We start from the raw sequence: 56,914 nt of genomic DNA, 5'->3' as shown, positions 1-56,914 counted from the left end.
CGCCGTTCGAGTCCCTCGCCGAGGCGCGCTGGATCGAGGAGAACAAGGCGACCCCCTACGAGTTCGCCGAGAAGCTCCCCGTGAGCGTTCGCCTGACCCCCGGCTTCACACCCGAGGACGCCAAGGGCCGCTGAGCCTCTCGCCCGGCGGTGGGCCGGTGCCGCGGCACCGGCCCCACCACTGCGTTCCGGCTGTCGGCTCGACGCGACGCACCAGTCCCCCGATCCCGGTCGCGCACCGGACCGCTGCGCGTCGGGGCGGGTCGGGACGCGGGCCGTGCGGCCGCGCGTGACGGTCACCCGGCGGAGGCGACCTCCGGGCCGTCGGAGGCCGAGCGCCCGCGGGCGTCCTGCGCCGCGACCCGACGCGCGAACCGGTCCCGCAGGTCGAGGTGCTCCGGCACGTCGTCCGGGTAGCCGGGGCCGACCCGGAACTCGACCTCGTCGAGGTCGACCGGCCGGCCGCAGGACCGGCAGACCACCTGCGGGTCGATGTCGTGTCCGCAGGGGACGTGGTGGACCGAGACCGGCGCCCCGTCCTCGCCGAGCCAGCGGTCCCCCCAGCCGAGCATGGCGGTCAGCACCGGGAAGAAGTCGCGCCCCATGTCGGTGAGGACGTACTCGGCACGGGGCGGGTAGTCCTGGTAGAGGCGCCGCTCCAGCAGGCCGATCTCCACGAGCCTGCGCAGCCGGGCGGAGAGGGTGTTGCGGGGGATGTTCAGCGAGCGCTGGAACTCCTCGAACCGCGTGAGCCCATGGCTCGCGTCACGGACGAGCAGGATCGTCCACGGGTCGCCGAGCACGTCGGCCACGCGGGCGACCGAACACGGCCAGTCGTCGAACGTCGGACGCTTCACGAGACCCAGTCTAGACACGCAACGGACAACCGGCTCGGTCCGCTGCTGGAGCAGTACGACGTGCTGATCTGCCCGACCGTCGCGACCACCGCTCTCAAGGCCGACCACGCGAACGACGACCCGGACTTCCGGATCAACGGCAAGCCCGTCCACCCCTACGTGCAGTGGACACCGACCTACCCGTTCAACCTGGTCAGCCGGTGCCCGGTCGCGTCGGTCCCGTCGGGCTTCAGCTCTGCCGGTGTGCCGACCGGTCTGCAGATCGTCGGCAGGACCTACGACGAGCTGAGCGTCATGACCGCCGCGGCCGCCGTCGAGGCCGCCCGGCCGTGGCGCGACCTGGTGCCGACGCTCTGACGAGCAGCGCCCCGGCGCCCGTCCGCCACCGACAGCTCCCGGTGGCGGGCGGGCGCTACTCGCGCACGATCGCCGCCGACTGGAGACGGATCGCGTCCTGCCCCGGCGGCGCGCCGAACATCCGCCGGTACTCCCGGCTGAACTGCGACGGGCTGTCGTACCCCACCGCGTAGCCGATCGCGCTCACGTCGTGCGGTGCCGCGAGCAGTTCCATCCGGGCCTTCTGCAGCCGGATCTGCTTCTGGTACTGGAGCGGGCTCATCGACGTCACCGCCCGGAAGTGCCGGTTGAGTGACGAGACGCTGGTGCCGACGTCGGCGGCGAGGTCGTCGATGCGGATCACGCGGTCATAGCGGGCACGGACCCAGGCGACCGCGCGTGCGACGAGCGCCAGCCGGCTGTCGGCCGTCCCCGCCTGCCGCACCAGGGCGGCGTGCGGGCCGTTCAGCAGCCGCCAATGGACCTCGCGCCGCACACCCGCGCCCAGGACCTTCAGCTCACGCGGGTCGTCGAACAGCCGCAGCAGGCGGACGAGGGAGTCGAGCAGGTCGTCGTCCGCATCGCTGATCGCCATCCCCGGCGCGTCCTGCGCGCCGGCGGGGACCGGACCGCCCTCGACGAGCAGCTGCGCGATGGTCGCGGGCCGCAGCCGCAGGCCGAGCGTGAGGAAGGGGCGGTCGGGGGTGGCGTCGATGATCTGCGAGGTCAACGGCAGATCGACCGTGAAGACCACGGCCTGGCCGGGACGGTGCTCGAACACCCGCTCGCCCAGGGTCGACCGTTTGGCACCCTGCACGACCAGCACGAGCATCGGCTCGGTCACCGAGGTCATCGGCTCGGTGACGGTGGCCGCGGCGAACACGAGCACGTCGCCGAACCAGACCGGGCGCAGGTCGTCGCCGGCCAGCCCCCGGATCCGGCGGGCGAGTTCGTCCAGGGCGTCCACCCGTCGAGTCAAGCACGCGAGCGAGGCGCTGGTCCATCATCACGATCAGGGCGAGGTTGAGCGGATCGTGCAGCCGATCGCGCGGATCGATCTAGGTGGGCGCGACTCGCGGGGTGTGCACTGAGGGAAGGGTGTCCGACAGTCGCTCCCCGACGTCGCCCTGCATCCTCGTGGAGGTACGCAATGTCATTGGACTCGTATGTCACGCTGGGCCGATCGGGTCTCAGGGTCAGCCCGTTCACGCTCGGCACGATGACGTTCGGCGAGGACTGGGGCTGGGGGACCAGCCCGGAGGAGTCGACGAAGATCCTCCGTGCCTACCTCGACCGCGGCGGCAACTCGATCGACACCGCCAACATCTACACCAACGGCCACTCCGAGCAGATCCTCGGCCAGTTCCTCGCCGGGCAACCGGCCCTGCGCGACCGGCTCGTGCTCGCCACCAAGTTCTTCGGCAACCTGTACCTGAACGACCCGAACGGCGGCGGACCCGGCCGTAAGGCGATCGTGCAACAGCTGGAGAACTCGCTGCGACGGCTGCGGACCGACTACGTCGATCTCTACTGGCTGCACAACTTCGACCCGACCACACCCATCGAGGAGACCCTCCGCGCGCTCGACGACCTCGTCGCGGCGGGCAAGATCCGCTACATCGGGTTCTCGGACGTCCCTGCGTGGGCGACCGCGGAGGCGGCGACGATCGCGCGCCTGCGTGGCTGGTCCCCGCTCATCGCGGTACAGCTGGAGTACTCGCTGCTCGAACGCACCTCGGAGGGCGAGCTGATCCCGATGGCGCAGGCGCTGGGCATGGGGGTGATGCCGTGGTCGCCACTGCGCGGCGGGCTCCTCTCCGGGAAGTACTCCGGCTCCGGCGACGTCGACTCCGGCCGGTCGCTGCGGCCGTCCGCGGACGACCTCGTCGTCATCGACGCGCTCGGCTCGGTCGCCCGGGACGCCGGCGTCACGTCCGCCCAGGCGGCGCTCGCCTGGGCGCTCGGCCGGCCCGGGGTCGACTCCGTCGTGATCGGGGCACGTCGCCTCGACCAACTCGAGGCGAACCTGGGGGCGCTGGACGCGACGTTGAGCGACGACCACCGCGCGCGGCTGGACGAGGTGTCGGCGCCGAGGCTGAACTTCCCGGCCGAGAACAACCGGCTGCTGGCACCGCGGCTGCAGTTCGCGGGGGCCACCGTGGACGGTCGGCCGACGACGGCGACCCCCCTGCTCGCGTCCGCGACCACGCTCTGGTGATCGTGCGTCACGAGCCGGCGACGGCCCCGATCCCGACGATGGAGTCGACATGACCGTGACCGGCTCCCGCTCCCCCGGCGCCCGACCGCTCGGAACCCTCCAGAAGCTGGTCGGGGCGGCCGCCGGCCGGCGGTGGCGGCTGCCGCGCAGGCGCAACCGGGTGCGCGTGGAGCGCGCCGTCGAGGTGCCCATGCGTGACGGCGTGACGCTGCTCGCCGACCACTACATCCCGGACACCGACGCGCCCGCCCCGACGATCCTGGTCCGCTGCCCGTACGGACGAGGCCTGCCGTACAGCCTCCTCTCCGCCCAGCTCTACGCCGAGCGCGGCTACCACGTCCTGTTCCAGAGCTGCCGGGGCACGTTCGGCTCCGGCGGCGTGTTCATCCCGGCGGTCGACGAGGCGAGCGACGGGCACGACACCGTCGCGTGGCTGCGCACCCGGGACTGGTTCGACGGACGGCTCGCCACGGCGGGCGGCAGCTACCTCGGCTTCACGCAGTGGGCGCTCGCCCTCGATCCCCCTCCGGAGCTGAGGGCGATGGTCGTCATGATCGGGGTGCACGACCTCGGTGACGCCGCGTACCGCGAAGGCCCGTTCAACCTCTTCAACCTGCTCAGCTGGTCGGACCTGCTCTCCCACCAGGAAACCGTCGGCCCCCTCGCCGGCATGGTCCGGATGGCGTCGGCGCCCCGGCGGCTGCGCGGCGCGCTGGACCGGCTGCCGCTGCGCGGCGCCATGGACACACTCGGCGGCCGCGGGGCACCGTGGTACGACGACTGGGTCGATCACCCCGACCTGCGGTACCGCTACTGGGACGGGTTCCGCGCCACCGGGGCGCTGCAGCGCGTCACGGTGCCGACGCTCCTGATCGGTGGTTGGCACGACTTCTTCCTCACCCAGACGATGGAGCAGTACGAGGCGTTGCGATCACGTGACGTGCCGGTCGCCCTGACGGTCGGACCGTGGACCCACCTCGACGTCGACAACGCGGTGTCGATGCCCCAGGCGCTGTCCTGGCTCGACACCCACGTCGGAGGACGTGCCGCGGACACCCGCGACGCGCCGGTCAGGGTGTTCGTCGGGGGCGCGGGCGAATGGCAGCAGCACGCCGGCTGGCCACCCGAGCACACGGCGTCGGACACCTGGTACCTGCGGGCGTCGCAACGGCTGGCCCCGACGGCGCCCGCCGACGAGCACAGCACGACGCGGTTCCGCCACGACCCGGCGGACCCGACGCCGGCGGTCGGCGGCCGGGTCATGGCCCTCGGCGGTGGGGCCCGGGACAACCGCCGGCTCGAGGCACGCGACGACGTCGTCACCTTCACGACCGGGACGCTGACCCGGCCCGTCGAGGTGCACGGCCGGCCCGTCGTCGCGCTGCACCTGGTGTCCGACAACGCGAACGCCGACGTCTTCGTCCGCCTGTGCGCCGTCGACCCGTCCGGTCGCTCGGTCAATGTCACCGACCGGCTCGTCCGGTGCAGCGAGGCGGACACGAAGCCCGGCACCGTCCGCAGGCTGGAGATCTCGCTCGATCCGGTGGCGCACAGGTTCGACGCCGGGTACCGCATCCGGCTTCACGTCTCCGGCGGCGCCTTCCCACGGTTCGCCCGCAACCCGGGCACCGGGGAGGCACCGGCGACGGCGACGGCATTGCGGCCGGTGACCCACACGGTGCACCACGACGCGTCCCGACCCTCGTGCCTCTCGTTGCCGTGCATCTCGTCGCCGCCCGCCCGCTCCTGACGCCGACGGTCGGCTACCGCGAGGTCGGCGCCGGGAGGTGGTTCTCGTCGATCCCCAGGACCCGCATCTTGCGGTAGAGGGTCGAGCGCGCGATACCGAGCCGCTCCGCGGCGGCCAGCTTGTTCCCGTGGGTCTCGGCGAGGGCCTCGAGAACGACGTCGCGCTCGGCCCGCGACAGCGACGTCCGGCCCGTGCGACGCCCGGCCGAGCGGTACTCGGGGGCCAGGTGTTCCAGGGCGATGTCCGATCCCGCTGACCGGTTCACCGCGGCGGCCAGCACGGCCGCGAGCTCGCGGACGTTGCCGGGCCAGTCGTGCGCGCCGAGGGCCCGCAGGGTGCCCGGCAGGAGCTTGGGGACCGGGCGGCGGCTGCTGTGCGCGGCGAGGAGCGGCGGCGCCAGGTCGGCGATGTCCTCGACGCGGTAGCGCAGCGGCGGCACCGTGACCGAGAGCGGGAAGTGGTCGAGGACCCGGCCGGCCGGGGTCGCCTCGCCCCGCGTCCGCGCCGTCGCGACCACGCTCCCGGGGACCGCGGCGGCGACGATGCTCTCGACGCGCTCGGCGAGCTCGGGGACGAGCCGGTCGAGATGGCGGAGCACGACCGGGCCGCCGCCCGAGCAGAGCGTCCGCAGCCGGGCGATCCAGCCGGCCGGGTCGTCCTCGGCGAGCACCGCGTCGAGCACGGTGGCCGGTTCCCCGTCCGTCCGGCGCCGGTGCAGGTAGGTCGCCACGTGCAGCTTCCCGACGCCCGGCTCCCCGCAGACGAGCACCGCCCGGCCGGTCCCGACCGCGGCGTCGACGTCGGAGCGCAGCCGGTTCGCCGCGACGCTGCGGCCGACCACGCCGTCGTGGTCGGCCCGCCGGCGGGAGCGGTGCGGGGTCCGCCGGGCGATCGGCGACCGCCCGTCCGTGCGGGTGTGCGGACGCATCTCCACGAGCACGCCCGCCATCTCGCCCTTCTCGCCGATCCGCACGGCGGTGGCCTGGGCGACGACGTCGTGGGCGAGCTGGACCTCGCCGGTGCACTCGTCGCTGCTGCCCAGCATCCGGCAGGCCCAGTCCCACAGGGTGGCCTGGTCGGACAGGTCCAGGATCGCGGACGCGGCCGTGTTCGCCATGATGACGTCCTCGTTCAGCGACACGACCGCCGTCCCGGCGCGGCGGTTCGCCCTGACGAACCGGTCGAGGAGCATCCGCTCGCGCCTGGTGGTCTCCGCGTACATCCGCGACTCGATCTCGCGAACGGCCGCGAGCACCAGCGGCTTCATCGCCCCGTGGGCCTCCTCGACGCGGCACGTCACGTCGAGGACCCCCTCGACCCGGCCCGTCATCGGGTGGCGCACCGGGGAGCCGATGCAGGCGAAGTCCTGCAGGTTCTCGCGGAAGTGCTCGGCCCCGGCCACCGTGAAGGGCTTGGCCGCCTCGAGCGCGCTCCCGATGCCGTTGGTGCCGGTGAACTCCTCGGCGAAGACGAACCCGGGCGCGATCCGTGCCCTGTCGAGCACCCTGACCAGCGAGCGGCCACCAGCACGCCGGTCGATGATCTGGGCGTCGGTGTCGGCGAGGACGATCGAGACGGGGCTGTCCTCGAGCTGCTCGGCCAGGCGGTCGATGACCGGACCGGCGGCCCGCAGCAGCCGCACCGGCCGTTCGAACTCCGGCCGGTAGGGCGCCTCCTCGCCGGTCGGTACGACGCCCACGAGCTGGCACCGTCTCCACGAGGAGAGGATCTCGGTGCGGAAGTCGGGGTCGAGCTCGTCGTCGTGCACGCGGGTGTCGAGCAGCCGCTCCCGTCGCGCGCGGGTCCTGTACCTCTCGTCGCTCGTACGCACAGGCTGCCCCTTCACCGTTGACGAAGGCCGGTGCTGTTGGTCGGTGATCCATCGAACCAGAGCGTTGTGTCACCGTACCGTCCGAAAGTGCGACAGTCCCCGCGCAGCTGGAGCGCTCGGCGGATCATCCGGTACGCCCGGTTCACACACGGGCGCGACGAACGTCCTCGCTCGTTCGGCGCGCCCGCGTGTCGATCCGGTCAGTCGAGCTCGTACTGCGGGTAACCCCCTGCCCTGACCTCGTCCCACTTGCCGAAGTACGAGACCAGGCCACCCGAGTAGTTGAGCATCTGCGCCGGCTTGCCGGGGACGTTCGCCCCCCAGTACCAGGACCGTGCCCTGGTGAACAGCGATCCCTCGAAGAGCTCGTCGACGTGCGCCGTCCACTCCTTCTCGGCGTCACCGGTCGACTCGAACCGGGTGTGCCCGCGCTCGCGCAGGTGCTCGAGGAACTCGACCACGATGTCGCCCTGGTACTCCGCCGAGGTCGGGCCGTTGCAGAACCCCGACGGGCTCTGCGGTCCGTAGAGGAAGATCATGTTCGGGAACCCCGCCGTCGACAGTCCCATGAACGTGTCGACGCGATCGGCCCACTTGTCCTGCAACCGCTCGCCACCGACGCCCTGGATGTCGATCGCCATGATCCCGCCCCGGTTGTTGTCGAACCCGGTGGCCAGGGCGATCACGTCGCACTCGATCAGCCCGTTCCCCGTCACGACGCCCTTCGGCGTGATCTCCAGTACCGGCTCGTCGTTCTGGTCGACGAGCCGCACGCCGTCCCGGTTGAACAGGTCGAAGTAGTCCTGTTCGAGCGCGGGCCGCTTCACGCCGAACGGGTGCGGCGGCGTCTCGGGGGCCAGCAGCTCCGCGGTGACCGGGTTGTGCACGCGCTCGTGGACCTTCTCCCGCCAGAAGTCGTAGAACGTGCGGTTCACCGCCTCGTCGGCGAGCAGGTCGCTGTACATGCCCAACCAGATCGGGAAGCCGCCCTCGGCCCAGAACCGCTCGTAGGTGGCCCGCAGCTGCTCAGGACCCGCCGTCGCGCCCTGCTCGTCCATGAACGTGAAGTCGAAGCCCGCGAAGGCCGTGTAGCGCGTCGCGAAGCGCTCGGGCAGCCCCTTGCGGACCTCGTCGTTCGCGGCGTGGTCGAGGCTGCGCTGGCCCATCGGCAGCGCCAGGTTCGGCGTCCGCTGGAACAGCGTGACCTCGGCGGCCACCTTGGCCGCCTCCTGGAACACCTGCACCCCGCTGGCGCCGGTCCCGATGATGACGACCCGCTTGCCCGTCATGTCGATTCCGCCCTGCGGCCAGCGCGCCGTGTGGTGGCACTCGCCCTCGAAGGTGTCCGTCCCGGGGATGTCGGGGTAGAGCGGCTTCGACCCGAAACCCGTCGCGACGAGGACGACGCGAGCCCTCTGCTGCTTGCCGTCGGCGGAGACGACCGTCCATTCGCGGCGGTCCTCGTCCCAGCGCGCCTGCGCCGCGAACGTGTCGAACTCGATGTCCTTCGACAGTTCGAGCTTGCGGTCGACGTGCTCGAAGTACTCCCGGACCTCCGCGTGGTCCGGGAAGCGCTCCCGGAAGTCGAAGTCCTTCCACAGGTCCTTGTGCGCGAACTGGTAGATGTGCCCGACGGTGTCGGTCCGCGCGCCGGGGTAGCAGTTCCACCACCAGACACCGCCGAGACCACCGGCCGAGTCCCACACCTTCACGTCGAATCCCAGGTCACGGAGCCGGTCGAGCTGGTAGAGGCCCGAGAACCCGCCGCCGATGATGAGCACGTCGAGGACCCCGGCCGCCGTGTCGTGGTCGGTGGGGCCCGCGGGCTGCGTCGTCGTCATGTGTCGCTCCTCGTTCACGAGTCAGGGCCGCCGCCGTCGCCGGCACCTGACGAGAAAGGGATGGTCGTCCTTGTCGGCGGAATCGTCCGGGAAAGAGTCGGCGAACGAACTCGCCGGGCGCACGCCGAGCTCCACCGAATGTGGCGCGCTCAGGAGTAGACGTAACCGCGCGCAAGCTTGATGGGCTGCAGTTCTCTGGTTCCGTCGACGTGCGCGATCGCGGTCTCGTCGTGCCCGGGAAAGACCAGCGCGTCGTTCTCCTGCGCGATCTTCTCGATCTTCTCCAGGGACGTCCGCCACAGGTCGACGTCCCAGTAGATCAGCGGCTCGGCGACCGACTCGACGTAGTTGTCGTTGTGGTAGAGCGCGTCGGAGGTGAGCAGCACCGTGCCGGTGGTGTCGAGCTCTAGCTGCATGGCCATCTGGCCGGGCGTGTGGCCCGGCAGATGGTGCAGCCGCACCCCACCGGCCAACTCCGTGCCGTCGTCGGTGACGAGGGTGGGCTTCTTGTCCCCCAGGAACGCCCAGTCGACCTGGTTGAAGAAGTTCTCACTCTCCCGCAGGCCCATGACGTGCGCGTACTCGCGCTCGTGGACGACGATCTCGGCGCCCGCGTCCTCGAACAGCCGCAGCCCGCCGGCGTGGTCGGTGTGCAGGTGCCCGAACACCACGTACCGGAAGTCCTCGGGGCCGAGGCCCAGCGCCGCGAGCCGCCGCTCGATGTTCGCGTCGGTGCCGAGCTGGTCGAGGTTGACGGCCTCCAGCCACTCCGGCAGCCATTCCGCCGGGGCGTCGGGAGCCACTCCCGTCTCCCAGAGAATCCGCCCCTCGGGCGACTCGATGATGTACGCGATCACCGGGCAGTCGTAGGCGACACCCGTGTTGTGCGGCCGGTTCGACAACAGCGAGAGGTCCAGCTTCATGTGGCCGAGATGGACACCGCGGACGGTGATGCTCATCGTCCGGCACCCACGACGTCGCGTGATTTCGTGTTCATTCCGCTCCTGCTCCTTCACATCCGACGAATCAGGAATGTGACGCAGGATTGTGGGCGGTAGGTGACCGCACCCACTGTCCGAGAATGCAACACCGGGCCCGGGCGTGCGCCCGTGGAGCGAATCGGGACAGTTCCCGGCAGGAGCTCACCGTCCCTCGACGACGTTGTCGATGCGGCGGGCGACGTGACGGTCGCGCCGCTGCGGCACCGCGTCGAGGACCTGGAGCAGCTCGTGCCCGCCCTGCTCGACCGCCTCGCCCCGGGCCGCGGCACGACCTGCAGCGACGACGCCATGGCCGTGCTGGCGCGCCGGGCATGGACGGGGAACGTCACCGAGCTCGGCGACGTCCTCCAGGCGACGCTGCGCCGCCGTCCCGTGGGCACCATCCGCCGCGACGATCTCCCGCCCTCGTGCTCCACCACGAGCCGCCGGGCGCTGTCCCCGATCGAGACCCTCGAGCGGGACGCCATCGTGCAGGCACTCGCCGAGACCGACGGGAACCGCAAGAGCGCCGCCGCCCGGCTCGGGATGTCCCGGTCCTCGCTCTACCGCAAGATCCACGCGTTCGGCATCGACGCGACCGGGTCCGCGCACCGCTGAGGACCGGGCGGCGCCGAGGACCCGGGCGGGGCTTCACCCGAGCGTGGTCTCCGCGGCCCCCGACGGCTCCGGGTCCGGCAGCCGCCGCATGCGCAGCGAGTTGACCAGGCCGGCCGTGGCGGCGAGCAGCGGCACGAGCAGCCCGATCTGGAGCGCGAACGGACGGGCCTCGGTGTTGATCCGGATGATCTCCTGCCGGATCGGCTCGGGCTGGGTGACGAGCAGCTCTGCGAGCTTGGTGTTGCTCATCAACTCGGCGTCCTCCTCCAGCACCTGGGCGACCTGCTGCTTCTCGGCGGGCGGCAGGACGGTGCTGGCGTTCACATCGGCCGTGAACGTCCACGCCAGGGAGGCCAGCATGATCGCGCCGGCGAACGCGAGGCCGAAGGAGAGCCCGAACGACCCGGCCGCCGAGTTGACCCCGGCCGCCTCGCTCACCCGCTCCTCCGGAACGGGGGACAGCGTGTAGTTGTTCAGCTGCGACACGAGCAGCCCCAACCCGGCTCCGGCGACCACGAGCGGACCCACGAGCGCCCAGCCGGTCCCCGCGCGCGGCACGAGCGGCAGCAGGACGGCGACCCCCACCACGACCAGCCCGAACCCCACGCCGACGACGGTGCTCGGCCGCCGCCGGCCGCTCCGCCTCCCGGCCACGATCGCGAGCGCGAACATGCTCAACGACAGCGGCGCGATCGTCAGACCGGCCTCCATGGCGTTGTACTCGAGCACCATCTGCAGGAAGATCGGCAGCACGATCATCGTGCCGCCCAACGCGATCTGCTGCAGCATCTGCTGCGAGACCCCCACCCGGAAGAGCCCCGACGAGAACAGCCCCGGGTCCAGCAACGCGGGCTCGGCGCGACGGGCCCGCCGCCGCAACCAGAACACCAGCGCCACCAGCCCGACGACGCCGATCCCGAGCACCAGGCCGACCCGTTCCCCGCCCTCCTGCCAGACCAGGATCCCGAGCACCAGCCCGCCCATCCCGACGACCGAGAGCAGGGCCCCGACCACGTCCACGCCCCGGGGGCCGGTGTAGGGCACGTCGTGTACGAGCTTGGCGCCCGACAGCACCACCACGATCACGACGACCTCGAGCGCGAAGCCGACCCGCCACGACAGGTACGTCGTGATGAAGCCGCCGAGCAGCGGGCCCACGGCGGCCGCGATCGCCGCCGCCGCGCCGACCAGTGCGTACACCTTCTTGCGCGCGGCCCCGTCGAAGTTCCCGTGGATCAGCGACTGCATCGCGGGCAGCAGGAGCGACGCGCCGAGCCCGCCGATCACGGCCCAGAACACGATCACCGCGGTGAGGCTCTGGGCCAGCGTCATCGCGGTGGCGCCGACGGCGTAACCGAGCAGCCCGACCAGGTAGGCGCGCTTGCGCCCGATGAGGTCGCCGACCTTGCCGCCGATGAGGATGAACGCCGCGGACACCAGCGCCTCGAGCGCGATCGCGGACTGCACCCCGCTCACCGTCGTGCCCAGGTCGCGGACCACCGCGGAGATCGAGACGTTCATCAGCGACGTGTCGACGACCAGGACGAACATCGCCATGGCCAGCAGGAGCCCGAGCGTGCGCTTGCTCCGGTCCAGCTGCGGGGTGCCGGCACCCCCGCCCGCGCTCATGCCGGACTGCCGTCGTGCGCCGCGAGCCCGTGCCCGGGCGGGGCAGGTGTCACCAGCTCCGGGACCGGACGCAGCAGGCCCAGCCCGAAGAGCCGCTCCAGCCGGCGCACCGTGTAGGGGTGCGAGCGCGGCAGCTGCGCGAGCCCGACCCAGAATCCCCGCAGGGCACGGCCCTGCCGGACCAGGGCGGGCACGTCGACGTCGTGCTCGGTGTGCCGTCCCGAGGCGAGCAGGACCAGCCCGGTCGCGCCGTGGGGGGCGAGATGGGCGCCGTGGCGGTCGCAGGAGTACTCGCGCAGCCGCGAGAGGGCCTGCCCCAGCAAGGGGATCCGCTCGGAGTAGGCGACGGAGAGCTGGTACCACAGCGCGACGTGGTGCAGCCGGATGTGGCCCAGCTCGTGGCCCAGGATGAAGCGCAGCCCGTCGCGGTTGCCGCGGTACAGGTTGGTGAACAGCTCGTTGGACAGGACCACGTAGTCGTGCCCCGTGGCCTGCGCGGCGAACGCGTTGAGCGAACCGTTGCCGTTCGCCAGGAAGATGTCCGGCCTGCGCCGCAGCCCGAGCCGGGCCGCGTACTCCTCCGCGACGCCGTAGAGCTCGGGGTACTGCTCCGGCGACAGCTGGACGGCGGTGCCGCGGGTCGAGGCGCGCTGCGTCTCGCGGACCACGACGAGGGCGGGCACGAGCAGCAGCAGGCCGAACAGGGCCCCTCTGATCGCGTTCGCCCACGCCGTGCCCTGCAACGCCGCCGGTACGAACGGCAGCACCACGGCGGCCCGCACGATCCCGGCGACGACTGCCAGGTTGAGGACCACCATGAACACGTAGAACGGGATCTCGGCGCGGTGCCGGAGCCGGTTCGGCGCGGGTGCGGTCGAGCTCGTTGACATCACACGTCCCCGGTTCCGGCGTCGCTTCAGTGAGCGGGCTCGCCGAGCGACCGACCGAGCGCCTTCGCCTTCAGCGCGTCGTACTCCTCCGGGGTGATCGCACCCTGGTCGAGCAGTCGTTTGGCGTCGGCGATCTGGTCGGTCGGACCGCTACCGGCCCCGTTCGCCCCCGCGATCCGGCGGACGTCGTGCTCGTAGGCCTCACGGGCGGCGGCCGCGTCGGACCGGCGCCGCTCGCCCATCTTCCGGCCCTCCGCGATCAGGTACACGAGCGACCCGACGATCGGCAGGAAGATGATCACGATGGTCCAGATCGCCTTGCTCCAGCCGCCGATGTCGTCGCGCCGGAAGATGTCGCCGAAGATGACGAAGATCATCCAGAACCAGAGGACGAACCCGAAGAACACGAGCATCGTCCAGAACAGGTCCAGCAACGGGTAGGTGTCCTGTGCGAGCAGCATCTCCAACCCCTTCTCTCCAGGTGGTCACCCGTCGCGAACGGGTGGGTCAGGGCCGGAATCGCTCCGGCGGGAGGCGGTCGTGTCAGGCGGTGTCGCCGCGGTAGCCGGCGAGCGCCCAGATCACGAGCACGTCGAGGGCGATGATCACGATCGCCCAGACCGGGAAGTACGGCAGGAACGCGAAGTGCGCGATGAGGTTGATCCCGGCGGCCACGATGCCGACGACGCGCGCCCACGTCGCGCCCCAGAGCACGCCCACCCCCGCCGCACCGAGCACGACGGCGAGGACCAGGTGGATCCAGCCCCACGTCGACACGTCGAGCGTGTAGAGGTAGTCGGGCGTCCGGACGTAGATCTCGTCCCGCATGATCGCCACGATGCCGACCAGCACGCCGAGCAACCCGGCGAGCATCATCAGGACCGCCGCGAACAGGGCCATCGTCGTGGTGGCGGCGGCCGCGGCGGCGCTCCGGTGCGGCGTGGTCCGAGTGGTCATCACGACCCCTTTCACGAATACCGTCGAGACGTGATGATCGCCCGTGCCGACAGCCGTCATGCCACCCGAGATGGGTGATTGCGGACCCCGAGCAGCAGGTCGTTCCGGGGTACGGGCCAGGATCGGACGGCGCCGCGAGCCAGGATCAGGACGACGGCGCGGTCGAGGCCGACGGAACAGCCGGACACCCGGACCGGACGCTGTCCAGGATGGGCTTCGCGGCGGCCTGGACCTGCGCGACGGAGCCCGCGAGCACGCCCAGCTTCGCCGACAGCGACGTCTGGTCCTGGATGCCCGAGATCGTCGTCTGCAGCGACGCGAGCGCCTGCTTGAGCGCGTCGACCTGCGGACCGAACTGCGCGGCAGCGGCGGTGCTGAGGTTCTGCCCGGCGACGGCCAGGTTCTGCAGGGCGGCCTTGACGCCCTCCGTACCGACCTTGGTCGCATCCAGCTGCAGGATCGCGTTCGCCGCCGTCTGGAACTCCGCGGCGGCGCCGCACAGCTGGGGCGAGTAGCCGGTGGACGTCGGCGCCGCCGCCGTCGTCACCGGTGGCGGGGGCGGAGCGGACGCCGGGGCCACCGACGGTGACGCGGAGCATCCCGCCAGCGTCACGAGGCCGAGCAGACCGGCGGTGGCGGCGAGGGACACGCGCCGGGTCCTTCGCCGCGTGACGCTGCGGACGGTGTTCACGATGGCCTCCAACGGTCGGGGGCGACGGTCGAACCGTCGCCCGGGGGGGTCACGCGGGCCGTGTCCCCGAGCGGCGCTCAGCGCCCGTGCACCGCCTGGTCGACGACGATCGCCAGGCGGGCGAGCACCTCCTGGCCCTCGCCCCGGGTCACCACCCCGCGGTCGACAGCGGCCTCGACCTCCGCCCGCAGCACCGCGAGCAGCACACCGGCCCGGTCACCGACCCGTGCCGACACCACCCCTCCGGTTCCCGGGCGACCTGCCGACACGGAGCGCAGGAAAAGGGGGCCGGGTTCGCCGGCGGGTTGTGCCATCTCAGCGCCTCCTCGACCCGCGGTGCGGCACGCCGCCCGCCACGTTCCGCCGAGTGTCGGGCCCCGGGGATCGCCGGAGGTCACCCTCCAGGGGTGGTTGTTGCGTCGCGCCGGCCGGCCTCCGATCCTGTTCGCTCCTCGGACCGCTGGTCACGCGGTGTGCGGGTGGACGGGACCGAACCGACGGGGTACCGCAGGGATCGCCGGGCCGACGGTGCCGGCGCGGAGCGCACGATCACCGCCACAGCCGGCCGGGCGCTCGAGGCGCACGCGCCGGATCGTCCACGACGGGCGTCGTCGACGTCCCTGCACCGGGCGGGGCTGCCGCGTCAGACCAGCAGGCCCCAGGCCGCGGCCGTGGCGGCGGCGTCGGCGCGGTTGCGGCAGCCGGTCTTTGCCAGGACGTGCTCGACGTGGGTGGCGACGGTGCGAGCCCCGACGCCGAGGGCACCGGCGATCTCACCGTTGCTCGACCCGTCGGCCAGCGCGGCGAGGACCTGCAGCTCGCGCACCGTCAGGCCCGCGGGCGGCGCCACCTCGCGGTGCAGGACGACGACTCCCGACCGCGCGCGGTACATCTCCAGCGCGTAGGTCGCATCGCGATGCACCAGCAGATGACGAACCGGGCCGCGGACCCGTGCGATCGCGGCCGTGAGCGCCGCGCTCCCGACCAGCTCGACGTGCGGGCGCGCGGACAGCGGCAGGACCCGCCCGTCGGGCGCGACGAGCATCCCCTCGGTGATCCCGTCGTCCAGCCGCGCCGTCGCGGGCTCGGGCGGCGGAACGGGGTCGAGGGCGGCGCCGAGTTCGGGGCCGAGCAGTGCGAGCAGCGCGACGGTGTCGTCGTCGGGATGACGCGAGTCGAGCGTGCTCGCGTTGAGCATGCCGACGTAGCGGCCGTCGGGCGCGTACAGGCACTGGGTGACCCCGTCCCGGAACCCGCTCGGCCCGATGACCAGGTCGAAGATGTCCCCGCGCCGGAGCCGCACCGGCAGGTCGCGAACCCTGGTCGGCACACCCGTGGTCTTGACGGCGCCGAAGAGCGGATCGGTGTGCATGCTCTCGTCGAGGAAGGTCGTCAGGGGTGCCGGGTAGGACGACGCGAGGGCGCGGTGCCGGCCGAGCACCGGGTCCCACACCGACAGCGCCAGGCAGTCCGAGGGCACGATGGTCCGCAGGCACTCCGCGACCGCGAGGGCGGACCCGACGCTGCGGCTACCGTTGCGGCGCAGGAACGACCGCAGCTCGTAGGCCGTGGCCAGCGCGGTCATGCCCGGAAACGCTACCCCGCCGACCGCATCCGTCAATCGACCGATCACAGCCGTCGGTGCCGCTCCTAGCGTCGCCTCCGCCCACCCAGACGGAGGTAGCGATGAAGCCCAGTGAGTACGCCGAACTCGACGCGACCGCGCTCGCCGCACTGATCCGGAGCGGGGAGTCGTCCGCCGACGAGGTCGCGCAGGCGGCCGTCGCCGCGCTCGAGGACGTGCAACCGAAGGTCAACGGGCTCGTCAGCGGCCCGTTCGAGCGCCCGCTCGAGCATGCCGCCGACGGGCCGTTCGCCGGCGTGCCGTTCGCGATCAAGGACCTCATCACGCACGCGGCCGGTGTGCCCACCCGCTCCGGGACCCGCCTGCTCGGCGACGGCGTGCCGATGCCGACCGACACCTACCTGATGGCCCGCTTCCGCCGCGCGGGCCTGGCGACCCTCGGCCTCACCGCGACCCCGGAGCTCGGGTTCAACGCGAACACCGAGGCCGTCGCGACCGGGTCGGTGCGCAACCCGTGGGACCTCGATCGCAGCCCCGGCGGGTCGAGCGGGGGATCCGCGGCACTCGTCGCGGCCCGCGCGCTGCCCGTCGCCCACGCCAACGACGGCGGCGGCTCCATCCGCATCCCCGCGGCCGCGTGCGGGCTCGTCGGGCTCAAGCCGAGCCAGGGCCGGGTCACCCCCGGCCCCGACTACGCCGACCCCCTGCTGGGACTCGGGATCGAGTTCGCCCTGACCCGGACGGTGCGCGACTGCGCGGGCCTGCTCGACGCCGTGCACGGGTACGCGGCCGGGGACCGCTACCGCCTGCCCGATCCCGCCCGCCCGTACGCCGACGAGGTGCGCGCCGGCAGCAGGACCCTGCGCATCGCGTTGCACACCGAGCCGTTCACCGGCAACGGCCCGGTCGATCCCCGGTGCGTCGCCGCCGTCGAGTCCGTCGGCCGGACGCTCGAGGAGCTCGGCCACCACGTCGAGCGGGCCGCACCCGCGCTCGACGCCGACGCCTTCGACGACGCCAACCTCGTCGCCTGGTGTTCCTTCCTGGCCGACGGTGTCGACACGCTGGCCGCCGCGCTCGGCGTCGAGCCGGGTCCGGACAACCTGGAGGCGACCACCCGCGCCTGCGCCGATTTCGGCCGGACCCTGCGCGCCGCCGACATCTACGCGGCCGAGCGGGTGTTCAACACGACCCGTCGCGCGGTCGCGGCCGTCCACGAGACCTACGACCTCGTGCTCACCCCGACGATGAACGCGCCCAACACCGCCGCGGGCCACCTGAACGCCGACGACCCGTCGCTGGACGCGCGCGGCTGGTACGACCGGATCTTCGGCACCGCGGGCTTCACGGCCGTGTCCAACGTGACCGGGAACCCCGCGATCAGCCTGCCGCTCGGGACCACGGCCGAGGGCTGGCCGATCGGGGTCCAGCTCATGGCCCCCTACGCCGAGGAGGCCACGCTGATCGCCCTCGCCGGTGACCTCGAACGCGCCCTGCCCTGGGCCGACCGGCGGCCCGCGGTCGCAGTGGGCTGACCAGGACCGGACGAGGAGCGCCGCGCGTCCGCGGGCGACACGTCGGCCCCGGCCGGGGAGCGGCAAGCGTGGACGATCGGCTTCATCCTCCTCGGGTGACGCCCGGCCCGGGGACGCTCCCGCAGGCTGGGGCCACCGAGTCGCCGGTCCGAGGAGCCTCCGATGCGGCGGTTGCCACCCATCGCGGAGCCGATCACGGGTGCGCGGGGATGACCACCGACCCGCCACCCCGGACCGACACCGGCCCGGCCGAGCCGTCGCCCGACGGCGGCAGCGCGCCCGCCGACCTTCCGCCCCGGACCGGCACCGCCCCGGCCGGGTCGCCGTCCGACGGCGGCAGTGCCCCCATCGCCCCGCCGGCGGCCGACGCGCCGACCGCCGATCCCGGACACAGCGGAACCCGGCGGCGGGTCGACGCCGTCACCGCTCGCTACACCCGGACCCGGGCACGCCTCGACGCCAGCGCCGCCGGGCACCTGCAGCGGCGGATCGTCGAGGTCGACCTGGCCAACCAGGCCCTGATCCTCGCGGCGCTCGCCTTCATGCTGCTCGTCCCGGCGCTGGTCAGCCTGCAGGCGGTGATCCCGCTCGGGGCCACCGGGGGCGGGCTCACCGACGTCGCACGCCGGCTCGGGCTCACCGACCAGGCGACCAGCGACCTGCAGACGCTGTTCCCCGGCCGGGAGGCCGTCCGGGGCGCGACGACGCTCTTCGGTGCGATCCTCACCCTGGTGTCGGCGTTCTCCTGGCCCGCGGCCCTGCAACGCGGTTACGAGCTGGCGTGGGGCCTGCCGTCGGCGGGATGGCGCGCGCTGTGGCGACCGCTGCTGTGGCTGGGGACGTTCGCGGTGTTCGGGAGCTTGTGGGGACTGTCCGGTCCGCTCGTCACCGGTTGGGTCCGGGCCATCGTCCCGATCATCATCGGGCTCCCGATCGCCATCGGGTGGGCCTGGTGGACGCAGCACCTGCTGCTCGGCGGCCGGATCGGGTGGCGACCCCTGCTGCCCGGCGCGATCGCCATCGGCATCGGCCTGCTGGGGCTGCGGATCGCGGCGTCGCTGTACCTGTCCAGGTCGATCGTCAGCCACCATCGCGAGTACGGCCCGTTGGGGATCGTGTTCGTCCTGCTGTCGTGGCTGGTCGCCTTCGGGGTGGTGATGCTCGGCGGCGCGCTGCTCGGGGTGTTCCTGCGCGAGCACCGGCAGCGCCGCGCACTCGCCGCGAGTTCGAGCCCTGCCGGTGACGACGCCGACCCGACACCGCCTCAGCCCCAGCAGCCCCAGCAGCCCCAGCCCTGACCGCCCGCCGCGTCCCAAGCACCCGACGCCGCGCGGCGGCGCGGCATCCGGGTCCGGTCCGTGGTGACCGTCGCTCGCCGTCGACGGCCGGACCACGGGGAGGACGCGGCGCGTGCGAGACCGCCGTCCTCGACGGGATCCCGGACCATCGCTCGGTGCTCACCGTCGCAGAGCAGGCCGCCGACGACACGATGATGATCTGCGTGTCCCGCTCCTGCTCCGCCCGCCTGGTGCTCGATCTCTGATCCCGCGGGCGGCGGGACCGGCGCGCACGGTGGACCGCATTGTCCGGATCCGGGAGGCTGCAGACGTCACCGACGGAAAGGACCCCGCTCATGGCCTCCGGCTCCCGCACCACCTGGACCGTCATCGACCGCGCCCACGACGCGCTGCGCGTTGCCGTCGCCGCCGTCGGCGAGGACGACTGGCAGCTGCCCACACCGTGCTCGGAGTGGACGGTCACCCAGGTCCTGCAGCACGCCGCGGGCGACCAGCTCGGGTTCGCGGCCGCGATCACCGGCGAGCCGGGCCCGACCGAGAACCCGTTCGCCCCCTCCGGCCACATCGACGGCTCCCCCGTCGAGCTCGCCGAGTCCACGATGGCCGCGGCCGCTCGGGCCTGGGACCGGATCGACCCCGCGGCCGAGACCGCCCCCGTTCCGGTCCCCCCGCACGCACTCCCCCCGGCCGTCGGCGCCGGCGCGTGCGCGCTCGACGCCGCGGTCCACGCGTGGGACATCGCCGTCGCCGTCGGCGCTCCGTCGCCACTGGACGCCGAGCAGGCGGCCCGGCTGCACGAGACGGCGCTGCTGATAGTCGAGCCGTTGCGCCAGTACGGCGCGTACGCGGCGGCGCTCGACCCGCAGCCCGCCGACGACGCCGTCGCGGCGCTGCTGCGCTACCTGGGTCGCGACCCCGGGTGGTCCCGCTGACGTGCCCCGGGGGACCGGGAGTGCGCGGCACGGACGTCGCCGCCGACGCTGGTCCTCCGGGGCCTCGCCGGTACCGGACCGGTCAGCTCGACCCGGTGCGGTATTCGGTGGCGATGTACTCGGCCTGCCGGATCGCGAGCGCCACGATCGTGAGGGTCGGGTTCGCCGCCGCGCCGGTGGTGAACACGCTGCCGTCGGAGACGAACAGGTTCGGCACGTCGTGCGCACGCCCGAACCGGTCGACGACCCCGTCCCCGGGGCGCCGGCTCATCCGGCAGGTGCCCAGGTTGTGGGTCGAGGGGTAGGGCGGCGTCTCGACGACCCGCGTCGCCCCGACCGCGTTGTAGACGGCCGCGCCCTGCCGCTGGGCGTGGCTGCGCATCGCGACGTCGTTCGCGTGGTCGTCGAAGTGCACGTTGGCCACGGGCAGCCCGTGCGCGTCGACGGTGCCCCCGGACAGCGTGACGCGGTTGGTCTCCTGCGGCATGTCCTCGCCGACGATCCACATGCCGGCGGTGTTGAGGTAGCCGTCGACGATCTCGGTCAGCGACGGGCCCCAGCCGCCCGGCGCGACGAACTTCGCGAAGAACGCCGGGCCGAGCGCGATCGTCTCCATGTAGTAGCCGCCGACGAAGCCCCGGTCGGTGTCGAGGCGCGACTCGTCGGCGATCACGCCCGCCATCGTCTCGCCGCGGTACATCCGGACGGGTTTGTCGAACTGGCCCCAGACCGTGGCGGTCGTGTGGCGCATGTAGTTCCGACCGACCTGACCGGACGAGTTCGCCAACCCGTCGGGGAACCGGGCCGAGGCCGAGAGCAGCAACAGCCGTGCGGACTCGATCGAGTTGCCCGCCACGCACACCACCGCGGCCCGCTGACGCCGGAGACTGCCGTCGCGGTCGACGTAGAGCACGCCGGTCGCCCGGCCGGTCGAGTCGTGCAGGATCTGGGCGACGTGACTCTCCGGGCGCAGGTCCAGCAACCCGGTGGCCTCGGCCTTGGGCAGTTCGGCGACCAGGGTCGACCACTTCGACCCGTGCTTGTCGCCCTGGAAGTTGAACCCGTCCTGGACCGTCGCGGGCCGACCGTCGTAGGGCTCGGCGTTGGTGGCGTAGGGACCGGTGGCGTAGTCGCGGTAGCCCACTTTCTCCGCACCGTTGGCGAAGACCTTGTAGTTGTTGTTGGCCGGCAACGGCGGACGCCCGTGCCGGTGCGAGACACCCATCTTGATCTCGGCCCGGTCGTAGTAGGGCTCGAGCTCGGAGAGCGTGATCGGCCAGTCGAGCAGGTTCGCCCCGTCGAGGTCGCCGTAGGTCGAGCGGGCGGTGAGCTCGTGCGCCTTGAACCGCGGGCAGGCACCCGCCCAGTGCGTCGACGTGCCACCGACGGCCTTGACGATCCAGGCCGGCAGGGTCGGGAAGTCGCGGGCGATGCCCCAGCTCCCGGTCGCGGTCCGCGGGTCGGTCCAGGCCATCTGGTCGAAGGCCTTCCACTCGTCGTTGTGGTAGTCCGCCCCCGTCAGGTGCGGACCGGCCTCGAGAACGACGGTCTTGAACCCGCGCCGGCACAGTTCGTTCGCGAGGGTGCCGCCACCGGCTCCGGAGCCGACGACCACCACCACATCGGAGTCGTCGTGGTCGAATCGCGTCATGCCGGGGCCTCCTGGCTCTCGATGCGGGGGTCGGGCAGCCAGTCCAGGTCGTCGAACCCGCGGTCGACGTAGCCGCCCTTGTCGTACGAGGCACCCTCGTAGCCGAGGACGTCCCACACCTCGTGGTCGTCGTAGAGGGCCACGATCGCCACGTCCAGGACCGCGGTGAGGAACGGGGTCCCGGTGAGCTCCCTCAGCACGACCCCGGCGGTCTCGCCGTCGAGCTGCGAGAACGCGACGTCGCGCTGCTCGTCGAGATCGCTCAGCCCCTGCAGCAGCAGCGCGTGCAGGCGCGGGTCGGCGGCAGCCGCGTCGGCGACCGCGCCTGCCGTGCGCTCGTAGGGACCGAGCGGGAACGTGCGGTGCGGGAACGCTGCCCGCAGCAGGTCGACCAGCGTTCGGCGCTGGCCGTCGGACATCAGGGTTCTCACGGTGTTGTTCCTTCCATGTGTCGACGACCCCGGCGCGGACGGTCCGAGCAGGGTCGTGATCGGGCGGGTCGTGATCGGGCGGGCCGGGGGAAGCGGGCAGGCGAGGACTGCGCGACGGCCGGCGTCGCGCGGGTCGGGACCGCAGCGTCGTACGGGCGCCTACCGGGCGGACCCCTCGCGCGTGTCCCGGAGGCCGTAGACCTCGATCCGGCGGTACAGGGTCGCTCTGCTGATCCCGAGCCGGACGGCCGCCTCGGTCATCGTGATGCCCGGCTCGGCCAGGCAGCGCAGGATCTCGTCGCGCTCGACGGTCTCGATCCGCGAGAGGACCCGCCGCGGGGCACCGCTGACGAGCTCCGCCGGCAGGTGCTCGACGTCGACCATGTCGCTGCGGGCCGCGGCGATGTCGACCACGCTGCGGAGCTGCTCGACGTTGCCGGGCCAGTCGTAGGCCGTGAGGCTGCGCCGGGCCGCCGCGGTGAACCCGACCTCGCGATGCCGCCGCCGCGCGGCGAACGCACTGGCCAACGGCAGGATGTCCGCGCGACGCCGCCGCAGCGGAGGCAGCTCGACGTAGGTGTCGACGAGCGGGCGCAGGGGCTCGGGCACCGTGCTCGCGTCGCGCGCGGTGAACGCGACGGCGGGCCGAGGCCCGTCGGGACCGGCGTCCGGGGCCGACGCCACCCCGTGGAGATGCCCGCTCAGCTTCGTCGCGGCGAGGGAGGACAGCTCGTCGACCTCGCTCACGACGATGCTCGTCGCCTCCTTGCCCAGCTCAGGGCCCCAGAGGTCCAGCCACGCCGCGGTGTCCCGCGGGGCGGGCGGGCGCGCCACCAGCACCCGGCCACGCGGATGGGTCCGCGCCAGCGCCTCCGTCAGCAACGACCGCCTGCCGACACCGTCCTCGCCGACGACGGCGACCACCCGACCCGCCGAGAGGGCCGCCTCGACCTCCGCCACGGCCGTGCGCCAGCCGGCCGAGAGCGCCACGGCCGACGTCCCCGGTGGACGCAGGAACACCCGGAACACCTGGCCGTGCGGGGCCGGTCGCGGCGACCGCCCACGATGGCGTGCCAGCATCAGGGCCGTCGTGCTGCTGGCAGCACTCTGCGCGAGTGCCAGCAGCAGGTTGTCCGACTGCTGCGCCCACGTCGTCAGGTTGACGGTGCCCGCCAGCTCGCCGGTGACCGGATCCAGCACGGGTGCGGCCGCGCACGTGTAGCCCCAGAGCTCGGCACAGAAGTGCTGGTCGGCACGCACGAGTGCGGGTGCGCGGTCCGCCAGCGCGAGACCCAGGCCGGTCGTGCCGGCCTCGCGCTCGCCGTAGTCGAAACCCGGTGCCAGGTAGACCGAGTCCAGCGCCGACAGCAGTGACCGCTCGCGGCACAACCGGGTGAGCACGACCCCGTCCGGATCGGTCAGCATCAGGCTGATCGGCTCGTTCGCCAGCGTCTCCTGCAGACCGCCGATGACGTCCAGTCCGGAGCGGAAGAACAACGACTCCTCGTCCACCGATCCGCTGAACGCCGGCGCGACCTCGTCGAGTGACGCGCCGAACTCGGTGCTGCGCCGCCACGACGCGGCGAGCCGGTCGGAGACGACGGAACCCGCGCCGACCGCGACCGGCCGTGCGATCTGCTCCCGTTCCGAGAGCGAAGCCGAACCGTCCATCCCCCGCGAACCTCCGACGCGTCGATGCGCTCATCAGCGGTTCGAACTGTGGCACACGGGGCGCGGCCGTCGCACCGGCTCGACGTCTCAGCCTGAGACAACGGCATCGCCGGTACGCGGCACCCTCCCCGACCGGTCGCGTCGGCGCATGTCGTACCTCGACGACGCGCGACCCGGGCGAGACCGTGACCGCGGGGCCGACCGCCACCCTCGCCCGCCGCCGCGATCCCCGCTAGGGTAAGCGGCCCCGTCGCAGGTGGGGGTGGCTGATGAGCCGAGCAACCGAGGACGCGCCGGCCGAGGCCGCTCCGCCCGCGGACCCGGCGGCGAGTCCGCTGCCCGAGGAGCTGCACCGGCTCTACGCCCGCCACGCCGCGGCCGCCGTCGTCGGCTTCGACGATCCCGCCGACGCGCTCGACGCCGCTGCTCGCGCGCACCTCCGCCTCGCCGCCCGCCGCGCCCCCCGGACCTCGGTCGTCGACATCCACGGGGACCTCGAGAGGGACGGCCGCGCGGAGATCGACGGGGACATCGGCGGGGACGTCCCCGGCGACATCGAGGAGGCCGCCGGCTCCTCGACCGTCGTCGACCTGGTCACCGACGAGACCCCCGCGCTGGTGCCGTCGGTGCTCGCCGGGATCGGACGGGTCGGCCGGCAGGTCCACCACGTCGTGCACGCGATGGTCGTGGTGCGTCGGGACCCCGACGGGCGGCTGCGCGCCGTCGACGCCGCCGCCGACCCGGACGACCCGCCCGCCGGCGCTCTCGTCGAGGCCTGGATACGGCTCGGGCTCGACCCGGCCGCACCCGAGGAGGGCGAGGATCTCGGCGCCGAGCTCGACGAGGTGCTCGCGGCCGTACACGACGTCGCCGCCGACGCGGCCCGCCTCGCCGACACCGTGCTGGCCGTGGCCGCGGAGCTCTCCGGGGCCACCGAGCTGTCCGGCGCGAACGCCTCGACCGAGCGCGACGACGCGGCGCGGCTGCTGCACTGGCTCGCCGACGGCCACTTCAGCTTCCTGGGCTATCGCCGGTACGAGGCCGTCGGCACGACGCTGCGGGCCGTGCCGGGTTCGGGGTTGGGCGTGTTGCGTCACAACGGAGTCCGCGACGGCATCCCCGACGTGGTCGGCGACCGGCCGCTGGTCGTGCTCACCCGCGCCGACGCCCCCAGCCGGGTGCTGCGCCCGGAGTACCCCTACGACGTCGTGATCGGGATCGTCGACGAGCACGGCCACACCGTCGGGGGGCACCGGTTCATCGGGCTGTTCACAACCGCGGCCCTGCACGAGCACGTCCTGGACACCCCGATCGTCGAGCGGCGGGTGCGCGCCGCGATCCATCGGGCGGGAGTGCCGGTCGAGTCCTGGAGCGGCCAGCAGCTGCTCGACGTGCTGTCGCGCTGCCCGCGCGAGGAGCTGTTCTGGGCGAGCGAGCAGGCCCTGCACGAGACCGCCGTCGGGGTGCTGACCCTGGCCCACGACCGGCGGCTGCTGCTGACGGTGCACGCGGAGCCCTACGGCCGCTTCCTGTCCTGCCTGGTGTATCTCCCCCATGACCGCTACTCACCGCAGGCGCGCTCGGCGATGCAGCGGGTGCTGCTGCGCGAGCTCGACGGCTGGCGTGTCGACCACAGCGTCACCGTCGGGGAGACGGGGCCGGTGCAGGTGCACTTCACCGTCCACGTGGGCGCGGCCGCGCCCCCACCGGATCGGGAGCGGCTGCGCGCCCAGCTCGCCGCGGCCATCCTGACCTGGGACGACTGGGTCATCGACGCGGCGGGCAGGGACGCCGAGCAGATCGCGGAGTACCTGCCGGGGCTGCCGCAGGCCTACCGCGACGACGTCGACCCGGTGCGCGCGGTCGCAGATCTGCGACGCGTGCGCGACCTTGGCGTCGATCCGCACCTGGAGCTGGCCGGTGAGCCCGACGACCTGCACTTCCGGCTCGTCGTGGCCGGCGCCCCGGTGTCGCTGTCGGCGGTGCTGCCGGTCCTGCAGAGTCTCGGCGTCGACGTCCTCGACGAGCGCTCCTACGAGATCGTCCGGCCCGACGGGGTCGGCTGCCGGCTCTACGACTTCGGGCTCTCGGCCGACGCCGCGACCCGGCTCCCGTTGTCGGGCCGCGGCGGGCAGGACGCCCGCGACCGGTTCTGCGCGGCGTTCCACGCGGCCTGGTCGGGGGCCGCGGAGACCGACCGGTTCAACGCCCTGGTCCTGCACGCCGGCCTCGGCTGGCGCGAGGTCGCGGTGCTGCGCGCCTACGCGCGCTACGCGTCCCAGCTCGGCGGCCCGTTCGGGCGACGATACGTCGCCGACATCCTGCTCGCGCACCCCGACGCGGCACGGGCGCTGGTCGCACTGTTCCGGGCCCGCTTCGATCCGGCGCCGCCGGCGGCCACCCTGGAGCGGCGGTGCTCCGAGGCGCTCGCCACCGCGCGGGCCCTGATCGACGACGTCACCAGCCTGGACGCCGACCGGATACTGCGGGGACACCTGTCGATGATCATGGCGACGTTGCGGACGAACTGGTTCCGGGATCGGCCGTACTTCTCCTTCAAGATCGATCCGGGTGCGGTGCCGGACATGCCGTCCCCGCGGCCACGGTTCGAGATCTTCGTGTACTCGCCGCGGATGGAGGGGGTGCATCTGCGGTTCGGGCCGGTCGCTCGGGGCGGGTTGCGCTGGTCGGACCGTCCGCAGGACTACCGGACCGAGATCCTGGGACTGGTCAAGGCACAGATGGTCAAGAACGCGGTGATCGTGCCGGTGGGGGCCAAGGGCGGATTCGTGGTGGCCGCGGCGGCGCCGGACCCGGCCGAGGTGGAGGCCTGCTACCGGATCTTCATCGCGGCGCTGCTGGACGTGACCGACAACCTTGTCGACGGGGCGACGGTCGCGCCGCCGGGGGTGGTGCGCCACGACGGGGACGACTCCTACCTGGTGGTGGCCGCGGACAAGGGCACGGCGCGGTTCTCCGACGTGGCCAACGAGGTCGCCGCCGAGTACGGCTTCTGGCTCGGCGACGCGTTCGCCTCGGGTGGCTCGGTGGGCTACGACCACAAGGCGATGGGCATCACCGCGCGCGGCGCGTGGGAGTCGGTGAAACGCCACTTCCGCGAGCTGGGGGTGGACACCCAGTCGCAGGACTTCACCGTGGTCGGGATCGGGGACATGTCCGGGGACGTGTTCGGCAACGGGATGCTGCTGTCCCCGCACATCCGGTTGGTGGCCGCGTTCGATCATCGGCACGTGTTCGTCGACCCGGACCCGGATCCCGCGGCGGGGTGGGCCGAGCGGGCCCGGTTGTTCGCGCTGGCGCGGTCGTCGTGGGACGACTACGACAGGGCCGCGCTCAGCCCGGGGGGCGGGGTGTGGCCGCGCACCGCCAAGTCGGTACCCGTCGGCCCACAGCTGCGGGCGGCCCTGGGGCTGGCCGCGGACATCGAGCGGTTGAGCCCGCCGGAGCTGGTGCGGGCGATCCTGTTGGCGCCGGTGGATCTCCTGTGGAACGGCGGGATCGGCACCTACGTCAAGGCCTCGACCGAAAGCCATGGCGAGGCCGGGGACAAGGCCAACGACGCGGTCCGCGTCGACGGTCGGGCACTACGGGTGCGGGTGATCGGGGAGGGCGGCAACCTCGGGCTGACCCAGCGGGGGCGGATCGAGTTCGCACGCGCGGGCGGGCGGATCAACACCGACGCGATCGACAACTCGGCCGGGGTGGACTGCTCCGACCACGAGGTCAACATCAAGATCCTGCTGGACCGGTTGGTGACGGCCGGGCAGCTGGACCGGGCGGGCCGCGACGCCCTGCTGGCGGAGATGACCGACGAGGTCGCCGAGCTGGTCCTCGCCGACAACATCGACCAGAACGCCGCCCTCGGTGTCGCCCGCGCCCACGCCGCCGACACCCTCCCGGTGCACGCCCGGATGATCGACGGGCTCGCCGGCCGCACCGGGCTCGACCGCGACCTCGAGGCACTCCCCCACCCCGGGGAGATCGACGAGCGGATCGCCGCCGGGCACGGACTCGCGTCACCCGAGCTCGCGGTCCTGCTCGCGCACACGAAGCTCGACATCAAGGCGGCCGTGCTGCGGACCGACCTGCCCGAGCGACCGGAGTTCGCCGACCGCCTGCCCGGCTACTTCCCTCGTCCGCTGCGCGAACGCTTTCCCGCCGCCGTCGCCGCCCATCCGCTGCGTCGCGAGATCGTCGCGACGAGGCTGGTCAACGAGCTCGTCGACCGCGCCGGGATCACGTTCGCCCACCGGCTGGGCAGGGACGCGGCGGCGGGTGCGGACGACGTCGTGTCCGCGTTCCGCGTCGCGGTCACGGTGTTCGACCTGCCGGAGCTGTGGGCGCGGGTCACCGCGCTCCCGGGGTCGGTGCCGACCGAGGCGCTCGACGCGATCGCGGTCGCGACGCGGCGGCTCGTCGACGTCACCGCGCGCTGGCTGCTCGCGTACCGTCCGCGCCCGCTCGACGTCCCCGCCGAGATCGAGCGCTTCGCCGGACCGGTGCACCGCCTGCTGCCCGATCTGGGGTCACTGCTGCGGGGTGCCGAGTCCGCCGCGATGGCGAACCGCGCCACCGCCCTCGCCGGTCAGGGCGTCCCGGCCGCGCTCGCCGACCGGGTGGCGGCCCTGCCCGCGGCCCACGGCCTGCTCGACGTCGTCGAGGTCGCCGCACCCGCCCACCAGCTGCCGATCGAGGAGATCGCACGGCTCTACTTCACGCTCTCGGAACGCTCGGCGGCGCGCGTCACGGCCGGCTGACCCGGCGCACCGGCGGGCGCGGTGCGCCCGCGCATTCCAACAGCTCGACGGTTCCCTCCCAGAGACGCCGCTCCCGGTCGCGGTCGTGCGCGACGGGATCGACGTCGACCACCCTCGACTTGACCACGAACGCGCCGTCGCGCAGCTGCGCCCACCCGTCGTCGAGCGCCACCGCGGCCAGCAGCGGCCCCGAGCGTCGCGGGGTCGACACGCCCGGTACCCGGCCCACGGCACGGCTGATCGCCCGGAACGCCGCGGGCGCCCCGCGGCCCAGCGCGGTGCCGGGCATCCAGCCCGGCTCGAACACCGACACGCCGATCCCCTCACCGGCGCGGCGTTGCAGCTCATGCGCGTAGTACAGGATCGCCAGCTTGGCGTTGGAGTAGGCGACGCCCGAGGCCGCCATGCCCGGTTCCGCGTCGGCCGGCGCAGGGCGGGCGAGCTCGAGCGGGTCGGCCCACTCGGCCGCGGGCACGTGCAGCAGCCTGCGCCAGACGTTCGCGTGGTAGGTGTTCGACCCGAGCAGCACGATCCGGGCCGGGGCGGTGAACGAGTCGAGCAGGTCACCGATGAGCTGGGCGTGGGCGAGGTGGTTCACCGCGAAGGTCAGCTCGTAGCCGTCGCGCGAGGCTCGCCGGGTGTCGCTCGACATGGTGCCCGCGTTGGCGACGAGCGCACGCAGCGGCCGGACGGTACCGGCGGCGAGCAGGTCGCGGACGGTGGTCGCAGCGGCGCGGACGTCGCCGAGGCTCGACAGGTCGCAGCCGATCTCGTGGACGCGCGCGCCCCGCGCGCGGGCCTCCTCGGCGACCGCGGTCAGGTCGTTCCCGGCGCGCCCGACCAGCAGCAGGTCGGGGCGTCGCCCGCGCGGGCGGGCGGCCATGGCGAGCACGGCGTGCCGGCCGAGGTTGCGGGTCGGGCCGGTGAGCAGGACGGTTCCAGATCCGGTCATGGCCCCAGCGTGCGCGACCGGACGGGCCGCAGGCAGTCGTCCCGTCTTCGTAGGACCGCCAGGACCAGGACAACCGTGCCGGCTCCGCGCAGACTGGAACGCGTGGAACCCTGGGAGTTCGGCCGGACCGTCCGGCGCTGGCGCGACCGCGTGGCCCCCGAGGCCGTCGGCGTCCCGGTGGGTCGCCGACGTCGGGCCAGCGGGCTGCGCCGCGAGGAGCTGGCCGCCCTCGCCGGCATCTCGGCCGACTACCTGACCCGGCTCGAGCAGGGCCGCGCCACGACACCGTCGGCGCAGGTGGTGGAGTCCCTGTCGCGGGCGCTGCGGCTGCCCGACGGCGAACGGGACCTGCTGTACCGCCTGGCCGGGCACGCCGCACCCGGCCCCGACGTCGTGCCGTCGCGGATCACCCCGAGCGTGCACCGGCTGCTCGACCGGCTCTCGCACACCCCGGTGGTCGTCTACGACGCCGGCTGGACGCTCGTGCTGGCCAACGCGCCCTACGACGCCCTGATGGGGGAGACGACCGCCTGGCGCGGTCTGGAACGCAACGCCGTGTGGCGCAACGTCGCGCGCCTGCCCACCCGGGTCGTGCACACGCCGCGGGAGCAGGCCGAGCACGAGGCCCGGCTCGTCGCCGACCTGCGTGTCACGGCCTCCCGTTACCCCGCCGACCGCAACCTGCGACGCCTGATCGCCGAGCTGTCGGCGGGCAGCCCACGCTTCGCCGAGCTCTGGGACGCCCAGGCCCCGCCGCCCCTGGCCGAACCGTCCCGGCACAAGACGATCGACCACCCGGCGGTCGGGCCGATCACCCTCGACTGCGACACGTTGGTCGTCGCGCTGGACGACCTGCGCATCACCGTCTACACCGCCGAGCCCGGCACCGAGGACGCCGAGCGCCTGGCCCTCGCCGTCGTCCTGGGCACCCAGTCCATGGCTCGCTGACGGCTGATCGACGCGCCGTGCGGGTCGCGGCCTGGGTGCGCTCCGGACAGACGTGCCGCTCAGCGCAGGCCCTCCTTCGCCCCTGGGCGCCCGTGCGGAGCGGGCGTAGCGTCCGGCCGCCGAGGCGGAAGGGGACGACGTCATGGGCAGCGAGAGACTGAGTCTGTCCGTGATACCCGGAGCCGGCTGGAGCGCCGATGACATCCGGTCGGTGGCCCGGGCGGCGGACGACGCCGGCTTCGAGGCGATCTTCACGACCGAGGTCAACAACGACGCGATTGCCACCGCCCAGCTGATGGGCTCGGCGACCGAGCGCATCAGGGTCGGCACCATACCCACGTTCCTCGGCAGCGACCTCGCAGAATGCCGGGACGCGGCGCGGCAGAATCTCGCGCTCTACACCGGGCTCCCCTTCTTCCGGCGGATGTGGCGCAGCAGTGGCTACGTCGCGGAGGTCGAGCAGATGGAAGCAGGCGACGGAGCGGCATCGCTCAGCGACGCGATGCTGGACTCGTTCTGCCTGCTCGGGCCCGTCGCGCGGTGCCGCGAACGGCTGGCCGAATACCGCTCCAGCGGGGTCGACCTGCCGATACTGGGTCCGCCGGTCGGCCCTGGCCCGGCCCGACAGGTCATCGACGCCTTCGCTGCCTGACGTCGAGGATGTGATCGAGCCCTGCCGGGGGTCGCTGCGAACCCTCGTCCTGCCGGGCCACGAGCCGACATCAATACCGAATGAAAGTATTTCCGGGGGGTAAGTCGTCTGAGAACACTCGCAGGCTCAGACGCTCGTCAGCTGGTCCTGGATGTCGAACTCGAGCTCCTGGGCGACGGCCATGTAGACGCTCTGTTCGAGCTGGTTGCCGTTCATCCTGACGGTTCCCCGAGGCCCCTCGTAGACGAGCCCCTCGGCCGCGGCGATCATCCGGTGGACGTCGAGACTGCCGGCTCGCGTCACCAGCCGGGCCAGCAGCAACATCGCCTCGTAGCACGATTCGCCGATGCTGTTGAGCGGCGGAGCGCCGGCGCCGAAGCGCTGGTAGTAGCGGGCGGCGAACTCGAGGCTCTGGGTCGTGTTCAACCCGTCGAAGTAGCCGGCCGCGGCGAACAGCCCGGTGTTGGCCGCACCGCTCCCGGCGAGCAGCATGTTCTCCTCGACGTGCGGACTGAGCCTCTCCACCGTGCCGACCAGGCCCCACTCGGCGAACTGCCGGTTGAACTCCACGCCGTCCTGCCCGACGAGCAGCATCAGCACGCTGTCGGCGCCGCACACCTCGATCTCGTGCAGGACGCGGGAGAAGTCGGTGGTGCCGAGCGGTACGTAGACCTCGCGCAGCAGCGGCGTCCCCGCCCGGCGCGCCTCGGCGCGCGCCGCGGTTCCGGTGAGTCGCGGCCAGATGTAGTCGTTGCCGACGAGCAGCCAGCGCCGCGCACCGAGCTGGCTCGTCATCCACCGCATCGCGGGCACGAGCTGCGAGGCGGGCGTCTCCCCCGCCATGAAGACCCCGGGGGTGTTCTCCCCGCCCTCGTGCAGCGGCGCGTAGACGTACGGCACCCGGTGCGCGGTCCGCCGGGCGACCTCACGGCGCACGGCGGAGATGTGCCAACCGGTGACCGCGTCGACCGCGCCCATCGTGATCAGCGCGTCCACCTGGTCGGCCACGACCTTCGGCGGTGCGGCGCCGTCGACCACGGTCAGCCGGACCTCGCGCCCCAGCAGCCCCGACCCGGCGTTGAGCTCCTCGACCGCGAGGGTCGCGCACGACTCGCAGGAGGCGCCGTAGATGCCGGCCGAACCCTGCAGGGGCATGACGAACGCGAGGTCGAGCGTGTCGCGTGCGGCACGACTCATCGCGTCTCCTTCGCGTGCTCCGAGCGCCCCGAGAGTGTCTCATGTGAAATGCTGTCGTTTGAAAACGTCAGGTTTCGGGGAGGGATCGCGGCATGGGAGACCCTACGGCGCAGGTCAGCCTCGCGCTACTGCTTGCGCAGGCCGAGCGATACGCGACCGACCGGCTCGACGACGTGCTGCGGGCGACCGGGTTGACCGTCGACCAGTACCGGGTGCTGCTCCAGCTGGCCGACGGTCACGGGCACTCGATGACCGAGGTCGCAGAGCAGGCGGTGCTCTCGCCCGCGACCCTGACCAGGGTCGTCGACCGGCTCAGCCAGCTGAACCTCCTGCACCGCCGGATCGACCCGGTCGATCGGCGGCGCGCCCTGCTCTACATGTCCCACCGCGGCGAGCCGCTGCTGCGGCAGATCATCAACGAGGAGGGGGCACTCCAGGAGGAGCTGGAGGCACGGCTCGGGGTCGTGGACTACAACCACCTCCTCGACACCCTCCAGACCATGATCTCGGCCTCCGCCACCGCGTCGGCCGGCCGATGACGCGGGACCTCCCCGAACCGGCCGCCGCCCGGCCGACAAGTTGGTCGTTCCGGGTGAAAACAAACCATATGAAATGAAATGTGGTCCACGGGCGGTCTAGGGTCCTCCGCACGACGCCGGGCCGCCCGGCATCCCGCACGCCGACGTGGAGGAGTGACTCGCCGATGCATGGACCACACGACGTAGGTGGCCGCGACGGCCTCGGCCCGGTGATCGAGGTCTTCAAGGATCCCGACCAGCCGCCGTTCCGGTACGCCTTCGAGGGCCGGATGCACGCCCTCACCGCGATGGCGATCGCGGGCGGCGCCTTCAACCTCGACGAGCAGCGGCACGGTATCGAGCTGATGCCGTGGGCGCACTACACCGACTCGAACTACTACGAGCACTGGCTCTACTCGGTCGAGAAGCTGCTCAACGACAAGGGAATCATCACCCACGAGGAGATCGACGAGCGGGTCCGCACCCAGCCCGCCGGCTCGTTCGCCGCGAACCCGCCGAAGCCCGAGACCCTGAGCCCGCTCGCCGACAAGATGATGGGCGTCCTGTGGGCCGGCACCCCGCACAACGTCGACACCGACCAGGAGCCCCGGTTCGCACCTGGTGACACGGTTCGCGTCCGCAACATCAACGTCGCATCGCACAACCGACTGCCGGGCTACCTCAACCGGGCGGTCGGGGTCGTCCACTGGCACCACGGGGCGCACCACGATCCGGCCGCCAGCGCGCACCGCCAGGTCGACGAGCCCAACCACCTCTACACCGTCCGGTTCGACAAGGCCGATCTGTGGGGTTCCGAGGTCGCGGACGGGCAGGGCGACTTCCACCTCTACGCCGACCTGTTCGAGAGCTACCTCGACCCCGCCGACGCCTGACCGGCCTCACCGAAGCGAGAGAGACAACCATGACTACTCCCGAGAAGCTCGAGAGCGGCAAGCTGAGCTGGATGTCCCTCGACGACGTCGAGGCCCGCGTCCGGGCACTGGAGTCACTGCTCGTCGAGCGTGGCCTTGCCGAGTCCGCGGCCGTCGACGCGGTCGTGAACGCGTTCGAGAACGACATGGGGCCGATGAACGGCGCCAAGGTCGTCGCCCGCGCGTGGACCGAGCCCGACTTCAAGGAGTGGCTCCTGCGGGACGCCACCTCGGCCATCGGGTCGATGGGCTTCACCGGCCTGCAGAGCGAGCACCTGCTGGCGGTCGAGAACACCGACGACGTGCACAACGTCATCGTCTGCACGCTCTGCTCCTGCTATCCGTGGACGCTGCTGGGAATCCCGCCGGCCTGGTTCAAGTACCCGCAGTACCGAGCGCGGGTCGTGAAGGAGCCGCGCGAGGTGCTGAAGGAGTTCGGCGTCGAGCTCGGCCCGGAGGTCCGGATCGACGTCTGGGACACGAGCGCCGAGCTGCGCTACCTGGTGCTGCCCCAGCGCCCGGCCGGCACCGAGGGCTGGAGCGCCGAGCAGCTCGCCGAGATCGTCAGCCGTGACTCCATGGTCGGCGTCGCACTCGTGAGCGTGCCCTCATGACCGCCTCGATCACGGTCCCCGACCTCGAGGGCGTCGCGGCGATCCCGCGCTCGAACGGCGAGCCGACCTTCGACGCGCCGTGGCAGAGTCGGGCGTTCGGCATGGTCGTGAGCCTGCACGAGCAGGGGCTCTACCCCTGGGACGAGTTCAAGACCCTGCTGATCGACGAGATCGAGCGCAGCGGCATCACCGACACCTGCGACCCGGCGGTGTACTACCGGCAGTTCACCGGCGCGTTCTTCCGCCTGCTCGAGGCCCGGGGCATCCTCTCGGCCGAGGACCTGGAGGCGCGCACCGACGAGGAGAAGCGGCTGCTCGCCCACGAGGACGAGCACTCCGACGACCACGGCCACGGCCACGGGCACGGGCACTGACCGCGGACTCCCTTCGAGACGAACTCGGCCGACGTCCTGCGGACGCCGGCCGAGTTCGCTCGTTCCCGCGGTCAGCGGACCCCGGCGGCACGCGCACGCAGGTCCCGGTGGATCGCGTCGTAGGCGGGGACCTCCGGCAGCAACGACTTGCGGACCTTCGTCACCGCGCTGTAGTTCGCGTCGACGACGTTGGCGATCGGCGTCAGGGAGATCTGGGTCAGCAGCTGATAGGCGTCGAGGTGGTCGATCCCGTGCAGCTCGCCGAGCCAGTGGACCATCTCCACCTGCCCGATCCGCCACGCGTCCTCGAGCGGGCGCGACGAGCCGACGGTCATGATGAACTCGTCGTTCTCGAGCCTCGGCCAGGCCGGCGCACGCCCCTTGATCAGCTCGACGATCAGCGTCGAGTCCATCGCACCCTCGATCGCCGTCCCACAGCTCTCCCCCTCGCCCTGCCGGTAGTGGCCGTCGCCGATCGAGAAGAGCGCGCCCGGCACGTTGACCGGCAGGTACACGGTGACCCCCGCCCGCATCTCGGGCGTGTCCATGTTGCCCCCGAAGTTGTCGGGCGTCAGCGACGTCCGGACCTCCCGCAACGGCGGCGCGACGCCGACGGTCCCGAGCATCGGCTCCAACGGCAGCTCGACCGAGAACGGTTCGCGGCCTGCCACCGGGCGCTGGGCCTCGAACAAGGCCACGTTCCGCGTGCGATCGACCTGGTAGATCCAGGTCAGCTCGGGCAGGGGTTCCTGCAGCAGTCGCGTGCGATCGGTGCTCGTCAGACCGCCGAAGAACGGGATCGTCGTCGACGCGGCCCAGTCCCGGGCCGGGGTCAGGTCGACGATGTGCAGGACCAGCGTGTCGCCGGGTTCTGCCCCTTCCACGTAGAACGGTCCGGTCTGCGGGTTCAGGTAGCGCGTGTCGAGCAGTTCGGTCGGGCGGTCCGTCGCACGCTGGAGAACTCCTCCGAAGGCGTCCTCGCTCCACAGTCGCAGGACGTCGCCCGGCTCGACCTTCCGGACGGGAGCCACGCCACCGAACGTGAAGACGTAGTCCGACGCGGTGGGCCGGAACTCGATGTCAGCCATCAAAACCTCTTCTCATTAAGTTTCATCTGAAATGATATCTTGAGGTCAAGCTAGAGGGAAGATAGAGTAAGCCCAGTTCACAGCCACCTTGAGCGCGATCCGCAGAACCTTCCAAGTGCTGGCTGTCTCGTTCAGTTCACACTCCGCGAGAAGGGACCCGCTATGGGAGAGAAGACTGCACTCACGGTGTCGGTAGGCCTGTGGGGAGCGATCTCCACCTGGCTGACGGCGACGATCCTGCCGCTGCCCGTGTGGGTCGTCTTCCTCGCGTGGGCGTGCGCGTTCCTGGTGGGGAGCGGCATCCGGGGCGCGGCCCTGTCGGCACTGGCCAACCTGGTTGGCATCGCGGTCGCGACCGCGACCCTGCTTCTGGTGACGGCGGCCGGCGGCGGCACACTCGTGCTGGGGATCGGCGTCGGGCTCGGTAGCGCCCTGATGATCGCCCTGTCCCGAATCCCGTTGCTCGCCGCCGCTCCGGCCATCGTTGTCGGGTTCGCGATCACGGTCGCCACGATGGTTGCCACCGACGTGCCGATCACGCGCGCAGGCGCCGATCACCCCGCCCTGGTCGCGGCGGCCGCCGTGGTGACGGGAGCCGTGTTCGCCGTCCTGTCGGGACGCACCGCCGCGCTGCTCACCGCGCGCCGTCGAGGGACGGACCCGGTCGGCGAAGCGGCTGCGTGACGGGTCTCCATCGCCGGCCCAGGTGACCTCGGCCGCACGTCGGCCGCACGGGAACGACACACTCCTCGCCGGCTCGACGAGACATCGGCCCCGGCGGTTTCGCCGCCGACCGACCTGGCCGGACCTGCCGCGGGCCGTCCCGCCGAATCCCCGGGTGAGCGTCGTCGGCGCCGGCAGCCCGGCGCCGCGCGATCAGATCCGAGCGCCATGTCGCGCAGCGGGATCCGCGAATGCCGCTGACCACCGGAGCACCCTGGCCGTCCGGACGAGTCGGGCCGCGTCGGCTCTCGTTGACGACCATCGACGCGGCCGGCGACGCGATATCGCACGATGCCCGAGTCGGGCGGCGGCGCCACGCGCGGCAGCGCGCCAGGAGCAGCGCGGAGGTGTGGCCGCGCCCCGACCCGCCCGCCCGGGGCGGTTCATCAGCACCCTGACGTCGGTCCGTTCGGCGCCGACGGGCGTCGCCGCACGACCGCCGCGGGCACCGGTGTCGGACACGCCCTGGCCCCGAACCGGCCGATCCCTGCCTCCGAGCCGAGAGCCGCGACGACGCCGCGGTCCCCTTCAGGCGGCGCCGGTATGCGCCGCCGGAGGCCCGTCCGCGCGTCAGGCCGGGTCCGTGGCCTCGGCAGGCCTGCCGACGCAGGTGCTCGACCAGCGTCTTGCGCGGCGGGTTGAACACGTCGATCTCATCGCAGCGGGTATCGCGGGTCCGGGCGCCGTGCGGCACCCACGGCGGGATCACGGCGACATCACCGGCGCGCATCACGCGCACCTCGCCGTCGAGCTCGAACTCGAACTCGCCGTCGAGCACGATGACGATCTGCTCCTCTTCGTGCTGGTGAACCGGGGCCTCGGTGTTCGGTTCGAAGTGCACGAAGTTCGTCATCATCTGTTCGCCGAGAACCGGACGGAACGCCAGTCCGGGCACGAACTCGACCGGCTCGATCGCCCTGGCGTCGACGTAGCGGCCGGGAGCAGTGGGGACGCCTCCGGACTCGCTGCTCGAGACCGTCGGCCTGGACCCGGACCTCGCCACCCGCAGACCGCTGCAGCTCTCGGGCGGCCAGCGCCAGCGGGTCAACATCGCCCGGGCCCTGGCGACCGAGCCCAAGGTGATCATCGCCGACGAGCCCACCTCGGCGCTGGACGTCTCACTGCGTGGCCAGATCCTCAACCTCCTGCGCAGGCTGCAGCGGGAGCAGGACCTCTCCTACATCTTCATCAGCCACGACCTGGGCGTGGTCAGCCAGATCAGCGACCTCGTGGCCGTCATGTATCTGGGCCGGATCGCCGAGACGGCTCCTCGCGCGGAGATCTACGCGCGCCCCAGGCACCCCTACCCCCGGGCGCTGCTCGGGGCTGCCGCCACACCGGACCCGCGGCGGGGCAGGGTGGCGCCCATTCCGGGCGAGCCGCCCAGCCCGGCCGACCCGCCGTCGGGGTGCGGCTTTCACCCGCGTTGCCCCGAAGCACTGCCGTCGTGTGCGCAGAACGAGGTCTTCCTGGAGCCGGCCGGCCCGGGTCATCTCGTGTCGTGCCCCGTCGTCCTGTCCCGGGTCGAACGCGAGAGCTCAACCGTCTGAAGCCGGTCGTGCCGACGATGTCCACCACCCTTGTCGCCTCGTCGGTCTCGACCCGGGAGGCCGCCGTCCCCCTTCGACCCGCCGGGTCCCGTTCGCGGGTCGCCGGGACGGCGAGGACCTGACGATCTGCTGACGATCGGTGGCCCGCACGGGATCGGGTGCCGCGCCAGGTCGCCCGGGGCGCTCGACAGGAGCACCATGGTGCCGCGATGACCTCGATCCCACGTCCGGCCCGATCCGCGCCCGTCCGCTGCGCCGCGGGAGGTACGACGGCGCCGGGGGCGCGGACGCGTGTCCTGGTGGTCGACGACGACGGCCGGATCCGGCAGGCCCTCTCCCTGGCGCTTGACGACGAGGGTTTCGCGGTGTCGACGGCGTCCTCCGGTGAGGAGGCCATGACGCTGCTGGCCCGCGATCCGGTCGACACCGTCCTGCTCGACCTGATGCTGCCGGGCACCGACGGGCTCACCGTGTGCCGGCGGCTGCGGGCACGGGGTGATCTGCCGATCATCATCGTCACGGCGCGGTCGGAGTCCGCCGAGGTCATCGCCGGTCTCGAAGCGGGCGCCGACGACTACGTGACCAAGCCGGTGGTCGCCGGGGAGCTCGCCGCCCGGATCAGGGCGCTGGTGCGGCGCCGGCGCCCGGACACCGCGGCCGCCACGCTCACGATCGGCGACGTCGAGGTCCGCCCGGACGAGGGCGTCGTCCGTTGTCACCGCGACGGCGGGACGGCCGACGTCCATCTGACCAGAACGGAGTTCCGGCTCCTCGTCGAGCTGGCCGTGGCGGGAGGCAAGGTCGTCACGCGCGAGGACCTGCTGCGGCGCGTCTGGGACTACGACTACCTCGGCGACACCCGGCTCCTCGACGTCCACATCCGGCGGCTGCGCTGCAAGATCGAACGCGACCCCGACCACCCGGCGCTGGTCCTCACCGTCCGCGGCTCCGGCTACCGGGCCGCCGTCCGAGCCGATGCCGACGGTTAGCCCACGGCGGGCCGGCCTGCTGCAGCGCCAGCTCCCCATGACCTGGAGGGTGGCCATCGCCTTCGCGGCGATGTCGATGGCGATCACGGGGCTGCTCGCGGTCGTGACCTGGCACCTCGCGTCGAGCTACCTGCTGAGCAGGCGCGAGCAGGGCGCCACCACCCAGGCGGCGGTCGACGCCCACCTCGTGCAGGAGGTGCTCCGCGACCCACGCAGGAACGGGCCCGTCGACCTCATCCAGGGACTCGCGGGTGGCGGTGACGTGACCGTCGCCCTGCGTCGGCAGGGGACGTGGACCGTCAGCGGACCGGCTCAGGACGTGCCGGCCCTCCCCGCCGAGCTGCTCGCACTGGCGGGGTCCGGGACCCCCGCCCGGCAGCGTGTCGTGGCCGCCGGACAGCCGGTTCTCGCGGTCGCGTTGCCCGTCGAGGGTGGCGTCTACGTCGAGGTCGCGCCGCTCTCGGGTCTCGACAGCTCGCTCCGGTTCCTGAGCGCCGTGCTGGCGGCGGGCGTCGGCGTCAGTGGGCTGCTCGGTCTCGGCCTGGGCAGCTGGGCCGGGCGACGCGCCCTGCGTCCCCTGACGGAGCTGCGGGACGCGGCCGCTCGGATGGCCGCCGGCGACCTCGACGCCCGGCTCCCCGAACAGGACGACGCCGACCTCGCGCCGCTCGCGGCCACCTTCAACCGAACGGCGGACGACCTCCAGTGGCGGGTCCGGCGTGATGCCCGGTTCGCCGGGGACGTGAGCCACGAGCTGCGTTCGCCGCTGACCACGCTGGTCAACGCCGTCGCGATCCTCCGTCGCCGACGCGACGAGCTGACCCCGACCGCACAGCAGGCGGTGGATCTCCTCGACGCCGACGTGCACCGCTTCCGCACGATGGTGGGCGACCTGCTCGAGATCTCCCGGGACGAGCGGATCGACGAGAGCGACCTGGAGGAGTGCGACATGGTGGACGTGGTCACCCATGCCGTCGGCGCCCGACCGGGGATCGTCGTGGACGTCGCGACGACGCCGCCCAAGGTCCTCGCCGACCGCCGCAGGCTCGACCGGGTCGTCGAGAACCTGCTGGACAACGCGGCGTACCACGGGGGCGGCGCCGTCCGGGTCGGGGTGTCGCCCTCCTCCGACGGAGTCCGGGTGGAGGTCGACGACGCCGGTCCGGGAATCCCGGTGGAGCTGCGCAAGGAGGTGTTCGAGCGGTTCTCCCGCGGCGGCATCGCCGGGCGTCGCGAGGACACGGGCGGCACGGGGCTCGGCCTCGCGCTGGTCGCCCGGCACGTCCGCGCGCACCACGGCCGCGTGCGCATCGAGGAGAGCCCGTTCGGTGGCGCCCGCGTCGTCGTCGAGATCCCGCGGGGCACGACGTGAGACCCCGTCGGCGTGCCGTCGCGGTGGTGCTCCTGCTGGTCGGGCTGCTCACCGGCTGCGGCGTCGCCACCCAGGACCATCCCGAGCCCGTCGACCGGTCGGTGATCCCGCCGGTGCCGACCCCCACCGTCGCCGTGCTGCCCGACCCTGGTTCTCCCGCGGTGCCGCCGCCCCCGACCACGACTCCCCCGGTCAGTCCCCCGGTCTCCCCGACCCGGTAGCCGGCTCGCGGACGTCTCCCCGTGGGGGCGCCGAACCACCGCCGGTGCCGGCGTCGGGGCCGTTCCCGGACGAGGTGTCGGACTCGAGGAGTGGCGAGCGGGCGAGCAGGAGCGTCCCCACACCCACGAGGACGGCGCCGATCACGCCCGCGGCCAGGAAACCGCCACCGCGAGCCTGTTCGCCGAACACGGCGAGTCCCCAGGCCACCGACACGGCCGGATTCGTCAGGGTGAAACCGGGCTGCGACGCGACGAGCGTGCCGCTCTCGAGCGCGTTCTGCAGGAGGAAGAACGACACCGGGCCGACGACCGCCACGGCGTAGGTCTGCCACGTCGTGAACAGGCCGTCGCCGCGACTCACGGCCGCACCCACACCCGCGATGAGCGACGAGTTCAACCCGAACGCCGCGCCCGTGGCCACACCGAGGAAAGCGGCACGACGGCCCTGTCGAGCGCGCAGGCCCAGTACGACCAGGGCGACGATCCCGGCTGCCGTGAGCGCGATCCCCAACGCCCACGTCGCACCCGGCACCGTGCCCGGGTCCCCGCCCGACGGCGCCAGACAGCCCACGAGCATGCCCAGGCCGACGGACTGCAACCCGATCGCGGTCCAGTCCCGCCTGCCCAGGCGCAGGCCGAACATCCACGACGCCGCCAGCAGCGTGAAGGGCAGCTCGATCACCAGCACGGGCTGGACCAGCGCGATCCGTGAGACCGAGATCGACACCGCGTGCAGCACGAAGCCACCGAGCATCGCGAGGATGCCGAGGAGCCACGCCGGCCGACGGATCAGATCCAGCATCAGCTGCGCGGAGAACGACCGCGACTCCGGCTCGTCCCGGGCCGCACGGCGCTGCAGCACCGACGCCGTCGCGTTCAGCGCTGCGGCGACGAGCATGAGCACGATTCCGAGCACGCAGTACCTACCCCTCTATCCCGGTCGGGCCGCGGGCGCCCGGCCCCCTCTCCGTACCCGGGCGCGCGGACCGGGATGCGCCCGCACGGCGCACGTCACCCGGCGCGGTCCCGGGCGACGAACGCGAGGTCGTCCCGTTCCCGCGCGGGCGACGTCGAGGCGGGCCGGCGAGTACGAGCCGCCGTCACTGGCCGACCTTCACCCCCGGGAAACCCTGCGCGTACTGGATCGGCCGCGACGACCGAGCACCGACCCGGTCGCGGATCCCTCCGGCCTCCCGGTGACCGACCGGCAGGACGACGCGTCCCGTCGTCGCGGCCAGCATCAGCGCGCTCGCGGTGTACCAGGCGATGACCGCGGACGCGACGAGCACGATCGCGCCGACGGTCACCAGCACCGGAGCGGCCACCGTCATCCCGATCGCCAGCAGGGTGGAGCCGGCGGCCAGCGTCAACAGCACCAGGGCGAGGGCGATGTTCTCCGCGAGTGCGGCGACGAACCCGGTCCACGTGACGGCCGCGAGACCGATGAACCAGAAGCCGAAGGCGACCCTGGCATCGGTGCTGCCGGAGGTCCCGGGCGCGATGTGCAGACCGACGAGCAGCGTGTAGAGGCCGTAGCCGATCCAGAACGATCCCCAGGCCCCGTGGATCCCCGTCGCCAGTGCGTCACGGGCGCGGTAGGACCACATCGCGGCCAGGAGCTGGGCGACTCCCCCGAACGCGAAGGCGAACGGGAACAACACCAGTGGCGTGGTCGTCTCGTTGCCGAACCAGCCCGCGAGGTTGGCCGCGACCATGAACGTCGACACGGCGAACCCGAACAGCCCCAGGATCGACGGGGCCGCGACGGGTTGCAGCGTTATCGTCGTGTGCTCTCGCCAGAACGCGTAGTCATCGGTACCGGGATGGTCGTGGGTACGCGGACCGGACTTCTCCGGGCTGCCGTTGTGTCCGAGGGCAGCGGCGTGGGTTGTCATCTGATCACTCCACATGGTGGTGCGAGGGATGCACGGGACCGGACGGTTCCGCACGGACACATGAGCCGGGCGAGGTTCAGGCGCGGCGCGAGCGACGCCGGACCCCAGGTCCGGCGGCGCTCCTGCCGGAGGCGAGGGCGCAGGACAGACCGAGGGCGGCGCCGCACGTCGCCACACCGACCGCCGCTCCGACGGCGCTGCCCAGCACCGCGCAGAGGATCGTCACCATCGATCCCGTCACGAAGAGCGCCACGGTCCACTTCGGCTGCCACCGTTGCTCCCAATGTCGTCGCGACCCGGCCATCGCCGCCGCGAAACCGGTGTCGGCGGAGAGGTCGCGCTCGATCTGCTCGAGTGCGTTCCGCTCCCGTTCGCTCAACATCTGTCCTCCCTCCCTTGCGGTTGGTCGTCTGCTGTCCCTGGCCTACCCGGTTCGCGCCCGCAGAACTGGCACCGCGGCGTTCGTCAGGGGATGGGAAGGTCGGGGTCACGCGGTGCGGTACCGCTCGAGATCCTGGGTCCTGACCCGGAGGCCGAGGCCGGCGCGTGACCGGTCGGGACGCAGCGAACCACCGGGCTCGGGTTCGAGGACACCGTCGAAGGCGATGCGCTCGATCCGCTCGTGGTCGTGGAAGTACTCGAGGTGGCGCAGGTGCCAGACCGCCGTGCCGGCGTGCGCCGACACCTGCGGCGCGCAGTGCAACGAGAGGTCGAGGCACCTGGCGTCACACAGGGCGGCGACCCGCTGCAGCGCGGTGAGGCCACCGCACCGGGTGACGTCGGCCTGCAGGCAGTCGACCGCCTCGGCGGAGAGCATGCGGTGGAAGTACGGCAGGTCGTAGCCGTACTCCCCCGCGGCGACGTCCATCCCGCCCGGACCGCGGTCGCGCAGCAACCGCAAACCGTCGAGGTCGTCGGAGCTGACCGGTTCCTCCAGCCAGCGGACGTCGTCGTCGGCGAGCCGGTCGGCCCAGCCGAGCGCCTGCTTGCGGGTCCACGCACCGTTGGCGTCGACGAAGAGCTCGACGTCGTCGCCGATCGCGCGGCGGGCGACCCGCACCCGGTCCTGGTCCTCGTCCGGCCGGCGGCCGACCTTCATCTTCACCCGCGGGATGCCGGCGTCGACCCAGCCGCGCAGCTGCTCGGCGAGCCGACGGTCGTCGTAGGAGGTGAACCCGCCGCTGCCGTAGATCGGCGTCGCCTCGTGGACCGCGCCGAGGGCCGTCGAGAGCGGCATCGACTGCAGCCGGGCGTGCAGGTCCCACAACGCGATGTCGGCCGCCGAGATCGCCTCGGCGACCAGCCCGGGACCTCCGAGGTTGCGCACGGCGTGCCGCATCGCGGCCCAGGACGCGGCCGGGGTGGCGGCGTCCCGGCCGCGGACGACGCCGGCGAGCGTCCCGGTGACCACACCGACCGCGGCCGGTCCGGCGTAGGTGTAGCCGATTCCGGTGTGCCCGCCGCCATGGGCGCGCACGAGGACGAAGGTCGTGGAGTCCCAGCTCATGGTGGCGTCGGACTCCGGTCCGTCGGTGGGGATCGTGTAGGCGGCCGCCTCGAGCCGCTCCACGACGGGATTTTCGCTGTTGGGGGCGGTGTCGCGCACTCCTTCGGCCTACCCCGCCCGCTCGGCCGTCGTCGGCCCGCCGCCGTTTCGTCAGGCAATCGCAGGGTGCCGTCCTGAACCGGGCGCGGGGAGTCCGGGTAGCCGTGGAGCAGGGCCACATCGGACCGGTCGCGGGGGCACCGCGACGGGATCGTGGCACGGCCCGCCATCACGACACCGCGAGGAGATGAGGACGGCAATGCCGAAGGTCGCCGACTACGTGCTGCAACGGCTGGGTGAATGGGGCGTCCACCGGATCTACGGTTACCCCGGCGACGGGATCAACGGGTTCCTCGGCGCACTCGACCGCGCGGACGGAGACCCCGAGCTGATCCAGCCGCGGCACGAGGAGATGGGTGCGTTCATGGCCGGCGCCCACGCCAAGTTCACCGGTGAGCTGGGCTGCTGCATCGCCACCTCCGGCGGCGGCGCGATCCACCTGCTCAACGGCCTGTACGACGCCAAGCTCGACCATCAGCCGGTGGTGGCGATCGTCGGGCAGCAGAAGCGGTTGTCCCTCGGTGCCGCGTTCCAGCAGGAGATCGACCCGACGGTGCTGCTCACCGACGTGTCGGAGTTCGTGCAGACCTGTATGCACCCCGCCCAGGCGCGCCAGCTGGTGGACCGCGCCTGCAAGGTCGCGCTGTCCAACCGCACCGTCGCGACGATCGTCTTCCCGGTCGACGTCCAGGAGGAGGACGCGCAGCCGTCCCCGCCGCGGACCCACGGTGCCGTGTACACCAGCGTCGGCTGGACCCGGCCGAGGGTGATCCCGCCCGACACCGAGCTGGCGAAGGCCGCGGAGATCCTCAACGAGGGCTCGAAGGTCGCGATGCTCGTCGGTCAGGGTGCCGCGGAGGCCCAGGACGAGGTCGTCGCCGCAGCCGAACTGCTGGGGGCGGGAGTCGCGAAGACCCTGCTCGGCCGCGAGGTGCTGCCCGACGACCTGCCGTACGTCACCGGTCCGATCGGCCTGCTGGGCTCGACGGCGAGCTACGAGCTCATGAAGGACGCCGACACCCTCTTCATGATCGGGACGAGCTTTCCCTACGCGGAGTGGCTGCCCGAGGAGGGACAGGCGAAGGCCGTCGAGATCGACATCGACGGCCGCATGATCGGGGTGCGCTACCCGGTGCAGGCCAACCTCGTCGGGGACTCGCGCGACACCTTGACGGCCCTGTTGCCGCTGTTGCGACGCAAGGAGGACCGGTCCTGGCGGGAGAAGATCGAGAAGGAGGTCGAGCAATGGTGGCGGGTCCTCGACGACCGCGCCCACGAGCCCGCCGACCCCGTCAACCCGCAGCTGGTCGCCTACGAGCTCTCGTCGCGGCTGCCGGAGGACGCGATCGTCACGACCGACTCCGGCTCGGCCACGAACTGGTGGGCGCAGTACCTCAGGCTCGGCAGGGGGATGCGGGCCTCGCTCGCCGGCACGCTGGCCACCATGGGCGCGGGTACCCCCTACGCCATCGGCGCCAAGTTCGCGTACCCCGACCGTCCGGTGATCGCGCTCGTCGGGGACGGCGCGTTCCAGATGAACGGGATGGCCGAGCTCGTCACCGTCAAGCGCTACCTCGACCGGCTCACCGCGCAGAACCCGACACTGGTGTTCTGCGTGTTGAACAACCAGGACCTCAACCAGGTCACGTGGGAGCAGCGGGCCGAGTCCGGCGACCCGAAGTTCATGGGCACCCAGTGGATTCCCGACGTCCCGTACGCCGAGTTCGCGAAGCTCCTCGGGTTCGAGGGCATCAAGGTCGACGACCCGGCCGACCTCGGCGCGGCCTGGGACCGGGCGCTCGCCGCCAACGGGCCGTGCGTGCTCGAGGTCGTCACGGACCCGGAGATCCCGCCGGTGCCGCCGCACATCAAGAAGGAGCTCGGCAAGAAGTCCGCCATGGCGATGATGAAGGGCGACCCCGAGGAGGCCGGGGTGATCACCAAGGGGGCCAAGCAGAAACTGCACGAGTTCACCGAGTCGGTGAAGGACGCGATGCCGGGGAGGAACGAGTGACCACCACTGTCCCGGCCCGACCCGACCCACGGTTCGCGGGCGGCATGGTCGCCACCGCGAAGATCAACACGAAGGGGCTGGAGCAGCACCTGCGCCGGCACGTCACCGGGGAGGTCCGTTTCGACACGGCGTCCCTGGCGATGTACGCAGGCGACGCGTCGAACTTCCGGCAGGTACCGGTCGGCGTCGTCGTGCCGAGAACCCTCGACGACGTCGTCGCCACGATGCAGGCGTGCCATCGGTACCGCGCGCCCGTCGTGTCCCGGGGCGGGGGCACGAGCCTTTCCGGCGAGACCGTGAACAACGCCGTCGTGATCGACTTCTCGAAGTACCTGACCCGGGTCGAGGACGTCGATGTGGAGAACCGCCTGGTCACCACCGAGACCGGGGTGATCAACGAGCAGCTCAACAAGGTCACCGGACGCGCCGGGCTGGTGTTCGGGCCCGACCCGTCGTCGCACTCGCGGTGCACCATCGGCGGCAACATCGGGAACAACTCGTGCGGCGTCCACTCGGTGCAGGCCCGCCACTACGGGCCGGGCCCGCGGACGTCGGACAACACCCACGCCCTGGAGGTCGTCACCTACGACGGCGAACGCTTCTGGGTCGGTGTGGACGAGGAGGACCGGCTCGACGAGATCATCGCCGCCGGCGGGCGCAAGGGCGAGATCTACGCGAAGCTGCGGGACCTGCGCGACCGGTACGCCGACGACATCCGCGCCGGCTACCCGTCGGTGGACGTGCTGCCGCGCCGGGTCTCGGGCTACAACCTCGACGAGCTGTTGCCGGAGAACGGGTTCAACGTCGCCCGCGCCCTCGTCGGCACCGAGAGCACGTGCGCGATCGCACTACGGGCGGTCCTGATGCTCACGCCCGCGTTGTTCCAGCGGACGACCGTGTTGGTCCAGTACCCGGAGCTGGCCGAGGCGGCGACCCACGTCCCCGAGATCATGGCGTGGAAGCCGATCGGGCTCGAGGCGCTCGACGAGCGGCTGATCGAGGACGAGCAGCTGAAGAAGATCAACCTCGGAGGGCTGCACGAGCTGCCGCGCCGCCGCGAGGGCGGGGCCTGGCTCATGGTCCAGTTCGGCGCCGACACCACCGACGAGTCGGTGGCCCGCTCCCGGGCGTTCGTCGACTGGCTGCGCGGGGACAAGGGCTACGACGACGACCGCATCCGGGTCGCGAAGAGCGTGCAGGAAGGGGGCAACAGCGAGACCCTGTGGGCCATCCGCGAGGGCGGCCTCGGCTCGACCGCGTTCCCGGCCGACGGCGACCACTGGCCCGGTTGGGAGGACTCGGCGGTCCCCCCGGAGAAGGTCGGCGCCTACATCCGCGAGCTCGACGCGCTCTACGACCGGCACGGGCTGCGCGGGGCGATGTACGGGCACCTCGGCGAGGGCTGCATCCACTCGCGGATCAGCTTCGACCTGCGCACCGCCGAGGGGATCCGCGACTACCGCGCGTTCATGGACGACGCCTCCGACCTCGTCACCCGCTACGGCGGCACCCTCTCCGGCGAGCACGGCGACGGCCAGCAGCGCGCCGAGCTGCTGGAGAAGCAGTACGGCCCCCGGCTGATTCAGGCGATGCGCGAGTTCAAGGCGATCTGGGACCCGGACGCGAAGATGAACCCGGGCAAGGTCGTCGACGCCTACCGGATGGACGAGAACCTCAAGCTGGGCACCGACTACAACCCCTGGCGTCCCGAGGTCCGGTTCGCCTACCCCCAGGACGACGGCGACTTCGCGCACGCCGCGCTGCGCTGTGTCGGGGTCGGCAAGTGCCGCGACCCCGAGCCCGCGCAGACCATGTGCCCCAGCTACCAGGTGACCCGCGAGGAGAAGCACACCACGCGCGGACGGTCCCGGCTGCTGTTCGAGATGCTGCGCGGCGAGGTCATCACCGACGGCTGGCAGTCGAAGGAGGTCGCCGACGGCCTCGAGCTGTGCCTGGCCTGCAAGGGCTGCACCAGCGACTGCCCGGTCGACGTCGACATGCCCACGTACAAGGCCGAGTTCCGCTACCACCACTACAAGTCGTGGCGACGCCGGCGCAACCGCCACGCCTACGCCTTCGGGTTCATCGACCAGGTCGCGCGGCTCGCGTCGCGGATGCCCGAGCTGGTCAACCTCGTGACCCGGACGCCCGGCCTCGCCCACGTGGCCAAGCTCGCCGCCGGGATCGACCTGCGGCGCCCGCTGCCCCCGTTCGCGTCGCAGACGCTGCAGCAGTGGTTCGCCGAGCGCGGCGGCACCCGGAACCCGGACGGGCGTCGGGTGGTGCTGTTCCCGGACACCTTCACCAACCATCTGCACACCGATGTCGGGGTCGCCTGCGTGGAGGCGATCGAGGCCGCCGGCTGGCGGGTCGTCATGCCGCAGGTGCACGTGTGCTGCGGGCGCGCGCTCTACGACTACGGGTTCCTCGACGTGGCCGACCGCTACCTGCGCCGCGTCCTCGACGTGCTCCGCGACGACATCCGGGCCGGCACGCCCGTCGTCGGGATGGAACCCAGCTGTCTGGCCGTCTTCAAGGACGAGCTGCTCAAGATGCTCCCGCACGACGACGACGCGCGGCGCCTCGCCGGGAACGCCTACCACTTCGGCGAGTTCTTCACCCGCTTCGACATCGACCCGCCCCACCTGGACGGGAAGGCGCTGCTGTGGGGGCACTGCCACCAGCGCGCGACCGGCGGCATCGACCCCGACAGGCAGGTCCTGGAACGCATGGGGCTGACCGTCGAGCCGCTGAGCGGCGGCTGCTGCGGCCTCGCCGGCTCGTGGGGCTTCGAGGCCGGCAAGTACGGCATCTCGATGGAGTGCGGCGAACAGGCGCTGCTGCCCGCGGTGCGGGCCGCCGACGCGGCGACGGTCGTCGTCGCCGACGGGTTCTCGTGCCGCACCCAGATCGACCACGCCCGGACCGGACGGACCGCCCTACACCTCGGCCAGGTGCTGGCCGCGGCGTCGGGCACGGACGCGGCCGCCCGTGCGGACCAGGCCGCCGGGCAGCCGCCACCGCCGCAACGACCGCGCGGTCGACGCGCGGCGCGGGCAGCGCTGCCGCTCTCGATGGCCGCTGCCGCGATCTCGGCGGCTGCGATCGCCGCGGCGCTCCGACGCACGAGCCCGGGAGGTGCCTGATGACGGGCGGAATCGTCGTCGTCACCGGCGGCACGGCGGGAGTGGGCCGGGCGGCCGTCCGGGAGTTCGCCGCCGCCGGATACGACGTGGCGATCCTCGCCCGTGGTGCGGCCGGTCTCGAGGCCGCCGAGGAGGAGGTCCGCGCCGCGGGCCGCCGGGCGCTGGCGGTCGCCGTCGACGTCGCCGACAACGAGGCCGTCGACCGGGCCGCCGCCCGGGTCGAGCACGAGCTCGGCCCCATCGACGTCTGGGTCAACTCGGCGTTCGCCGGGTCGCTCGCCTACTTCTGGGACACCACCGACGAGGAGTACCGGCGGATGACCGAGGTGACCTACCTCGGCCAGGTCAACGGCACCCGGGCCGCGCTCGCCCGCATGCGCGGCCTCGACGAGGGGGTCGTGGTCAACGTCTGCTCCGCGATGGCCTATCGCGCCATCCCGTTGCAGTCCGCGTACTGCGGGGCCAAGCACGCGGTGAAGGGGTTCACCGAGTCCGTGGCGACCGAGCTCGCGCACACCGGGAGTCGGGTGCGGGTGTGCATGGTCCAGCTTCCGGGCGTCAACACCCCGCAGTTCAGCTGGAACCTCAACAAGATGCGGCATCGTCCACGCCCGGTGGCACCGGTGTTCCAGCCCGAGCTCGCCGCTCGCGCGATCCGGTTCGTCGCCGAGCACCGGCGGCGCAACATCTGGGTCGGCATCTCCACCGCCTACACGATCCTGGGCGAGCGGATGGCTCCGCTGCTGGTCCGCGCCTACCTGGCACGAGCAGGCGTCACGGGTCAGCAGAGCCGGGCCGACCTGCCGCGGCACGGGGCGAACCTGTTCGTCCCTCGCGACGACGACGCGGATCGGGGCGCGCACGGCGCCTTCGACGACGAGGCCCGGTCCCGCGACGTCGTGCTGTGGGCCTCGATGCACCGGACCGCCCTGGCCGTCGGCTCGGCCGCGGCCGTCCTCCGGCTCCGTCGCGCGCGGCGACGGCGTCGCAGCTGACGGGTGCATCCTCGTGCCGCGCGGGGGCGGGGTCAGTCGGCGAGGCGGGCGGCGGCCTCCAGCAGGGCCGCGTGCACGAACGCCTGCGGCAGGTTCCCCCGCATCTGACGCTGGACGACGTCGTACTCCTCGGAGTACAGCCCGGGCGGGCCGCACGCCGCTCGGTTGCGCTCGAACAACCGCATCGCGCCCGGCACGTCGCCCTGCTGGTGCGCGGCCATCGCGGTGAGGAAGCCACAGAGCAGGAACGCCCCCTCGGCCTGGTCGAGCGGACGCCGGTCGTGCCGGAACCGGTACACGTAGCCGTCGCGACCGAGCTCGTCACGGATCGCCGAGAGCGTGGCGACCGAGCGCGGGTCGTCCGCAGGTAGCGCCCCTCGCAGCGCCGGGATCAACAGTGCCGCGTCGACCCGCGGGTCCTGCGGCGTGCGCTGCCAACGCCCGGACGGATGCAGCGAGTCGGCGGCCGTGGACGCGACGATGCGGTCCGCGAGGGTGTTCCATGCGGCGGCCTCGGACGCGGGCACGGCGGCTGCCGCCACCTGACGTAGACCGGCCGCGCACACCAGCCTCGAATGCGTCCAGCGCTGGGCGTCGAGCTCCCAGAGTCCCGCACCGGCGTCCTGCCACCGCTTCTCGACCGCCGCGACCGCGACGCCGATCGCCCGGAACCGCTCGGCGTCGAGCCGGTCGTGGCGCGCCGCTGCGGCGAACAGGAGCAGCGCCTCACCGAAGACGTCGAGCTGGAACTGGTCGCGTACGTGGTTGCCGATCACGTTCGAGCCGCCGGGATAGCCGGGGAGGTCCAGCTCCCGCTGCGGCGGGACGGCTGTCCCCGCGGCGGTGTATGCGGGCATCAGGTCCGGGCCGTCGGTGAGGACCCGCTGCGCGACGAAGTCGACGGCGGTGTCGAGCAACGGGTGCGGCCCGGCGGCCGCCACCGCTTGACCGGCGAAGCACTGGTCGCGGACCCAGACGTAGCGGTAGTCGTAGTCGCGGCCCTGGTCCGCCCGCTCCGGCAGGCTGGTGGTGGCCGCCGCGACCATCCCGCCGGCGCCGGTGGTGAGGCCGCGCATGACCGCGTACGCGTGCCGCGCGTCCCGGTCGGCGACGGTGTGCCCGAGATCGGGCAGCGTCTCCCGCCAGCCGGTCTCGGTCGCCCCCCACGCCGATCCGGGGTGCGGCGGTGGCCGGTCGAACTCCCGGTCGGACAGCTCCAACACCAGGTCGTGCCGCTCTCCCGGGGAAAGCCGCAGCTGCGCGCGCAGGGCACCGGACTCCCCGTCGAACACGGCCCGCGGAGCTCCGCTCCACCTGACCCGCAGCGCTCCGCTCCGTCCGGTCCACACCCCGTCGCCCGATCGCCGGACCCCGGAGAACGACGCGTGGCCGAAGTCGGCAGCCGGCGCGAGCAGCGCCGCCACGTGTGCCTCGCCGCGGACGGCGGACAGCTGCCGCAGGATCACGGCGCGGTGCGGGTCGCCGGGGAACGCGAGTGCCTCGCGGCACTCGACCACCGCGTCGTCGTCGGTGATCCAACGCGATCGCCAGATCAGCGAACCGTCCTCGTAGTAACCGCCCCACACGAAGCGCTGCAGTGGGGCGACCGAGTAGCGGCCCCGGCCGCCGAGCAGCGTCGACAGGACCGCGGGCGAGTCCCACCGGGGTGCGCACAGCCACGCGATGTCGCCGTGCGGATCGATCAGCGCTCCTCGTTCACCGTCGGCGATCAGCGCGTACTCCCGCAGTACGTGCGGGGCCGGTTCTACGCATGCCTCCACCGTCGCTCCCTCGGCGTCGTCCTGTCCGTCGCTGTCCCTCTTCGAGGGGGCTACCCGAAACGGTCACCCGGCCGCGGGACCGGGACCTTGCGACCTGCTGACGACTGGCCGCATCCCCGGCGGCGAGGAAGCGCCCTCGGCCGGCCGAACCGGATCCGGGGCCCGCGAGGGATCGACACAGCTGTCCCGCAGGCGACGGCTACCCGCCGGAGCCGACGAGCTTCGCGTGGCGCCCTTCGACCGACGCCGCACGACCGTCGGGCCCCTCGTGCCCGGCTCCTCGGCCGGCCGCTGTCAGTTGGGGGAGGTCGACAGGCTCGGGCGCTGGACGAGACCGATGTAGAAGTCGTCGATCTCCCGCACGGCGGCGGCGAAGTCGTCGAAATCGACGGGCTTCGCGACGTAGGCGTTGGCGTGCAGGTCGTAGCTGCGCACGATGTCCTCGTGGGCGTGCGAGGTCGTCAGGATCACGACCGGAATCGGCGCGAGATCCGGGTCGGCCTTGAGCTCGGCGAGCACCTCCCGCCCGTCACGGCGGGGCAGGTTCAGATCGAGCAGGATCAGATCCGGGCGGACGGCGTCCTGGTGCGGCGCCTCGCGACGAAGGTAGGCGATCGCCTCCGCGCCATCGGTGACGAGCTCGAGCCGGGTACGGGTGCGCCCCTCGAGAGCCTCACGGGTCAGGAGTGCGTCGCCGGGATCGTCCTCGACGAGAAGAACGGTGACATGGGTCTGATCGGTCACGGGATGCGCGCCTCCGCCTGGAAAGGATGCGCGTGAGCCGATGGCTTCAGCGGAGGCGCAGGAACCGCAAGTCTGGCACAAGGGGCGGCAGATCGTTGGCCCTGCGACCACTGAGGCCACCGATTTCGCCCACCGCTCACCCGACGACTCCCTGTGCCCGGCCGAGCGAGCCGGCCGGCCTACCCGGGACAGGGCGGTCGGGCCACGTGCGGAGTCCGATCGGCCGAGCCGGAGTCCCGCTCCACGGGAGCCGATCGGCGGGAGCCGACCCGGAAGCCGTGAGAGGGTGGGGCGCGCGGAACCGTCGCCCCGCGTCGCGCCCGATTGCGTTCAGACCTCGACGGACCGGGCCTCCAGATCAGTTCCGGGCCTTCTCCGCGAGCTCCTGCAGGAAGCCCGGCAGCCGACCTGCGCCGAAGTCGTGAAAGCGCGCCCACGCCGGGACGATCGCGATCCGGGCCATCCGCTCGTACATCCGCCGGCAGTTCCGCTCGAACTCGTCGGCCGCCTCCGCGCCCATCGACTTCCGCGCCGCCGCGACGTACTCCGGCACCAGGCCGTCGACGATCCGGACCTCCGCCCGACCCCTGATGGACAACGACTGCGCCGACCCGGGCGTGCCGCCGCCGTCGATGGCCAGCGCAACGTCCGGGCGAGCGCGCACGGCCGCGACCTTCGGTGCGGTGTCGGCGGTGGAGACCACGAACTCCTCGCCGGTCCAGAAGTAGCCGACCGGGACGACCCGCGGGGTACCGTCCCTGCCGGTGTAGGCGAGGTGGGCAGCGGAGGTGGCGTCCAGCAGCGCCTGGGCGGCGGTGAGCTCGGTCAGCACGTCCTGTCGTTCCATCGTGGCGATCCTCCCTCGGTGCGGCTTTCGTCGCGATCCTCCGGGGACGGAGCCGACCGTGGATTCTCGACATCGAGCGACGACGCCGGTTCGGCGCGGTCGGACGGGCCGGTGACCACTCAGGTGGCGGGCTCGACGATCTTCCAGTAGGAGTCCTTGCGGATCACCTCACCACCGCGGAACTCCCAGTGGTCGCAGCCGCGGACACACACCTTCTCGCCGTCGGCCCTCGTGCCGGTGAGGAGCCATTCGGAGACGCCGAGGTCGCCGCTGACCCAGTGTCGGTCCTCGCCGTAGTGCACGTCGGGCAGTCCCGCGAAGCGGGTGGCCAGACCCGCCCGCACGGCGTCCTTGCCGGTGAGCCGCTGCCCCCAGGGCTCGGGCCCCCTCGGCATGTCCAACGAGCAGTCCTCCGCGAAGAACTCCATGATCGCGTCCAGGTCGTGTGCGTTGAACGCAGCCGTGATCGCCTTCAACGTCTCGACGGACGCCTCGCTCCGTTCTGTCATCGCCGCCTCCCCACCGTTGTGTCGGGTGAAATGGGAGGGTAGGCCCTTCAAGCGGCCTATCGGGCCAGATCTCGGCTCGGCTGATGTCAGATCGCCGCCGCGCCATCGAAGGGCGATCCCACGTCACGGGAGGGCGCACTACGACAGCCCGAATTTCCGGCTGGGCAGATTGAACAACCGACTTGTCGCTTATGGGCGGCCGAACAGCGTGCAGCCACAGGCGTACAAGAAGATGCCGAGGCGGTGCTCGGCCTCGGCATCTTCTGCAGTGCCCGTTACCGACGGTCGCGGCCCGCCCGGTACGCGATCCGACCAACGACTAACGCGATCGTCAGGAAGGTGAGGAATCCCGGCCACCAACCCATGATCGAGTTCACGTATACACCGGCGAACGTGGGAAGTACGAGCAGCGCCACGGTAAGGATGAGCGTGGGTGGACCTTTACCGCCTTGGGCTGGATGCATACTGGGGCTCCTGTCGCAAGCACTTGCCGTGCGGATCGATGGGATTGGAGGGGCCCAGGCACGCCAGGCTGTGGGCTCCTCCTCTTTCGACTCAACGCCGACGTGTCGACGGACTCGAGAGATGTCAGCAAGCTCAGGTCGTGGGGCACCACCTCCCGCTAGGCCGCCCACACGCGAGGCTGGCCATTCATCGCAGAGAACTGCCCGCTCAGCGCGGAGGCTTGACCGTGCGTGAAGGTTTTGACACCCAGGGTGTACGGTGCTGTCCCACACGACAAGCGGCCTGACGAGTCTTGCTTCATGAAATTTTCACGATCACAGCTACTCTTGGTAGTGATCTATACGCCCATGTGAGTTACGAACGCCCGACAGATCTGAGAGGTCTGCAATCGCACCACCGAGCGACCGACATGGGCCGTTGGTAGTCCGGCGACGACTGGGCTCGCGGCTCAAGGCGCTGCGCGAGGACCGAGACGTGCGCCTGACTGAGGCCGCTAAGCGAATCGAATGCTCGACCTCAAAATTGAGTCGGCTTGAGCGCGGAGAGGGAATATTCAAAGAGATCGAAGTTCAGGCGCTCCTCGACCTGTATCGCGTCAAGGACGAGAAGGACCGTCAGCGAATACTACGCTGGACCCGCGATTCCAAGGCCACCGTTTGGTGGCAGCGGTTCTCAAACGTGGTCGCCGAGGACCTCGAGCTGTTCATTGCCCTTGAGGCCGAGGCTCGGGAGATTCGCTACTTCTCATACACCTTCCTACCCGGGCTGTTACAGACGCCGGCGTACGCCACAGAAATGATCTCTCAGTATGCAACTGACAATCCAGTGCTGGTCAAGAAGCTTGTCGACCTCAGGCTCGCACGTCGCCACATCCTCGACGATCGAAACGCGGACGAGAGGGTCCAACTGAAAATTGTTCTCGCAGAGGAACTCCTCCACCGAGAACTCTCGCACCCGTCGATCATGCGCGGCGAGCTCGAACTACTCCTCAACCGCGCGAACGATCCGAACATCGAGTTACAGGTTCTTAGGACTGCAACACCTCGGCGCATCGCCAATGCGACGTTTACTCACTTCATCCCGTCGGACCCCGACGACTGGGAAGTCGTGAACGAGGAGGGGAATTTCCTCGATCATTGGTACGAGACGGACGACGCGATCGAACGGTTTCGCGATATTTGGAACGATCTGATGCGCATCTCCATTGGAGGTGCTCACGCCCAGGACATAATCAGAGACGTTCTGCGACAGAAAAGAGAGGAATGATGAGTTTCAAAATGATCGCTCCCCCGTACCTTCGAAGCTCTTTCTGCAACGGAAATGGCTGCGTGGAGGTTGCCGCCACCGACGACGGCATCTGTGTGCGCGATGCGAAGAACACGTCGAACCCGGCGCACGTGTTCTCGGTAGCCGAGTGGGATGCCTTCGTCGCCGGCGTCAAGGCGGGCGAGTTCGATTCAGCAATTTTGGCCGCCCGGCCGGCTTAGTCTGCGCTCCGGCAGGCTGCCCGATGCGTCCGAGTCCTGTCTCGGGCAGCCACCCCGGGGTCGACGAACTTCACCACCCAACGGTTGCCCAGGCAGTCACGGCACTTCACCGGCTCGCCGCTCCACTGCTCGACCTCGATCGTCACGTTGAGCTGACAGAGTCGTGACGGCTGGACGAACACACAACGAGCCACGTTGGCCAGGGCGTCCGCATCTGACAACCTCTGGGTCGCCATTTGCTCAAATGGCTAATCTCTGCCCGCGATGGCGCCGTCTTACCGGTCTCAAGCGCCGCCCTCGATCAGCGGTTTAGGGCACTCGTCCTCGCGATGGGTGATTGCGGCTCCCATCTAGATCGTAGCCCTCTCGAGGGTACAGAGTCCGTAGTGTCCGCGCTGCGTCCGACTCGGAGGAATCGGGGTTTTCGAGTGCGCGGACGAGTCGTACCTTAGGGTGAGAAGCTCACCGTCCTGGATTCGTCTCGCTGATAACGTCGTAGCGGCTTGATGGAGATGGGCCAACTCTCGTCCTCGCGGCCATTACGACGCCGGGCATTCGCGCCGTCAGGCCGGCGACCGCCCGATGGTCCGACTCCCGTACGTCTCACATATCGGTGCCCGCGCTGGTAAATCCGTCGCCGAGCAGTTCTTGACCTTTTGCAGCGTCCGCTAGTTCCTGTCCATCTTGTGAGATTCCCCGATCGGTACATGACTCGGTCCAAGATCAGCGAACTCGAACCGTGCCACGATATCCGGCTCTTCGCAGATGAGGGTGTAGAGGGCGTGGGCGCGTCGCTCGTCGGATAGGGGTCGAGGTC

Annotated in this window: 52 protein-coding genes (1 of these 52 cut by a window edge); 25 read left to right on the top strand and 27 right to left on the bottom strand. The window is 71.9% G+C overall.

Going from position 1 to position 56,914, the window contains the following annotated elements; all coding sequences use genetic code 11:
- On the top strand, positions 1-134 hold the final stretch of the coding sequence (locus tag PSD17_RS35450; RefSeq protein ID WP_013677988.1) for a tautomerase family protein. 361 nt of this gene lie to the left of the window's left edge; 134 of the gene's 495 nt are visible here — the last part of the coding sequence; its start codon lies beyond the left edge, outside the window; it ends in the stop codon at positions 132-134.
- 161 nt (positions 135-295) lie between these two features.
- On the opposite strand, the gene PSD17_RS26415 is transcribed toward PSD17_RS35450, so the two are convergent.
- Positions 296-856 carry a winged helix-turn-helix transcriptional regulator gene (locus PSD17_RS26415; RefSeq protein WP_083845337.1) on the bottom strand — a complete coding sequence of 187 codons (561 nt, stop codon included), beginning with the start codon at positions 854-856 and terminating at the stop codon, positions 296-298.
- Here PSD17_RS26415 and PSD17_RS26410 point away from each other — a divergent pair.
- Positions 755-1,213 (top strand): amidase family protein, encoded by a 459-nt coding sequence (locus PSD17_RS26410; protein ID WP_083845339.1) that lies wholly within the window; start codon positions 755-757, stop codon positions 1,211-1,213. The genes PSD17_RS26415 and PSD17_RS26410 overlap by 102 nt on opposite strands.
- 55 nt (positions 1,214-1,268) lie before the next feature.
- Here PSD17_RS26410 and PSD17_RS26405 read toward each other — a convergent pair whose 3' ends face one another.
- Positions 1,269-2,159, bottom strand: coding sequence for an AraC family transcriptional regulator (locus PSD17_RS26405; protein ID WP_013677990.1), 891 nt, complete (start codon positions 2,157-2,159; stop codon positions 1,269-1,271).
- Positions 2,160-2,342: 183 nt separating this feature from the next.
- Here PSD17_RS26405 and PSD17_RS26400 point away from each other — a divergent pair, with 183 nt between their 5' ends.
- Both PSD17_RS26400 and PSD17_RS26395 read left to right on the top strand, forming a co-directional pair.
- A complete protein-coding gene (locus tag PSD17_RS26400) occupies positions 2,343-3,410 on the top strand; it encodes an aldo/keto reductase (RefSeq protein WP_445261039.1) in 1,068 nt (355 codons plus the stop codon).
- Between the two features lie 49 nt (positions 3,411-3,459).
- Positions 3,460-5,160, top strand: coding sequence for a CocE/NonD family hydrolase (locus PSD17_RS26395; protein WP_339125019.1), 1,701 nt, complete (start codon positions 3,460-3,462; stop codon positions 5,158-5,160).
- 13 nt (positions 5,161-5,173) lie between these two features.
- On the opposite strand, the gene PSD17_RS26390 is transcribed toward PSD17_RS26395, so the two are convergent.
- From PSD17_RS26390 to PSD17_RS26380, 3 genes are all read right to left on the bottom strand, one after another.
- The gene (locus PSD17_RS26390; RefSeq protein WP_339125018.1) at positions 5,174-6,991 is read right to left on the bottom strand and encodes a sigma-54-dependent Fis family transcriptional regulator; all 1,818 of its coding nucleotides are present in this window, start codon (positions 6,989-6,991) and stop codon (positions 5,174-5,176) included.
- A 200-nt stretch (positions 6,992-7,191) separates the two neighbouring features.
- A complete protein-coding gene (locus PSD17_RS26385) occupies positions 7,192-8,832 on the bottom strand; it encodes a flavin-containing monooxygenase (RefSeq protein ID WP_339125017.1) in 1,641 nt (546 codons plus the stop codon).
- Between the two features lie 149 nt (positions 8,833-8,981).
- The gene (locus tag PSD17_RS26380; protein ID WP_339125016.1) at positions 8,982-9,791 is read right to left on the bottom strand and encodes an N-acyl homoserine lactonase family protein; all 810 of its coding nucleotides are present in this window, start codon (positions 9,789-9,791) and stop codon (positions 8,982-8,984) included.
- Between the two features lie 222 nt (positions 9,792-10,013).
- Here PSD17_RS26380 and PSD17_RS26375 point away from each other — a divergent pair, with 222 nt between their 5' ends.
- On the top strand, positions 10,014-10,430 hold the full coding sequence (locus PSD17_RS26375) for a helix-turn-helix domain-containing protein (protein WP_041760144.1): 417 nt from the start codon (positions 10,014-10,016) through the stop codon (positions 10,428-10,430).
- A 33-nt stretch (positions 10,431-10,463) separates the two neighbouring features.
- Here the strand turns inward: PSD17_RS26375 and PSD17_RS26370 are convergent, their stop codons facing one another.
- From PSD17_RS26370 to PSD17_RS26340, 7 genes are all read right to left on the bottom strand, one after another.
- Complete coding sequence (locus tag PSD17_RS26370; protein WP_339125015.1) at positions 10,464-12,059, bottom strand: MFS transporter; 1,596 nt, start codon at positions 12,057-12,059, stop codon at positions 10,464-10,466.
- Positions 12,056-12,949 carry a M48 family metallopeptidase gene (locus PSD17_RS26365; protein ID WP_339125014.1) on the bottom strand — a complete coding sequence of 298 codons (894 nt, stop codon included), beginning with the start codon at positions 12,947-12,949 and terminating at the stop codon, positions 12,056-12,058. Before PSD17_RS26365 ends, PSD17_RS26370 begins: the two co-directional genes overlap by 4 nt.
- 26 nt (positions 12,950-12,975) lie before the next feature.
- A complete protein-coding gene (locus PSD17_RS26360; protein ID WP_013677998.1) occupies positions 12,976-13,410 on the bottom strand; it encodes an SHOCT domain-containing protein in 435 nt (144 codons plus the stop codon).
- An 82-nt stretch (positions 13,411-13,492) separates the two neighbouring features.
- Positions 13,493-13,906 carry a DUF7144 family membrane protein gene (locus PSD17_RS26355; protein ID WP_041760145.1) on the bottom strand — a complete coding sequence of 138 codons (414 nt, stop codon included), beginning with the start codon at positions 13,904-13,906 and terminating at the stop codon, positions 13,493-13,495.
- A 145-nt stretch (positions 13,907-14,051) separates the two neighbouring features.
- Complete coding sequence (locus tag PSD17_RS26350; protein ID WP_041760146.1) at positions 14,052-14,555, bottom strand: hypothetical protein; 504 nt, start codon at positions 14,553-14,555, stop codon at positions 14,052-14,054.
- A 119-nt stretch (positions 14,556-14,674) separates the two neighbouring features.
- The gene (locus PSD17_RS26345) at positions 14,675-14,833 is read right to left on the bottom strand and encodes a hypothetical protein (RefSeq protein WP_233899203.1); all 159 of its coding nucleotides are present in this window, start codon (positions 14,831-14,833) and stop codon (positions 14,675-14,677) included.
- A 407-nt stretch (positions 14,834-15,240) separates the two neighbouring features.
- The gene (locus tag PSD17_RS26340) at positions 15,241-16,182 is read right to left on the bottom strand and encodes a helix-turn-helix transcriptional regulator (RefSeq protein WP_339125013.1); all 942 of its coding nucleotides are present in this window, start codon (positions 16,180-16,182) and stop codon (positions 15,241-15,243) included.
- A gap of 101 nt (positions 16,183-16,283) precedes the next feature.
- Between PSD17_RS26340 and PSD17_RS26335 the strand changes: the two genes are divergently transcribed.
- From PSD17_RS26335 to PSD17_RS26320, 3 genes are all read left to right on the top strand, one after another.
- Positions 16,284-17,717, top strand: a complete 1,434-nt coding sequence (locus PSD17_RS26335) for an amidase (RefSeq protein WP_339125012.1) — start codon at positions 16,284-16,286, stop codon at positions 17,715-17,717.
- A gap of 209 nt (positions 17,718-17,926) precedes the next feature.
- Positions 17,927-19,015: a YhjD/YihY/BrkB family envelope integrity protein gene (locus PSD17_RS26330; protein WP_339125011.1), complete on the top strand. Its 1,089-nt coding sequence runs from the start codon at positions 17,927-17,929 to the stop codon at positions 19,013-19,015.
- A gap of 335 nt (positions 19,016-19,350) precedes the next feature.
- On the top strand, positions 19,351-19,947 hold the full coding sequence (locus PSD17_RS26320; RefSeq protein ID WP_339125010.1) for a TIGR03086 family metal-binding protein: 597 nt from the start codon (positions 19,351-19,353) through the stop codon (positions 19,945-19,947).
- 82 nt (positions 19,948-20,029) lie between these two features.
- Here PSD17_RS26320 and PSD17_RS26315 read toward each other — a convergent pair whose 3' ends face one another.
- The 3 genes from PSD17_RS26315 to PSD17_RS26305 all read right to left on the bottom strand — a co-directional run bounded on the left by PSD17_RS26315 (position 20,030) and on the right by PSD17_RS26305 (position 23,700).
- Positions 20,030-21,598 carry a GMC family oxidoreductase gene (locus tag PSD17_RS26315; RefSeq protein WP_339125009.1) on the bottom strand — a complete coding sequence of 523 codons (1,569 nt, stop codon included), beginning with the start codon at positions 21,596-21,598 and terminating at the stop codon, positions 20,030-20,032.
- Entirely contained in the window at positions 21,595-22,029 is a 435-nt protein-coding gene (locus tag PSD17_RS26310) for a hypothetical protein (RefSeq protein ID WP_013678007.1), read from the bottom strand. Before PSD17_RS26310 ends, PSD17_RS26315 begins: the two co-directional genes overlap by 4 nt.
- A gap of 159 nt (positions 22,030-22,188) precedes the next feature.
- Positions 22,189-23,700 carry a helix-turn-helix domain-containing protein gene (locus tag PSD17_RS26305; protein ID WP_199796798.1) on the bottom strand — a complete coding sequence of 504 codons (1,512 nt, stop codon included), beginning with the start codon at positions 23,698-23,700 and terminating at the stop codon, positions 22,189-22,191.
- A gap of 269 nt (positions 23,701-23,969) precedes the next feature.
- Between PSD17_RS26305 and PSD17_RS26300 the strand changes: the two genes are divergently transcribed.
- The gene (locus tag PSD17_RS26300; protein ID WP_339125008.1) at positions 23,970-28,478 is read left to right on the top strand and encodes an NAD-glutamate dehydrogenase; all 4,509 of its coding nucleotides are present in this window, start codon (positions 23,970-23,972) and stop codon (positions 28,476-28,478) included.
- Here the strand turns inward: PSD17_RS26300 and PSD17_RS26295 are convergent.
- Positions 28,465-29,430: an SDR family NAD(P)-dependent oxidoreductase gene (locus tag PSD17_RS26295; protein ID WP_339125007.1), complete on the bottom strand. Its 966-nt coding sequence runs from the start codon at positions 29,428-29,430 to the stop codon at positions 28,465-28,467. The two genes, PSD17_RS26300 and PSD17_RS26295, sit on opposite strands and share 14 nt — an antisense overlap.
- A 102-nt stretch (positions 29,431-29,532) precedes the next feature.
- Here PSD17_RS26295 and PSD17_RS26290 point away from each other — a divergent pair, with 102 nt between their 5' ends.
- Both PSD17_RS26290 and PSD17_RS26285 read left to right on the top strand, forming a co-directional pair.
- Positions 29,533-30,378, top strand: coding sequence for a helix-turn-helix transcriptional regulator (locus PSD17_RS26290; protein ID WP_041760147.1), 846 nt, complete (start codon positions 29,533-29,535; stop codon positions 30,376-30,378).
- A gap of 142 nt (positions 30,379-30,520) precedes the next feature.
- A complete protein-coding gene (locus tag PSD17_RS26285) occupies positions 30,521-31,030 on the top strand; it encodes an LLM class flavin-dependent oxidoreductase (protein ID WP_013678012.1) in 510 nt (169 codons plus the stop codon).
- 126 nt (positions 31,031-31,156) lie between these two features.
- Here the strand turns inward: PSD17_RS26285 and PSD17_RS26280 are convergent, their stop codons facing one another.
- Positions 31,157-32,227 carry a substrate-binding domain-containing protein gene (locus PSD17_RS26280; protein WP_013678013.1) on the bottom strand — a complete coding sequence of 357 codons (1,071 nt, stop codon included), beginning with the start codon at positions 32,225-32,227 and terminating at the stop codon, positions 31,157-31,159.
- 92 nt (positions 32,228-32,319) lie between these two features.
- On the opposite strand from PSD17_RS26280, the gene PSD17_RS26275 reads away from it, so the two are divergent.
- From PSD17_RS26275 to PSD17_RS26260, 4 genes are all read left to right on the top strand, one after another.
- Positions 32,320-32,766: a MarR family winged helix-turn-helix transcriptional regulator gene (locus tag PSD17_RS26275; RefSeq protein ID WP_103380943.1), complete on the top strand. Its 447-nt coding sequence runs from the start codon at positions 32,320-32,322 to the stop codon at positions 32,764-32,766.
- A 164-nt stretch (positions 32,767-32,930) separates the two neighbouring features.
- On the top strand, positions 32,931-33,638 hold the full coding sequence (gene nthB / locus PSD17_RS26270) for a nitrile hydratase subunit beta (protein ID WP_339125006.1): 708 nt from the start codon (positions 32,931-32,933) through the stop codon (positions 33,636-33,638).
- A 29-nt stretch (positions 33,639-33,667) separates the two neighbouring features.
- A complete protein-coding gene (gene nthA, locus PSD17_RS26265; RefSeq protein WP_013678016.1) occupies positions 33,668-34,291 on the top strand; it encodes a nitrile hydratase subunit alpha in 624 nt (207 codons plus the stop codon).
- Positions 34,288-34,665 carry a nitrile hydratase accessory protein gene (locus tag PSD17_RS26260; RefSeq protein ID WP_103380942.1) on the top strand — a complete coding sequence of 126 codons (378 nt, stop codon included), beginning with the start codon at positions 34,288-34,290 and terminating at the stop codon, positions 34,663-34,665. The genes nthA and PSD17_RS26260 overlap by 4 nt, the downstream gene beginning before the upstream one ends.
- 71 nt (positions 34,666-34,736) lie before the next feature.
- Here PSD17_RS26260 and PSD17_RS26255 read toward each other — a convergent pair whose 3' ends face one another.
- Positions 34,737-35,753 carry an acetamidase/formamidase family protein gene (locus tag PSD17_RS26255; protein ID WP_013678018.1) on the bottom strand — a complete coding sequence of 339 codons (1,017 nt, stop codon included), beginning with the start codon at positions 35,751-35,753 and terminating at the stop codon, positions 34,737-34,739.
- Between the two features lie 162 nt (positions 35,754-35,915).
- Here PSD17_RS26255 and PSD17_RS26250 point away from each other — a divergent pair, with 162 nt between their 5' ends.
- Positions 35,916-36,437 (top strand): DUF1097 domain-containing protein, encoded by a 522-nt coding sequence (locus PSD17_RS26250; protein WP_013678019.1) that lies wholly within the window; start codon positions 35,916-35,918, stop codon positions 36,435-36,437.
- Here PSD17_RS26250 and PSD17_RS26245 read toward each other — a convergent pair.
- Positions 36,388-37,371 carry a cupin domain-containing protein gene (locus PSD17_RS26245; RefSeq protein WP_339125005.1) on the bottom strand — a complete coding sequence of 328 codons (984 nt, stop codon included), beginning with the start codon at positions 37,369-37,371 and terminating at the stop codon, positions 36,388-36,390. The two genes, PSD17_RS26250 and PSD17_RS26245, sit on opposite strands and share 50 nt — an antisense overlap.
- Before the next feature lie 49 nt (positions 37,372-37,420).
- On the opposite strand from PSD17_RS26245, the gene PSD17_RS26240 reads away from it, so the two are divergent.
- From PSD17_RS26240 to PSD17_RS26225, 4 genes are all read left to right on the top strand, one after another.
- Positions 37,421-38,026: an ABC transporter ATP-binding protein gene (locus tag PSD17_RS26240; protein ID WP_339125004.1), complete on the top strand. Its 606-nt coding sequence runs from the start codon at positions 37,421-37,423 to the stop codon at positions 38,024-38,026.
- 209 nt (positions 38,027-38,235) lie between these two features.
- Positions 38,236-39,015, top strand: a complete 780-nt coding sequence (locus tag PSD17_RS26235; protein WP_339125003.1) for a response regulator transcription factor — start codon at positions 38,236-38,238, stop codon at positions 39,013-39,015.
- A 49-nt stretch (positions 39,016-39,064) separates the two neighbouring features.
- Positions 39,065-40,387 (top strand): sensor histidine kinase, encoded by a 1,323-nt coding sequence (locus tag PSD17_RS26230; RefSeq protein WP_339125002.1) that lies wholly within the window; start codon positions 39,065-39,067, stop codon positions 40,385-40,387.
- Entirely contained in the window at positions 40,384-40,608 is a 225-nt protein-coding gene (locus PSD17_RS26225) for a hypothetical protein (protein ID WP_339125001.1), read from the top strand. The genes PSD17_RS26230 and PSD17_RS26225 overlap by 4 nt, the downstream gene beginning before the upstream one ends.
- Here PSD17_RS26225 and PSD17_RS26220 read toward each other — a convergent pair.
- From PSD17_RS26220 to PSD17_RS26205, 4 genes are all read right to left on the bottom strand, one after another.
- Entirely contained in the window at positions 40,580-41,524 is a 945-nt protein-coding gene (locus PSD17_RS26220) for a DMT family transporter (protein WP_339125000.1), read from the bottom strand. The two genes, PSD17_RS26225 and PSD17_RS26220, sit on opposite strands and share 29 nt — an antisense overlap.
- A gap of 184 nt (positions 41,525-41,708) precedes the next feature.
- A complete protein-coding gene (locus PSD17_RS26215; RefSeq protein WP_339124999.1) occupies positions 41,709-42,503 on the bottom strand; it encodes an acetate uptake transporter family protein in 795 nt (264 codons plus the stop codon).
- A 76-nt stretch (positions 42,504-42,579) separates the two neighbouring features.
- On the bottom strand, positions 42,580-42,885 hold the full coding sequence (locus PSD17_RS26210; RefSeq protein WP_339124998.1) for a DUF3040 domain-containing protein: 306 nt from the start codon (positions 42,883-42,885) through the stop codon (positions 42,580-42,582).
- 105 nt (positions 42,886-42,990) lie between these two features.
- Positions 42,991-44,073, bottom strand: a complete 1,083-nt coding sequence (locus tag PSD17_RS26205) for an enolase C-terminal domain-like protein (RefSeq protein WP_233899207.1) — start codon at positions 44,071-44,073, stop codon at positions 42,991-42,993.
- Positions 44,074-44,308: 235 nt separating this feature from the next.
- On the opposite strand from PSD17_RS26205, the gene PSD17_RS26200 reads away from it, so the two are divergent.
- The 3 genes from PSD17_RS26200 to PSD17_RS26190 are packed head-to-tail and all read left to right on the top strand — an operon-like array spanning position 44,309 to position 50,264.
- Positions 44,309-46,123 carry a thiamine pyrophosphate-requiring protein gene (locus tag PSD17_RS26200; protein WP_339124997.1) on the top strand — a complete coding sequence of 605 codons (1,815 nt, stop codon included), beginning with the start codon at positions 44,309-44,311 and terminating at the stop codon, positions 46,121-46,123.
- Positions 46,120-49,269, top strand: coding sequence for an FAD-binding and (Fe-S)-binding domain-containing protein (locus PSD17_RS26195; RefSeq protein ID WP_339124996.1), 3,150 nt, complete (start codon positions 46,120-46,122; stop codon positions 49,267-49,269). Before PSD17_RS26200 ends, PSD17_RS26195 begins: the two co-directional genes overlap by 4 nt.
- The gene (locus tag PSD17_RS26190) at positions 49,269-50,264 is read left to right on the top strand and encodes an SDR family oxidoreductase (RefSeq protein WP_339124995.1); all 996 of its coding nucleotides are present in this window, start codon (positions 49,269-49,271) and stop codon (positions 50,262-50,264) included. The genes PSD17_RS26195 and PSD17_RS26190 overlap by 1 nt, the downstream gene beginning before the upstream one ends.
- Before the next feature lie 32 nt (positions 50,265-50,296).
- Here PSD17_RS26190 and PSD17_RS26185 read toward each other — a convergent pair whose 3' ends face one another.
- The 4 genes from PSD17_RS26185 to PSD17_RS26170 form a co-directional block, all read right to left on the bottom strand.
- A complete protein-coding gene (locus PSD17_RS26185; RefSeq protein ID WP_339124994.1) occupies positions 50,297-52,045 on the bottom strand; it encodes a glycoside hydrolase family 15 protein in 1,749 nt (582 codons plus the stop codon).
- Positions 52,046-52,339: 294 nt separating this feature from the next.
- On the bottom strand, positions 52,340-52,789 hold the full coding sequence (locus PSD17_RS26180; protein ID WP_013678042.1) for a response regulator: 450 nt from the start codon (positions 52,787-52,789) through the stop codon (positions 52,340-52,342).
- Positions 52,790-53,147: 358 nt separating this feature from the next.
- Complete coding sequence (locus PSD17_RS26175) at positions 53,148-53,636, bottom strand: pyridoxamine 5'-phosphate oxidase family protein (RefSeq protein ID WP_013678043.1); 489 nt, start codon at positions 53,634-53,636, stop codon at positions 53,148-53,150.
- Positions 53,637-53,755: 119 nt separating this feature from the next.
- The gene (locus PSD17_RS26170; protein ID WP_013678044.1) at positions 53,756-54,145 is read right to left on the bottom strand and encodes a nuclear transport factor 2 family protein; all 390 of its coding nucleotides are present in this window, start codon (positions 54,143-54,145) and stop codon (positions 53,756-53,758) included.
- 882 nt (positions 54,146-55,027) lie between these two features.
- On the opposite strand from PSD17_RS26170, the gene PSD17_RS26165 reads away from it, so the two are divergent.
- Positions 55,028-55,876, top strand: a complete 849-nt coding sequence (locus PSD17_RS26165) for a helix-turn-helix domain-containing protein (protein ID WP_158703567.1) — start codon at positions 55,028-55,030, stop codon at positions 55,874-55,876.
- Complete coding sequence (locus PSD17_RS26160; RefSeq protein ID WP_339124993.1) at positions 55,873-56,097, top strand: DUF397 domain-containing protein; 225 nt, start codon at positions 55,873-55,875, stop codon at positions 56,095-56,097. Before PSD17_RS26165 ends, PSD17_RS26160 begins: the two co-directional genes overlap by 4 nt.
- Positions 56,098-56,914 lie beyond the last annotated feature (817 nt).

Origin of the sequence: Pseudonocardia sp. D17 (genome assembly GCF_036984265.1) — a bacterium.
Lineage (GTDB): Bacteria > Actinomycetota > Actinomycetes > Mycobacteriales > Pseudonocardiaceae > Pseudonocardia > Pseudonocardia benzenivorans.
This window is presented reverse-complemented; position numbering and strand designations above follow the sequence as displayed.

Excerpts from the sequence above, each read along its gene's own strand:
- PSD17_RS26370 (WP_339125015.1), bottom strand. The coding sequence starts at position 12,059 with ATGAGCGCGGGCGGGGGTGCCGGCACCCCGCAGCTGGACCGGAGCAAG.
- nthA (WP_013678016.1), top strand. The coding sequence starts at position 33,668 with ATGACTACTCCCGAGAAGCTCGAGAGCGGCAAGCTGAGCTGGATGTCC.
- PSD17_RS26380 (WP_339125016.1), bottom strand. The coding sequence starts at position 9,791 with ATGAGCATCACCGTCCGCGGTGTCCATCTCGGCCACATGAAGCTGGAC.
- PSD17_RS26170 (WP_013678044.1), bottom strand. The coding sequence starts at position 54,145 with ATGACAGAACGGAGCGAGGCGTCCGTCGAGACGTTGAAGGCGATCACG.
- PSD17_RS26215 (WP_339124999.1), bottom strand. The coding sequence starts at position 42,503 with ATGACAACCCACGCCGCTGCCCTCGGACACAACGGCAGCCCGGAGAAG.
- PSD17_RS26255 (WP_013678018.1), bottom strand. The coding sequence starts at position 35,753 with ATGGCTGACATCGAGTTCCGGCCCACCGCGTCGGACTACGTCTTCACG.
- PSD17_RS26200 (WP_339124997.1), top strand. The coding sequence starts at position 44,309 with ATGCCGAAGGTCGCCGACTACGTGCTGCAACGGCTGGGTGAATGGGGC.
- PSD17_RS26385 (WP_339125017.1), bottom strand. The coding sequence starts at position 8,832 with ATGACGACGACGCAGCCCGCGGGCCCCACCGACCACGACACGGCGGCC.
- PSD17_RS26320 (WP_339125010.1), top strand. The coding sequence starts at position 19,351 with ATGGCCTCCGGCTCCCGCACCACCTGGACCGTCATCGACCGCGCCCAC.
- PSD17_RS26360 (WP_013677998.1), bottom strand. The coding sequence starts at position 13,410 with ATGCTGCTCGCACAGGACACCTACCCGTTGCTGGACCTGTTCTGGACG.
- PSD17_RS26335 (WP_339125012.1), top strand. The coding sequence starts at position 16,284 with ATGAAGCCCAGTGAGTACGCCGAACTCGACGCGACCGCGCTCGCCGCA.
- PSD17_RS26340 (WP_339125013.1), bottom strand. The coding sequence starts at position 16,182 with ATGACCGCGCTGGCCACGGCCTACGAGCTGCGGTCGTTCCTGCGCCGC.
- PSD17_RS26190 (WP_339124995.1), top strand. The coding sequence starts at position 49,269 with ATGACGGGCGGAATCGTCGTCGTCACCGGCGGCACGGCGGGAGTGGGC.
- PSD17_RS26260 (WP_103380942.1), top strand. The coding sequence starts at position 34,288 with ATGACCGCCTCGATCACGGTCCCCGACCTCGAGGGCGTCGCGGCGATC.
- PSD17_RS26395 (WP_339125019.1), top strand. The coding sequence starts at position 3,460 with ATGACCGTGACCGGCTCCCGCTCCCCCGGCGCCCGACCGCTCGGAACC.
- PSD17_RS26235 (WP_339125003.1), top strand. The coding sequence starts at position 38,236 with ATGACCTCGATCCCACGTCCGGCCCGATCCGCGCCCGTCCGCTGCGCC.
- PSD17_RS26365 (WP_339125014.1), bottom strand. The coding sequence starts at position 12,949 with ATGTCAACGAGCTCGACCGCACCCGCGCCGAACCGGCTCCGGCACCGC.
- PSD17_RS26175 (WP_013678043.1), bottom strand. The coding sequence starts at position 53,636 with ATGGAACGACAGGACGTGCTGACCGAGCTCACCGCCGCCCAGGCGCTG.
- PSD17_RS26410 (WP_083845339.1), top strand. The coding sequence starts at position 755 with ATGGCTCGCGTCACGGACGAGCAGGATCGTCCACGGGTCGCCGAGCAC.
- PSD17_RS26400 (WP_445261039.1), top strand. The coding sequence starts at position 2,343 with ATGTCATTGGACTCGTATGTCACGCTGGGCCGATCGGGTCTCAGGGTC.
- PSD17_RS26160 (WP_339124993.1), top strand. The coding sequence starts at position 55,873 with ATGATGAGTTTCAAAATGATCGCTCCCCCGTACCTTCGAAGCTCTTTC.
- PSD17_RS26275 (WP_103380943.1), top strand. The coding sequence starts at position 32,320 with ATGGGAGACCCTACGGCGCAGGTCAGCCTCGCGCTACTGCTTGCGCAG.
- PSD17_RS26300 (WP_339125008.1), top strand. The coding sequence starts at position 23,970 with ATGAGCCGAGCAACCGAGGACGCGCCGGCCGAGGCCGCTCCGCCCGCG.
- PSD17_RS26330 (WP_339125011.1), top strand. The coding sequence starts at position 17,927 with ATGACCACCGACCCGCCACCCCGGACCGACACCGGCCCGGCCGAGCCG.
- PSD17_RS26315 (WP_339125009.1), bottom strand. The coding sequence starts at position 21,598 with ATGACGCGATTCGACCACGACGACTCCGATGTGGTGGTGGTCGTCGGC.
- PSD17_RS26280 (WP_013678013.1), bottom strand. The coding sequence starts at position 32,227 with ATGAGTCGTGCCGCACGCGACACGCTCGACCTCGCGTTCGTCATGCCC.
- PSD17_RS26295 (WP_339125007.1), bottom strand. The coding sequence starts at position 29,430 with ATGACCGGATCTGGAACCGTCCTGCTCACCGGCCCGACCCGCAACCTC.
- PSD17_RS26250 (WP_013678019.1), top strand. The coding sequence starts at position 35,916 with ATGGGAGAGAAGACTGCACTCACGGTGTCGGTAGGCCTGTGGGGAGCG.
- nthB (WP_339125006.1), top strand. The coding sequence starts at position 32,931 with ATGCATGGACCACACGACGTAGGTGGCCGCGACGGCCTCGGCCCGGTG.
- PSD17_RS26305 (WP_199796798.1), bottom strand. The coding sequence starts at position 23,700 with ATGGACGGTTCGGCTTCGCTCTCGGAACGGGAGCAGATCGCACGGCCG.
- PSD17_RS26355 (WP_041760145.1), bottom strand. The coding sequence starts at position 13,906 with ATGACCACTCGGACCACGCCGCACCGGAGCGCCGCCGCGGCCGCCGCC.
- PSD17_RS26285 (WP_013678012.1), top strand. The coding sequence starts at position 30,521 with ATGGGCAGCGAGAGACTGAGTCTGTCCGTGATACCCGGAGCCGGCTGG.
- PSD17_RS26210 (WP_339124998.1), bottom strand. The coding sequence starts at position 42,885 with ATGTTGAGCGAACGGGAGCGGAACGCACTCGAGCAGATCGAGCGCGAC.